The sequence below is a fragment of the Paenibacillus enshidis genome (genome assembly GCF_042136365.1).
Lineage (GTDB): Bacteria > Bacillota > Bacilli > Paenibacillales > Paenibacillaceae > Paenibacillus > Paenibacillus enshidis.
Genome location: NZ_JBHHMI010000009.1, coordinates 57,672 through 115,342, shown reverse-complemented (window position 1 = coordinate 115,342; position 57,671 = coordinate 57,672). Strand labels below are relative to the sequence as shown.

Here is a 57,671-nt window from a genome sequence, read left to right as displayed (position 1 = left end):
GTGCCCAAGCGGCTGTTCCTGACCGATCCGGAGCTGGATTTCACCCTTGTCGCAGTGGATGAGGAGGCGTCGGACGGAACGCCGCTGAACGATTTCGGATATTTAGAGCTGTACAGCGAGCCCGGTAAAATCCTGGAGGGTGAATATGTATCCATCATCCAGCATCCGCAGGGGGCGCCGAAGATGGTGGCCATCCGCGAAAATCGCGTGATCGACATGCTGGAGCATTTTATCCATTACTCCACGGATACGCAGGCCGGCTCGTCCGGTTCGCCTGTCTTCAATGATCAATGGATGGTAGCCGCCCTGCACCATGCGGGAGTGCCTGATCCGAATGACAGCTCCGTATTCATCGCGAATGAAGGGGTGCGGATCAGCAGTATTTTGCAGAAGATTGAGCAAAAGAGAGCGGAGTTGAATGCGGAGCAGCGGCAGCTTGTGGATCAGATGGTGAACCATTTGGACATCTCCGGGCAGCCAGCCGAAACGTTTGAAGAGCTTGCGCTGGAGTGGTATGAGCATTCCACGGGCTATGATCCTGATTTTCTAGGTGCGAATTACAAGATTCCGCATCCGGCCTTGCGCAGTGACATGGAGGAGGACATCGCTCCGCTGATCGACGGGGGGCGAGTTCTGAACTACACTCACTTCTCGGTTGTGATGAGAAAATCGCGGCAGCTTGCGTTTTATACAGCCGTCAATATTGATGGCAGCCAGTTGAGAGACATCGGCCGCAATGACCGCTGGCTGTTCGACCCACGGATGGATCGGAAATACCAGTGTGGTCCTCCCGTGTACGAGCATCCGGACATCGACCGCGGCCATCTCGTGCGCAGACGCGATCCGGTATGGGGCGAACGTGCTGCCGAGGCGAATGAGGATACCTTCCATTTTACCAATGCCGCCCCGCAGCACAAGAAGCTGAACCAGCAAATCTGGCTCGGTCTGGAGGATTACATTCTACGGAACACAGACGAGCACAATCTCAAGGTAAGCGTATTTACAGGTCCGGTGTTGCGGGAGGATGACATTGAGTACCGCGGAGTACGGATTCCGGCGGAATTCTGGAAGGTGGCCGTGATGGTGAAGACGGACGGCAAGCTGTCCGCCACCGCCTATCTGCTCAGTCAAAAAAGCTTCATTGACGACCTGGAGTTTGCCTTCGGCGAGTACAAAACGTATCAGGTACCGATCCTGCAGATCGAAGAGCTGACCGGGCTCGGGTTCGGGGAGTTGAAGCAGCATGATCCGCTGCATGGGCAGAGGGCAGTGGTGCAGTGGGTAGTTAACGGGCCGGGAGATATTGTGCTGTAAAAGGATATGGAGACCGCTTCTATAGAGAAGCTGGTCTTTTTTTATATGTAATTAAAATCATAAAAAAAATAAAAAAATGGAAAAAAACTCTTGATGAAAACGTTAACATTAGTTAGAATGATGTTACATCCTGGTGAAAGCCTATAGTATTTAAAAATCCATAGAGAGGAGGCAGTAGGAGGAGTTTTATAGTAACGATCTTTTTTACTTGATTTGTTCTCAATATTCTAAATTGGTAGGAGGAATAGCAAATGGGTAATATGAAGACGTTAGGCTTTGGCAAGTCCGCTTTTGTGGCTGTTCTGTCTTTGGGTTTATCCGCTTATCTCCTGGCACCTGTTTCTACCGCCGAAGAAGCTTCAGCAGGGACTGATACTTACCAGGAAACCTTTGCCGGAACGCTGGCTGCAGGTGATCTGTATGTCGCGCCTAATGGTCAAGCATCAAATCCTGGCACGCTCGCCAGCCCCACAACTCTGGAAAATGCGCTCACGCTTGTGCAGCCGGGGAACACGATTTATCTTCGCGGGGGGAATTATGCTTATTCATCCACGGTGACGATTGGACGGGATAACAGCGGGACGAGCAGTTCACGCAAAAACCTCGTCGCTTACAATGGTGAGAAACCTGTCTTTGATTTCTCTGCCCAAGAATTTAATTCGGCTAACAGAGGATTGCAGCTCTTTGGCAGCTACTGGTATGTAAACGGCATTGAAGTGAAAAATGCGGGAGACAATGGCATCTTTATTGCCGGCAACTACAACCGGATTGAGAACGTGGAAACCCATCACAACCGCGATACGGGCCTGCAGATTAGCCGTTATGCATCTACGGCAGGGTTCGATGAATGGCCGAAGTATAACGAGATCATTAACTCCTATTCCCATGATAACTATGATCCGGATAACGGCGAAGACGCCGATGGATTCGCGGCGAAGCTGACCGTAGGCCCGGGCAATGTGTTCAACGGCTGTGTGGCCGCGTACAATGTGGACGATGGCTGGGATTTGTATAGCAAATCAGAGACCGGAGCCATCGGCCAAGTCACGATCCTGAACAGTGTAGCCCATCATAATGGACAAACCTCGGACGGCACTTCCACTACGGATAGTGACGGCAATGGCTTCAAGCTGGGCGGGGACAAGATCGCAGTCAACCACATCGTGAAGAACAGTATCGCTTTCCAGAACAAGAAGCATGGCTTCACATATAACAGCAATCCGGGCAGCATCACGATGACGAACAACACCTCCTGGGACAACGGGGGCAGCAACTTTGCCTTTGATAAAGGCACCCATATTTTCACCAACAATCTGTCATTCGACGGAGGATCCAGCGACAAAACCAGCGGAACGGATACGGACGGCTCCAATGTGTGGTGGAAAGACAAAAAAAGCACGAACGCCAAGGGCCTGACTGCAAGCGCTGCCGATTTCGTAAGCATGGACCCGCAGCAAATCACACGCAACAGCAATGGCTCATTTAGTCTCGGCAATTTCCTGAAGCTGGCTTCAGGCAGCGATCTGATCGGTGCGGGGACTCCTGCGGGCACAAATATTGGAGCACGATAACGTGATAAGCAGAACATTGAGCTTAGTCTGGGACGAGCATGGATTGTGGCAGTAAAAAATAAAAAAAGGTATGGAGAGGTTCTATTCTGTATGAGTGAATTGAATATCTGGCTATGCTGAAAAAGGACCTTCACTGCAGGGAAGGTCCTTTAGGTTTTAATTTTTCTTGGCAGGGGCCCATTTGAAGCCGCAGTTCATGCAGCCGTTTATAATTTCATTTCTGCCGATAAATCCGACCAGGATGCTTACGGGTTTTGCTACATGGATGTATAACACACCTTGAGTGGGTCGGTTCCCTCCGGAAGGGAGGTGAGCCGTATGAACATTTCGTTCGGTGAAGTTTTAACCTTCGGGATATTCCTGATAGCGTTACTCACTTACATCGATAAACGAAAGTGACCCCACTCTAAGGTTGGCACCTGTGAGGGTCACTTTCAAGACGTACTGCTGGATCTTGGAGGGTTACCCCACTCAAGCTGTTGCACTGGGGACCGGCGGCCACCGATCCTTATTTCTATCTTTACTTTACCATACCCCTTTTTATACCTCAAGCTTAGGTCCATAATTAGTTCAGTGGAAACTACCGGATTATGGCACAAAGGAAATGAAGCAAATTTCTATGTTACAATAGCGATAAAATAAGTCAGCAGCGGATGGTTGATATCAATGGAAGAAATTTCGATATTATCTTTTATAAAACAACACTATGTTAAGGCAGGAGAGGAACTTCAGCCAGGTCAGCAGCTATCCGGTTATTTTGAATTGGATATTATGAAAAGCTCTGCCAGAACCTACAAACGGTCAGCCATGCTTAGCGGGGTAATTTCGGATGAAAAAGCTTATGTTCCAGCAGATCCGACAGATTCAGCAGTTCCCTCGTTAGACGGGTTACTCTCGATTTTTCATAGCGTGCAGGTCAAAAAATCTGAACAAGATTTGTATAGGGCTAATCCGGCCATAAATCAGGAAACGATTGATAACTGGTTTCAAAAAGGGCTTATCTACCGTAAAAGTGAGTACGGTCAAGATGGAAAAACCATGAAACGTTCTGCATATGTCATGGGTTATGCTCTTAATTTGTTACATACACAGAGAAGGGAAGCAGAGCGAACGGAAATGTCCGGGCAGCTCAATTACTTGTGTGCAGAGGCCGGACGTCTTTATGATGAGCTCCCTCATGCTCTGATCCTATCGAAACAGCAACGAGAAGCAATAGAGAAGCTGACACAATATATGAAAGTTTTGTTCGAGGCTCTTCATGAAGCGTGTCATCTTGTAGCTCTTGAACCAGTCTCGCAAACTATGGATATGAACTGGAGGAGCAGCAAACAGATCAGATATATACAATTTCTGCTGGCATTATGCAGCATCCGCATGAAAACAGGCCAGTTTGACTGGAAGGAAATTGGGGCGGCTTATTTTGGACAGATTGGCGGCTCGAAGATGTTTGATAAGGATAAAAAGGATTTTCTTGACAAGCTGGAGAGGGCAGTGGATATGCCGCTTTCTTACCTTGGACTTGTCAGCACCGGAGCCATAACGCCCATTTATTTTGCAGGCCCATTGCAGGCAGGGGACTTGAATTATCCGCAAGGATATCTGCATGCTACAACGGATCTGACCGTATATGAACTGGAGCTGGCCACCTCATGCAAAAATATGTGGCTGGTAGAAAACAGGGCCTTGCTTACGCGGATGTGCTCTGATCCGGAATTTCTGTTTGAGAGCGAAAGTCTGGTCATCGGACTGGATGGACAGCTGCGCAGCGGTCATCGCAAGCTTGTTCATGATATTTTGCAGCACTCTTCATCCATAGAGCAGGTGCTGGTTTGGTGTGACACGGATCAGGCAGGTCTGCTCATTGCGGCATCGGTACGGAAAATCCTCGATCATTTTCCTTTGCAATCGGTTAAATGGATTTTGACTCCGCCAGAAACCCGGCAGGCCCGGATATTCAACTCGTGGGAAGGTTATGAATCTCAGTTACAAGCAACGATTGAAAACAATAGACCAACCGAGCAGGAGGAATTTTTGGGAGGAAGAGAACTTTGGACAACCTGGATAAAAAGCTGATTTCCATTTTTGAATCAGATGCTGATGCGCCTTTGGTCAGAGAGTCTCTGCGTGATTTGATCAAATTGTCAGGCGTGCTGAATGAATTGCGGGAATATTTTGAAGAGCCGATAAAGGTGCTTCATATATTGCAGCTGCTAAATTTGATTCACGAAGAAGCTCTCGGGCTGGAGCAGCCGCTTGAGGATGCGAATGCTCTTTATTACCGTTACCGTAACAGGTATGGTACAGAGCCGCCCTTGTCGGTCGAACGCCTTCTCTTTATTCTCGAAAAATATAATTGGGTGATCCGCACCAAACGGCGCATTTTAATGATGGATGTTGGTAAACGTTTAATGGATGTTCTGATCCGGCTGGCCAATGATTCTCTTGCCTATTACATGCGTGATGAAATCGCGCGGTCCTTGTTTCAGGCGGCAAGGGATGCCGATTTAAGCGAAGCCTACGATGATAAAGGGATTTCCGGCGGCAATCGTCTGGCGAGTATGGTGAGGAATGTTGAGGAGGCTGTTGAAAAGCTGCAGGAGCGTCAGCTCGAATTTTTGGCGGACAGACATGCTCTTCCTCAGGTAAAAATCATTGTAGAATTGATGAGACAGCTGGACCAACGGCTTAATGAACGGATGGACAAGCTGAAAACCTTTGAAGAAGGCATGAAATGGAACAGCCTCTTTAAAAAGGGAACGGACATTATGCTGCAAGGAACTCAGATCAGCTTGTCCACCCTGCAAAAGATCTTGAAATTTGCCCATATCCAGCAGACGGAGATTGGTGTGCAAATTGATCCCGTTTCTTTCAAGCGTTATGTCATTGATTCTTTCTATAAAAAGCCTGATTCGACCATGCCAAATGGAGTTGAGATTCTAAGTTTTATGGAGCAGGACCGGGATGAAGGGGAGCGTCTTGACGGTCTGTGGGTACCTGTCAAGTTTGCTTCCCCCATTCCGGAAGCACAGTTGATGAGTGCGATAGATTACCTGGAGCATTACACGCCGGCAGTGGGTCCCATTGAATCCTATCCGGAAGAAGAGTTTGCAGCTGCGGCTGAATTAACGGAAAGTGAACTGGCCGACCAGATGGAAGAAGCGGCCTGGAATATAACAAGAACGATGATTCGCACTGAGGATGTGGAAAGGGTGCTGGTGGAACATAAGCAGATCGGAATCGAACCCCTGGTACTGGAAGCCGGGTCTGAACAATGGGCGGATGCGGTCAATGCTTTGTTGGCCGTGTCAGCGATCGTATCGAATCGGCAGGCGGAAATGATACAGGAAGTAGAAGAGATGAAGGATGAAGTCTCATCAGATCAGCGAAAGGAGTGGGAGTGGATTGACGAAGCAGACGCACGATATATCATCCGAAGCAATGGAGACGGAAATCGAAAAGGATAACGATAGTTATGTTGATCATTATCGCCCTTTATCCGTGATGGCTCAACTGAACACGGTTCTGACACCGGATGAAGAGCATGCATTTATGCAAATCATGTTTTCCTCATCTGCCACTGTGCGAAGCGACAATTTTGGATTGTCCAGACGGGAGGTCATGCGGCTCTTGAAGCTGAAGCCTGAAGAAACGCAGGCGTTCCACCAGTTTATAGAACGGATTAACCAATCCGTGGCACGTTATTTTCAATTGGTATACGACAAGCGGCGTGATCAGACCGTGCTTCTGATGCGTGTTCCGGCCCAGCAGGCGAAGGAGATGCTGTCCGCGGAAAGTCTGGCTATGCTGATGTTTATCTTTTACCACCAGGACGTATTGCAAAATGAATTTACACTGTTCACCCAACTGGTTGAAGCGTTCGGTCATGAGACGCTTGATATCAGGCGGAAAATGCAGGCAGCTCTGAGTGCCTTGCTCAAAATTGGCGCTATTGCCAGATTCAGCGGTGAGACTGACGAAGAGGCATATGAGTTGACAGCGATTGGCAGCAGGATGTTCAGTAATTCATATCTGAAACGCTTTACGGAGTTTAGCCAGTCGCAGCAGCTGCATATGGATGAAGTGCTTAAATTTTTCAAGAGATACAACATGGGGGCGGAAAACGAAGAATGATTCCTTGGGAGATGAAGATTTCGGGGGTACGCGACTATCCGGCAACCGTCCTGGACTTATCAGGGATCATGGAACATATTCTGATCACGGGTCCTAACGGGTCGGGAAAATCGACACTGACCTTTTGCATGGGGGCGGTACTCGGTTCGGCCAAGGTCGAGCTGGAGGGACTGCGTTCCAAAAATATTGGAAATGACGAAGTATGGCATGCGCAGATTCACCTCGTTTTCGCCAATATCGGAGAGAAGCCTATAGATGCTGCACGTTATGTGCAATTCTCTCTTCATATGGAGCAGAAGCCCGGAGAACCGCTGAAAAGGCAATACTGGATTCGGGAAGGGGAAGAGGTTGGAGCATGGGAGCGGGAAACCCGCTATACTACCGGAGATGGTGTGAACCATCTACGGGAGTACCGTTATCAGCTGCAGCATAAATATGTAGTGGATCCGGATGCCTTTTATCTGATTTGGTATCAGCAGGATGTGAACCAGTTTGCCACCATGAGGCCAGAGGAACGGTTTCGCATCTTCAGTGAGATGACACGCATTGACAATATGCAGCGGACCTGGGAATCGGCCAAAGAAAGACTGAAAGAAGCCGAAAGAGCGCGCCAGGAGGCGGAAAACAACCAGCATCAGCATAAATTCGACCTTGACCGCTGGCAGCGGGAGCGGGACCGTCTTTTAACACGCAACCAAAACCGGCTGGATAATCTGCGCCTGTTCGTGCGCACCTCCGCCATGCTTGCAGATCGTTATAAAGGGCAGCAACAGGAGCTATCAGGTCAGCTGGAACAGCTTGACATCGAATATGACGAAACGAATGAACGTAAATCAAGTTTGGCCCTGGAGCGCGAAAGGCTGGAGGAAGACCGGACCGGACGCCAGAATCAAAAGCAGGCGCTGGAGCTGAAGTTTGAGGCAGCCGAGCTGCAAATAATAGGGTTGCGTGAGGATATAGAAGTGCGGGAGAAGGAACAGGCTGAACTGGTCGAGCGTCTGCAGACGCTTGCTGATCAGATTAGAAGCATCCCTTTTAACCAGGAGGCGGTAGTTGAGCAACTTGGGCGTTCATCCCAAATGCTTGAGCAAAGCCGTACTGAAGTGGAGATGAAACGTGAAGAGCTTGAACTTTTACAAGAACAGCTCGACGCTCAGCAGGACACCATTTCTTATTTGCATGTTCGGATTGATCAGGATCGGGAAGAGGAAAAAAGGTTCAGCGAGGTTTTGCAGGAGTACAAGGACAGCGCACATGTTCAGCAGCAATTGGATCTTCTGGATTCACGCTATGTTCAATTGCAGGATCAAATCCGTCAAGCTCACCGCCAATTGGAGCAATTAACGGAGGAGGAAAGCTCTTTAAAGTCTGACCGAATCCTGTCCAGGCGCCAGGAGCAGTCCGTGAAGCTGTTCAGACGAATGGGAATTCAGGTGTACACCATGCAGCAGCTGCTGGAAATGGACGGCCGTGCTTCATTGGAGCAGGAATTTGTACTGGAGGCGGTAAAGTATACCGTTTTTGTTGAAAGCAGAAGCTTTAACCCGCCAAACGATTTGATTCATGTCGAGCTGCCGTCCATTGTTCCCGAGCGTTCCATGGAACGCCTGGCAGACCTTCAAGTACAGGTCAAGGAAAATCTGAGCGATGACATGTATGCTGCTGCGCTGAAAGTGATGTGGTGGCTGCACGAGCTGCTGCTTGGGGTGCGCGGTATCCAGCTGAGGGATGGTATCCTGCTTGAAACGGGCGCGCGGCGTGGAGCGCAGGAGGAACGTCAGTGGCTGCTGCATACGAAAGGCATGCAAATCCGGCTGCAAAGGCTGCAGGAGGAAAAGAAGAAATTACAAGAGCAGCTGAAAGCTCATACATCAGAATGGGAGCTGGTGAACCAGCGGCTTACTCTGTATCGGTCTGCGCTGCCACGTGTACAACAAGCGGAAGTTTTCTTCGCTGATAGCGCCGGGCGGGAGCTGAGGATCAGGCAGCTGGCCCAGTATACAGCTGAGCGGAAGCAGAAAAAGAAATTGCGATCTGAACTGGATCAGGAGATTTCCGTTCAGCGTGAACAGATCGCTGAGCTTGCCCAGGAATGCAGACAGCTTGAGAAATATCTCGACATTTACAAGCAGTACGAGCATGAGCGTGAGCAGGTTGAGCGTCTGCAGCTTCTGGAGCATGAGCTGAAGGAGCTGTACGATAAGCGATCCAGGCTGGAGCTTGAAATTCGAGAGCTGGGCAGCGCTATATCCAGCCTGGAAACCTCCATTGAGAGCACCAAGCGAAGATTGCGGGACAAACGCAGCGCCTGGGAGGATGCGGAAGCCGAACTGGAGCAAATCCGGCGCCAGCAGAGCAGGCTCACTGAGGAGAGTGAAGCGATCCAATTGAATCAGGCGCGGATCGACGTGGAACTTAAGCAGTGGCACGAAAAGCTGGCATTTATGTGGGAGGAAGCCGAGGCGGTACTTTCAGAGACCCATGATGCGGAAGCAGCCGGCCCCGTTAACGACGCCATCCCTCAGACAGAGGCTGTACTGATGGGGGAGCGTGAAAGGGCAAGGGTCCATTTGCAAAACGCCTGTAATGAGACGGTGAACGAATATGCCATTGACAATTATGAAAGAACCAAAGAGGCCTATGACCGTGGGGCCGAGGAAGTGCAAAACGCCAAGCTGCTGATGGAGCAATTGGAAGAACAGCTGCAGGAGCTGGAGGACAAGCTGTTCAATACCATTCGTAATGAGGTGCATCGGGTCAATACCAAGTTTGTGATGTACATGGACAAATTTGGTTTTGACGGCGAGGTATCATGGCAGCATCAGGAAGGCAAACATGGGGAGCTGAGATATTATCTCTATGTGCGTGCGCGCAAGCAGGGGCATCGGGGAGATTTGGAGGAAGTCAGCCTGAAGGGAAGGGGCAACAAGGTAGGGAAAGGGGTTTCCGGTGGGGAAGAATCACTCAGTTCACTGCTGTTTGCGCTTGCTCTATTAAAAACAATAGAATCCAACCCAGGGTATATCATTCTCGACGAGTTTGATAGTGCGCTTGATGAAAGCCGCAAGGCGAAAGTGTTTGAGCTGTACGAACAGGAGCTGGCTCGTAAAATGATTATTTTGTCCCCGAAATCGCAAAATAACGATTATTTGGAGCATTTCAGCAAAGCTTTCGTGGTTTACCATGATCCAACGATCCCGCAAAGCCAAGTCATTCGGATTCGAAAGAGTGGCCATGCCTGATTTTGTAGCAGCTCATTCAGGAAGTTAAGTAAACGTCCTCAGCGAGAATAGATCATAATCATGCGGATTAAGCTGCTTTTTGAAAACTTCTTTCCGATCCCGTTATAATAAAAAGGCAAGCTTATCTAAAAGTTTATAAAATAGGGAAGTTAAGTGTGCAACTCACTATTCTGATGCGCCAGGCGGGATTGGTGGCACCGGGAGTGTACGGCCCGAACGAGGAAGAGTCGGCGGCCATGAGGACGGCACAAGCCAACTCGTAGAGTTGATGAAAATGAAAAAAGCCTGCTGCTTCCAGTGAAGCAGCAGGCCGTCCGTCAAGGGACCACCTTTTGGGAGTATGTTCGCGTTTGCAGTTTTTACGTGTTTGGAACTAGAAAAATAATGACGTTTATACGATTCTTGATGTTATAATGATAGATGTACAACACACCTTGAGTGGGCGCATCCTCCGAAAGGAGGTGATGCGTATGAACATTTCGTTTGGTGAAGTGCTAACCTTCGGGATTTTTCTCATAGCGTTACTCACTTACATCGATAAACGAAAGTGACCCTACTCTAGGTTGGCACCAGTGAGGGTCACTTTCCAGATTAACTTCTTGATCTTGGAGGGTTACCCCACTCAAGTTGTTGTGCTGAGGACCGACTGCCATCGGTCCTTATTTCTATCATTACTTTACCACAACGGTTTTTATACCTCAAGGCCATAAACGTTTTATTGAAGCTTGTAAACAGGAGATATCCGCAATCCCCTAGTGATGGATAATTTCTCTGTGACTTGGTTGTGGAGATTTTTGTGTACATAATGAACTTTAATAACCTCTGCGATCTTGGAATGGCTACAATTAGCCAAGACTTTTTAAGGAAAATACCAATTTTACTTCCACCATTAGAAGAACAGAATGAAATCATGGCTATTTTAGAACGAGTGTTTGAAAAAGAAAAAATAGTGGTGACAAATCTGGTTTCCGAGGCAGAAAATTTAAAGCAAACTTTTGAAAGAAACATTGAATTCACAGAAATAATAGGCTTCTATATAAGATTCAAACAGTAGGCTCATGAACGAATGTTAAATTTTCGATCATGGGCCTTTATATTTGTAATTTCCAAATACCTGGGTAAACGGGGTTATATAGAGCTACTTATTCTTTTTCCACGCCCATAATTTCTTTAATTATATTTCGGGCTAAGTGTATTTTCTCCGGATTCGATTTTCTGAGGATAGATACAATTTCTATAACTTCTTCATCTGACTCAACTATCTTTGGGTCTTCATCTACATAGGCGAATAATTGAATTAGATTAACATCCAATGCTGCTGCAATTTTGGCCAAATTCAACAAGGATACATTTTTTTCTCCACGTTCGATCTGGCCTATGTATGAAAAATGAAACCCACCTTTTTCCCCAAGAGTCTCCTGCGATAAACCTTTCTCTTTACGCAAAACACGAATCCTTGCCCCTACGAGTTTTAATACTTCTTTATCCTTCATTAATATCTACACCTCACTATTGAAAAGTGTAGACAAGTTTTTAAAGAGCATACACTAGTCGATAAAAATCAATGATACTAATATGTATCAATTTTATGTATAATATTCATATCTTTATCCTTAGGGGGAATTTGATTTGAAAAGGAATGTCTCTTTTGTTAAGCAGGCACCTTTAAGACGCAAAGAGCTCCAACGAATGAATATATCACCTTCGGGTCAACAAGATAATCTTGAAATAATAAGCGAGAGGCAATACCTTTATGACCTGTCTCATGAACTCCACAATCTTGCACATTATCATATGAAACTATCTTTAATTTTTTGTGACCATAATCAACCTCTATCTAGCCTGATCCTCTGCGATTGGGCTCTTACCGCCATGCTCAAAGCTTTATACATCAAAGAGCACAACAAACCATTCCCGGAGAGATTTTTCTCCATGGTCGAACTCTTGCACCTGCTGCATACTGAATCTGCTCCTTCGTTGGATGTTGTCATTTTCATAGGCACTATTCAATTTCTTGCTTCCAACCTGGAGAGAGAGGAAATTTCTAAAATGAAGAAGAAAAACGTCACCCGCTTGCTGAATAGAACTGATGAGATCCTGTATCTACTTTCAACAAGAATTATGAACAACCCCTCAAAGCGTTATCAATCCATTTTCTAAAAAACTACATGTTAAGAAGAAAAACTAAATCAATGAATAGCTGGTGCGAACCCCAAGCTTACATGATTTCCCGGGAGATTCGAACTGGCTAGTGTAACAAGGGTTATGGCTATTTGCTGGGGAATGATGACAAGCATATAATAAAGAAATGGAGGGTCGCACTTTTGCTAGGATAAGCCCTTGTACTACAAGGCCTTAATTGGTCGCTCTTTATACAGGAGTGTGGATTGAAATACAGGAGAAAAGCGTGGCGATAAGCTTGTTGTTCGATCGCTCCTTATAATAGGAGCGTGGATTGAAAGCGCCTGCTGCCGGGAGAGCACGTCGGTCTAGTGGGCGGTCGCTCCTTATGCAGGAGTGTGGATTAAAAAAAATGAAGGTGTTTTTATATTGTTATGCTATGAGGCCAGCCCTCTAAGTCACATGAAAATGGCTTACGGGACTGGCCTTTTTTATTTTTTCGGAAACCGATGGAATGAGGACCGATTAATGAATCCCCATTGCTTAGAGCAACTTTTTCTTACAGCTTAACCCAGGCCACCAGTCCGTCAGGCTGATCGGGGTTGATGCCGTGGCGTTCGGCGTTGGCGAGGGCGGCGATTTGCGGGATGAAAATGAACGGAATGCCCCGCACCGCTGGGTCCAGCGGACGGTCCGTCGTGACCGCGAGGTCAACGATGTCTTGCGGCACCACCTCGGCCCGATCAGCAAACGCGATGACAGTGGCTCCCCGGTCTTTGATATCGCGCATCAGGTTGCGCTGATGATCGATGCCGCTGTCCGACAAGGCCGCGATCACGAGCGTATCCGGGCCCACCGTCACCATCGGACCGTGGCGCACGTCGAGCAGATGGTAGGCGTGGGCCTGCGTCTTGGCGATTTCGGTCAAAGCGATGGCACCCTCGGCGGCCAGTCCTTGCAGCTCGCCGTCTGCCAGCACGACGGCGTTCGTCCAGGCAAAGTCGGAGACACGGCGGATATCGTTCTCCACACGTGTCATGTAGGCTTCGCCCTGGTGAATAGCCGCCTGCATGTCGGCAATCAGGTCCTCGTCGCCGGCAAGGAAGGCGGCAAGCAGCAGGTTGGCCGCATACAGATTCGTAACCGTGCGGGTCTGGCAGACGCTGTCGTCGAAGGCCCAGGGCAGCTCCAGGGCAAAATCGGCCCTTGCGGACAATGGAGAATTCGTTACGCAGGAAATGGACAATACGGGAATGCGTTCTTCCGACTGGATCAGACGCAGCGCTTCAATCACTTCGCTGGTGCTGCCCGACCGTGACGGTGCGATGGCCAGGGTGCCTGCCAGCATAGGACGGTAGCGATCGGCATGGAGCATCAGATCACCGGCGGCCAGGGAAAGCGCAGGCAGGCTGGCGCGTAAGCGGAAGGAGAAAGCGGCCGCTTCACTCAAGCAATAGCTGGAACCGGAACCGACGAAGGTCACGGAGGTGACTGCCTGTTCACGGACAAAGGCGGTAAATTCAGCGCGCTTCGCCACCATATATTCGAAGGTCTGCTGCAGGGCCTTGTATTGGCCTTTGATTTCACGATACGTCAAACTCATAAAGATGTACCTCCCGGAAATGGATTAATTATGACGCCTTGTGTCAATTTTATAATTTTTTCAATCAAAAATGCAATAGTAATGATTGATACAATCAATATTATGAGCTTATATCCACGAAAAGAGCAATAAAATTTTACAAAGTGATTGATTTAATCAAAACAAACGATTATTATGATCACAAGCACAAGATTTATCCAATCATCCATTAATCAAAAGTCATTTGTTTCAAACATTCGCATAGTGGAATGGATCCAAAAAATAACGTGAACGTTGGTGACGGCAGATCAGAACGGATAAGCTAACGGACCAGAGCGACCTTATTTGCCTGGAAAGACGCCGTTTTCATTTCTAACGGACAGGAGAGCTGCTATTTGCTCAAAAAGAGCCGGATACGTGCACATTAATGCCCAATAAGGTCTGTGGTGTCCGTTACAGCTTCGAAAACTGTTGATTTCGCAGAATAACGGCACTGTGGTCCGTTAGATTGGCTTTACGGTACGATCAACAGCTGTGGTCCGTTAGATTGGCTGTGCGGCACGATCATCAGCAGTAATCCGCTAGGATTGGCTTTTCGATACGATCGCAATTGCAGCTGCAGTCGCAGTAACAGCTCCTGTTGTGGTCATGGCCCATACCTCTAAACGTGATTACCGGATCGTTCCACTAATGAGAGGGAGGTGTTAAGCTCGCTCAAACCCGCCGCTATACAGCCCAATAAAGGGTCACCTAATGAACCTTTTGTACCCGGCATGCGGCCATACCTTTCAAGGGGGAAAAAAGATATGCCACTTATCTCGTCTACTGAAATGCTGCAAACGGCGCGCAGGGAGAAATACGCCATCCCCGCTTTCAACGTGCACACCCTGGAAATGCTGCAGGCTGTCGTAGAAGCGGCGGTTGAGTCGGAATCCCCGCTCATTATTCAATCCACAGTGGGCACCGTCAAACATTTGGGGCCGGATTACATCGCCCATGCGGCCAAAACCGCGGCGGACCGGACGGATCTGCCCATAGCGCTTCATTTGGACCACTGCACTGATTTTCCTACAATTATCCAATGCGTACGCGCCGGTTACACCTCGGTCATGATTGATGCCTCCATGTTTCCTTTCGAGGAAAATGTGAAGCAAACCTGCAAAGTGATGGAAATCGCCCAAGCTTCCGGCGTGAATGTGGAGGCGGAACTCGGCAAGGTTGGCGGTGTCGAGGATGACATCGTCGTGGATGAGCGGGATGCTTCGCTGGCCGATCCAGAAGAATGCGCTCTTTTTGTTGAACGTACCGGTGTAACTACGCTTGCGCCCGCCATCGGAACCGCCCACGGCATTTACAAGGGCACGCCGAACATTGATTTTGAGCGGATTGCGCGCATCGCGGATCGCGTGGCGGTTCCGTTGGTGCTGCATGGCGGGTCGGGCATTCCGGCCGAGCAGATTCATCAGGCGGTCGCGCTGGGCATGTCCAAGGTGAACATCGCCACCGAGCTGCGCATTGCGTTCTCCGACGCGATCAAAGGCGTATTTGCGGAGCATCCTGAAGAAAACGATCCGCGTAAATACATGGTTCCGGCGAAGGAAGCGGTCAAACGGCTGGCTATGGAGAAAATGCGGCTTTGCGGGTCCAGCGGCAAAGCGGGCGTGGCCAGATGATTACTAGCGTTACACTCCATGCCGCCATCGACCGGACGTATTATGTCGATAAGTTCAGCGTGGGTCAGGTGCAGCGGGTGACCCGTCAGGTCGATGAACCAGGCGGCAAAGGCAACAATGTTGCCAAGGTGATTCGCCAGCTCGGCGGTCAGGTCACAGCCACCGGCATCATCGCTGGCAGTAATGGCGTGTTTATCGAGAGCAGCCTGATGGAACGGGGCATCCAGACGGCCTTTGTCCATGGACCGGGAGAGTCGCGGGTCTGCCTCAATATTCTGGATGAGTCCAGCGGAACGTCCACCGAGCTGCTCGGGCAGGGAGCGGCCATAACGGAAACGGAAGTTGAAGCGATCAAGGAAAAGGTACACCAGCTTGCCTCGCAATCCACCGTGGTTGTGCTGTCAGGCAGTTTGTCCGCCGGTGCGCCGGAAGGCTTGTATGCGGATCTGATCGGCATCGTGCGTTCCACTGGTGCGCGAGCCTTCCTGGATACCAGCGGAAGGGCCTTCAGCGCCGTGCTCGACGCAACGCCTCGTCTCGACGCGATGTCTCGCCACGACGCAATGCCTCACTTCGTGAAGCCGAACGAAGAAGAGCTGTCCGGCTGGCTGGGACACATACCGCAGGAGCTAAGCGAATGGACACGGGCCGCGCAGATGCTGGCGAACCGGGGAATCGCCGAGGTATGTGTAACACTGGGCAGCCGCGGAGCCTTGGCGATTCTTGACGGAGCAGGTTATCTGGTGACACCGCCGGCCATTCAGCCCGTGAATACTGTGGGCTGCGGTGATGCCTTTGTGGCAGGTATGGCGTATGCGGAAGAACGCGGCGATTCGGCCGCAGACAGGCTGCGTACCGCCGCTGCAGCGGCTGCGGCGAATGCGATGTCCGCGAAAGCGGGCGATATCGACTACCGTCTTTTCCGGGAATACGAGCAGCAGGTGCAGGTTACAGCTCTGTGAAGAGTCCGGCAAAAGTGTGCGGTGCACGTTTTTCTAACAGGATGCGGGTTCACTTTGGTGTATTGCAATCCACCCTTTCATCCTCCACAATAGAGCTAACACGGGTTGTAATAGCCCAGATATATTAAAGAGGATGTTCAAAAAGTCATCTTTTGATCACGAAGTAGAATCAAGGAGCTTACTCGACATCGAATCTTGAATTCAGCCGGGCCTTCTGTTGCTCACGTAGGCTCTACCTACGCTGAGCTACTCAGTCCCTGAGCTTCATTCAACCTTCTCGGTGCTGAAAACCTGACTTTTTGAACTCGTATTTAAAGGAGAGACATATGCAATATTCAAAGGGTGAACTTCGCAGAGCGAAAACACTGGAATTAATAAAAGCGCGCGGAAAAATATCGCTGCAGGAGATTATTGAGGCCATCGGCTGCTCGGAAGCGACCGCAAGACGCGATCTGGACGTGCTGGAGAAAGCGGGCGGCATTATCCGCACGACCGGTGGAGCCATTTACGAAGGGGCGCTGATGCCGTCGGCCGCAGAGCTGCCTTTTGCCGCCAAACATGATTTCCAACGGCAGGACAAGGAGCGGATTGCCGAAGCTGCAGCTGCCCTGGTGCAGGAAGGGGACATTATCTGTCTCACCGGGGGAACAACGACGTTTTTTATTGCAAAAGCGCTGAAAAAACACCGGAATATCACGATTGTCACCAACGCGGTGAATATTGCTTTTGAGCTGGCCGACGCGGAAGATATTCAGGTAGTAGTGATCGGCGGCGTGATGCGGGCCAAGAGCTACGAGCTGAGCGGTCCGCTGGCGGAGAACGTGATCGATAAAATCAACATTACCAAAATGTTTCTTGGGGTGGACGGAGTGTCTCTTAATCACGGGTTTACGATGCATTCCGAGCTTGAAGCCCGTATCGCCCAATTAATGATAGAACGTTCCAGCGAAGTGTATGCTGTATTCGATCAAAGCAAGCTGGAGAAGAGCGCTTTGTTTACCATTACTTCCCTGAATCAGGTGACAGGGGTAATTACGAATAAACAGCCGGAGGGATGGTTTGAGCAAGCGTGCCGGGAGCAGCGGATTGCCGTACATACACCTATGGACCACACCGCTTTTATCTAATGGCTTAATGGCGCTTATCCTCAAGTAACCTCCCCTTCATATGCTGGCTAATTTGCAGAATTAGGGGGATATGCAAATGCGATTTTCCAAGTATATGCTGATCATCATGACGGTTTGCGTTGTATTCGCTGCAGCGGGGTGCGGAGGCCCTTCCACGTCCGGCAGCGATACACCCGCAGACCCGCAAGGCAAGGTGAAGCTGGTCTTCTGGAGCCATCAGGAAGATGGAATTGTAAACGCATACAAAAAGCTGATCGCCAAATACCAGGACACACATCCTGATGTAACCATTGAGTATCAGACCTTTCCGTATGACGTGTACAACCAGAAGCTGAAAGCTTCATTCTCCGCGAGACAACCGCCCGATATCGCCGAGTTTTTTGGTACCTGGGTTCCCGAATATTCCAAGAACAATTTGCTCGTTGAAATCCCTGATAGCGAAAATGTAAAAAAAGCCTACTATGACGCGCCCCTTGGCGGGTATATGCGGGATAACAAGCTGTACGGGCTGCCGCTGGAATACAACATTGAAAACGGCGGCATGCTGATTCATCCACAAATGCTGAAGCAGCAAGGCTTCGATCAGCCGCCGTCCACCTGGAACGAGCTTGTGGATTATGCCCAAAAACTGACTGTGCGCGAAGGAGATGTCATTAAAGTCAAGGGCTTTGATTTTGTATCGACGGACAATATCACTTTTACCTTTTTATCGCTTATTTTGCAGCAAGGGGCAAGCTTCTGGGGAGAAGGAGGACATGTGAATTTCAATACTCCAGAGGCGCGGCAGGCGATGTCGGCCCTGGTCTCGCTTGTGGCTGAGGACAAAGTCACGGATTTGACCGCGTTTGGCGGGGAGCTGGATACCTCCGATCATTTCTTTCGCGGCAACTCGGCCATGACCTATCGCGGCCCTTGGACGATTTCTGCGGGCATCAACAACTACAAGGTTAGCGATTTTGAATACGTGCCAGTGCCGTCCTTTACGGACAGCCCGCCTGTTTTTGCCGCCGAATCCGGCTGGGGCCTTGCGGTGGCGAAGCAAAGCAAACAGCAGGAGGCTGCGCTGGATTTCATCCAGTTCATTTCGGAGAAGGACAACCTTGAGGCGTGGAATACAGATACCTTTACCGTCCCTGCCAAAAAAGAAATCGCCGAAGACCCGGCATTTCAGAGCAGCAATCCTTATATGAAAACCTCGCTGGCAGTGCTGCCGTTAGGCCAATGGATTGGCCCTGTGGCCGACCGGGACTACTTCTTCAAGCAGGTCAACGACAATTTTCAGTTGATGGTCAGCGGGCAATTGAATGTGGAGGCCGGATTGGCGAACATCGAAAAGGCTATCAATGATAGCCAGGATCAACATAAGTGATAAGGGGGCTCGGGCATGAGTGTTGCTGTACCAACCGACAAGACGAAGGGACTTAAAGCGGCGGGACAGGCGGCGGGGTACAGGGCAAAACGGAGGTTTATCATCATATCACTGGTGCCGATTCTGCTCCTGTTCGGGGTGTTCGCTTTTCTTCCGATTGCGTGGAGCCTTGGTTTGTCCGTATTCAAGTATGACCCGCTCAGCTCAAATGCGGTGTTTGTGGGGGCAGAGAACTACAGCCGTATGCTGCAGGACGCCGTTTTTCTAAAGTCGTTATGGGTCACATTCAAATTCGTCATCATCACCGTGCTGGTCAATATCGTCTTCACGCTGCTAATCGCTGCGGCCATTCAGCGGGTCAGAATCCCGTGGCTCAAAAATTTGTTCCGGACACTGTTCTTTCTGCCAACGATCGCACCACTCGCGGGCACGGCTATCGTATGGAGCACGATGTTCAATTACAACAACGGCCTGTTCAACATGGTGCTGGCCAAGCTGCATATGGCCCCGATCCAGTGGCTGAGCGATCCGCATTATGCGCTCTATTCCGTCATTTTAATGACCTTGTGGGCAGATATTGGCTATAACATCGTACTTTTTATTGCAGGACTGGACTCCATTCCCGATATGTATTATGAAGCAGCGATTCTGGAGGGTGCAGGCCGGTGGCATATCTTTTTCCACATCACCTTACCACTGCTGCGCAGAACGCTGCTGTTTGTCTCCGTGACTACGGTCGTTTCCTATTTCCAGGCCTTCCCGCAATTCCAGATCATGACAAAAGGGGAGCCGTTCAACGAGACACGTGTGCTGGCGCTGCACATTTATGATCAGGCCTTCTCCAACTCGAACATGGGATATGCCTCGGCGATGGCGACCGTGTTTCTCATGATCATTCTGCTCGTGACTTTGCTGCAACTGAGATGGGGACGTACGCAGTGGGAACATTGAGAGGGGGAAAAGAAGCTTATGCCGCATAAACGCAGTGTTTGGGATGGAGTGCTGATCGCTGTGCTGGCAGTGGCGGCCTGTATTATGCTGCTGCCTTACGTCTGGATGGTGCTGTCTTCGCTGAAGAGCAATATGGAGATCGTGTCAGGCTCCGGCGGGCTGTTTCCCCAGCAGCCTAGCCTGGAGGGATACCGGACGGTTTTTCAAGATGCGCCATTTGTCACGTGGTTGTTGAACAGCCTGGTGACCTCCGTAATCATCACGGCTATCACCTTGCTTACCAGTTCTCTGGCCGGCTATATTTTTGCCAAACATCAATTTAAAGGGAAAAGGCTGCTGTTTATTCTGATTCTTGCGACGATGATGATTCCGTTCCAGGTCATTATGATTCCGACCTATCTGATCACAGCCGAGCTTGGATTGGTTAATCATCTGCTGGCGATCATTTTGCCTAATCTGGTCAGCTCCTACGGCGTGTTCCTGGCCAAGCAGTTTATCGAGGAAATCCCGCAGGATCTGCTGGAGGCGGCAAGAATAGATGGCGCGGGTGAGTTCAGGCTGATGCTGCGCATCATTTCGCCGCTCATCATGCCGATGCTATCGGCTCTGGGCATATTCACATTCATGAACTCCTGGAACAACTACCTGTGGCCGCTGATCGTGCTGAATGATGAGAGCAAAATGACCGTTCCGCTCGCCTTGGTCTATTTTAACGGAACCCACCAGGTCAATTACAATGTTGTCATGTCCGCAGCGGTTCTGATTACGATACCGGTTATTACTGTGTTCCTGATCTTCCAGAAGCAATTCATTAAAGGCCTGACGATGACAGGTATGAAATAAGGGGCGAGGAGAAGAGCTATGACGAAAATTTCAATTATCGGTGCAGGCAGTGCGTTTACCCGTGAGATCGCGATGGATATCCTTCTGATTGAAGGGCTGGAGGGCGGTACGATCGCTTTGGTCGATATCGACGAGCGGCGGCTTGAGCTTGCGCGCAGACTGGTGCTCAAGATCGTGGAGATGACGGGGAAAAAGTGGGAAGTCATCGCCTCCACAGACCGCAGGGAGGTCATCAGCGGCTCGCAGTTTGTGATCAACCAGATTGAGGTTGGCGGGCTGGAGACGGTGCGATACGAATATGAAATTCCGCTGAAATACGGGGTCAAGCAATGTATTGGCGATACACTGGGACCGGGTGGCCTGTTCAAGACACTGCGCACCCTTCCCAGCTGGATCGAGATTGTCCGGGACGTTGAGGAGCTGTGTCCGGACAGCATGATTTTGAACTATACCAATCCGATGTCTGCGGTCACACTGCTGACTTCCCGCATCACGGACATTCCTGTGGTCGGTCTCTGCCATTCCATCCAGAATACGTCCGCTCAACTGGCGGAATACGCTGGGGTTCCGTATGAAGAGATGCACTGGAGAGCTGGCGGCATCAACCACATGTCCTGGTTCGTGGAGCTGACCCATGCCGGGCAAGATCTGTATCCTGTACTGCTGGAAAAAATTAAGGACCCTGAGCTGCTGCTGCAGGACCCGGTCCGCTTTGACGCCATGAAATATTTGGGAGCCTTCGTCTCGGAATCGAGCGGCCATTTCTCGGAGTATATTCCATATTACCGCAAGCGCCAATCACTCATCGATCTGCACTGCAGCACCGGCTATAACGGAGCCACAGGCTTCTATGCCGACAATTGGCCGATTTGGCGCAAGGAGAACGACGAGCAGATTGTCCAGCAGCTCGAAGGCACGCTGCCGCTCGAAATGCAATCCAGTAATGAGTATGCGGCTGTGATCATTGAAGCTGTGTTGAAAAACGAGACGAAGGTCATTTATGGCAATGTTCCCAACCGGGGGCTGATCGAAAATCTGCCGGCGGACGGCGTCGTTGAGGTGGCCTGCCTCGTTGACCGGAAGGGTGTTCAGCCGACCCGTTTCGGGAAACTGCCGGAGCACCTGGCTGCATTGTGCCGCTCGAACATGGCCTTTTTCGATCTGGCTGTGGAAGCTGTGCTGAGAAGCGACAAGGAAATGGCCCGCCATGCGCTGATGGTGGACCCGCTGACCGCAGCCGTATGCTCCCTGGATGAAATCGGCAGCATGTTCGAGGAGCTGTATGAGGCGGAACAAGGCTTTGTTCCGGTATTGAAATGATGCGGTCCCCAGGGTCGAGGGAGACAAGCCCTGTTGTTGTCGTCGCCGGTGAACTGAACGTGGACATCATTGTGTCCGGAAATGATGTTATGCCGGAATGGAACCGGGAAAAGATGGTCGACGGCTTCGAGGTCGTGCTCGGCTCCTCATCGGCGATCACAGCCTGCGCACTGGCCAGCCTGGGAGCGGATGTGCGGTTCGTCAGTGTGGTGGGAGACGACGATTTTGGCACCTTCTGTACGGGTGAGCTGCAACGCATGGGTGTCAACACGGAGCACGTCACCCGGCTTCCGGGCATCAAAACAGGCGTGACCCTGTCCTTATCCACGCCTGCCGACCGGGGATTGTTAACCTATGCCGGCAGCATCCCGCTGCTGACCCCGGATTATATCCCGGAGACGCTGCTGCGGCAGGCCGAGCATCTGCACTTCGGCTCCTATTATTTGCAGGATGGTATGAGGCCCCACTGGCTGGAACTTTTTAAAAAGCTGCGTGCGGACGGGATCAGCACGTCCTTTGACACAGGCTGGGATGTGGCCAATCAATGGGACCGCGAGGGGATCAGCGCGCTGCTGGCGGAAACGGAGCTGTTCATTCCCAGCGAGGATGAACTGCTGCATATTTTTGCGGCGGACCGGGTCGCCAGTGTGCTTGAATCGATGCTGCCTTCTGTCGCTGGTATGGTGGCAGTCAAGCAAGGCTCCAGAGGCGCTTCGCTGCGCGAGTCTGACGGAAGTGTGATATCGGCAGTGCCTTATGTAGTGACCCCGGTGGATACGACGGGAGCAGGTGACTGCTTCAACGCGGGAATCATTTACGGCTATCTGCTCGGTCGTCGCGGTGAGGAGCTATTGCGGTTCGCCAATGCGTGTGGGGCGCTGTCGACGCTCGGCATTGGAGGCACTGGAAGCCTGCCGACAGTGGAGGCCGTTCTCCGTTTGCAAGCTGGAAATAATCGGTGAATACAGGTTATCATTTACGAAACCAAATTGAACAATGGGAGTTGAGGAATGATGATGAAACTCGGGAAAATTTTGCTGGCAGGTTTAAGCATGGTTGTGGGGATTGGTCTAGCTTCTGGAAATGTGCAGCCTTCTGCTGCCTCTGCGGCAGGTACTGAATATTACGTGGCGACGAGCGGCAGCGACACCAATGCGGGAACGAGCGACGCTCCGTGGAAGACGCTGCAGCACGCGGCTGACACGGTTCCTGCAGGCAGCACGGTCTATGTGCGGGGCGGTGTATACAACGAGAAACTGAAGATCACCCGCTCCGGCTCCGCTTCTGCGGGCCCTATTGTGTTTGCCAATTATGACAATGAGGCACCAATCATTGACGGCAAAGGACTTGCGGTCAGCGGATCCGAAGGGCTGGTCGAACTGAACGATGTGAATTATGTTACCGTGCAGGGGTTTGAAATCCGCAATTTTACTACGGCTTCCAAGAATGCGGTGCCTGTAGGCATTTATGTTCATGGAGCGGGCGGTTTCATTAATCTGTCCAACAACAAAGTTCATGATATCAAAAACACAGCAACTCCGAGCGGCAGTGATCGGCTGGGCCGGGACGCTCACGGCATCGCCGTGTACGGAACGAAAGCACCCGATTCCATTCACGACCTTACGATCAGCGGCAATGAGCTGTCCAATCTCGTACTGGGCTCCAGCGAAGCGCTGGTTTTGAACGGCAACGTGGATACCTTTGCGGTGACGGACAATATTGTTCATGATAATGACAATATCGGGATCGATCTGATCGGTTTTGAGGGAACTGCGCCGAATGCCGCTTACGATCAGGCGCGCAACGGTTTGGTAAAGGGTAACCGGGTGTACAACAATACTGTTAAAAATAACCCATCTTACGCGAAAGACGACAACTCGGCTGGCGGCATTTATGTGGATGGCGGCAAGGACAGTGTGATCGAGCAGAACTACAGCTACAACAACGACATCGGCGTCGAAATTGCTTCCGAGCATGCCGGCAAATCTACCAGCAATATTACGGTCCGCAGCAATGTGATCTATAACAACCGTCTGACCGGTATCGCCATAGGAGGTTATGACACCAAGCGCGGCTCGACGGTAAACTGCAAGATCGTGAACAATACGGTGTACAAAAACGATACTTTGAACGATTATAACGGCCAGCTACTCGTGCAGTATGATACACAAAATAACGTGATCAAAAACAATATTTTCGTGGCCAACTCCACGGATGTGTTGTTCTACAATGAATACACCAAAAACTCCGGCAATGTTGTGGATTATAATTTATATTCTGCTCCGGGCGGCAGCTCGGATGCAACCTGGACCTGGAAGAACAAGGAGTATACGGGATTCTCCTCGTACCAAAAGGGAACCGGCAACGATGCGCATTCTCTGTTTGCCGATGATCCTAAATTCGTGAATGAGGCGGGCGGCGACTTCCATTTGCAGCCCTCATCTCCGGCGATTGATGCCGGGCACACGGACACCGCCATTATCGGAACAGGGGATATTGACGGAGAGTCCCGGGTGAAAGGAAGCGCCGTGAATATCGGTGCTGACGAGTAAACCTTATAATTTAGAATGAAAACAGTGCGTACCGACACTCGCTCGGTGCGCACTATTCGCTTTTATGATGTTAATCACTTAGATAGAATTTAGGGAATCTAAATATGTTTTTTATATAACTGCACAACTTGTGTTGCCACAGTTTCAACATCACTGTTTATTTCCCCCAGCACATATGATTCCAATACTCCCATGGTTGCCGTCCCTAAAAACTTTAAAAAAATTTGCTTATCAACCATCAGGTGCGAATCCTTATTTATCTTTTTATCGATTTCCCCCATCGTAAAAGACAGCAGCTTTTCGCGAAATGATGTAGCACCTTTACTTTTAAACAATGCGGCAAACATAGGTTTATGCTGCTCAAAATAAGTAAACCATACGATCGCCCCTTCTATAAGGCCTAAGTCTTTTTTTTGCTCACATATGTCTCGTAATTGTGCGATATGCTCATCCACAATCTTATCCAACAGATCATATTTATCCATGTAATGCAGGTAGAATGTTTTTCGTCCAATATTAGCTTGTTCTGTAATACTTCTAACCGTAATCTTATCAAAACCTTCCTTGACTAACATTTGCAGAAAAGCCGATTGAATAGCCTGGCGAGACTTTAAAATTCTGCGATCTATTTTCTCCACACAGCGGTCCTCCTATATTTTGTACACAATGAAAGCAATATGAGTATTAACACACAGATTGCGTAATGCGGTCATTGAATCAGATGCACCTTTATTATAATTTAATATACATAAGAAAATTAATACTCACAAGTGTATTTAAAACAAGAATAAAGGTGGTTTTAACTGTGACAGTTACGAAAAAGAATGTAAAATTTCGTGCACATGGGCTGCAAGTGGCAGCGATTCTAAATTTACCGGAACATGCTGAGGAAAAGAGGCAACATCCAGCCATCGTATGTGTTCATCCAGGCAGCAGTTGTAAAGATCAGACGGCGGGTATTTATGCGGAGAAACTTGCTGAGCTGGGTTATGTAACGATTGTATTTGATGCGTCCTATCAAGGAGAAAGCGAAGGTGAGCCTCGTTATGCCGAATACCCGGCTGCGCGTATTGAGGATATTCGGTGTGCGGTTGATTACCTGGTTACACTGGATTATGTCGACGATAATCGGATTGGCGTGTTAGGTGTTTGTGCAGGCGGCGGGTATGCTGTAAATGCAGCTATGACAGAGCGTCGCATCAAAGCAGTTGGTACAGTCGTCGGTGCGAATATCGGCCGTGGATATCGTGAAGGCGATCCTATTCAAGTTTTAGAGGAAGTTGCTCGACAACGCACTGCCGAAGCGCGCGGCGCCGAACCTCTGGTTACACGATGGATTCCTGACAGTCATGCAGAAAGAGAAGAAGCTGGTATGACGGATATCGATCTTGTAGGGGCGGTTGATTACTACAGAACACCAAGAGGCCAGAGCCCTAACTCTCCGAACAAATTGAAATTCACCAGCACGGGCTCGATCATCGGCTTCGATGCTTTCCATTTAGCAGACAGTCTGCTGACGCAACCTTTGCAAATCATTGTCGGTGGCGTACAAGGAGCGTTTGGTTCATACAAGGACGGCCATGAGCTTTATAACCGGGCAGCTTCTGAGAAAAAAGATTTGTTCGTTATAGAAGGAGCAAGCCATTATGACCTGTACGACAAGCCAGGACCAGTTAGTAAAGCTGTAGATAAATTAGGTGCTTTCTATAAAGAAAACCTTTATTAAACATACGAATATCGCACTGTTATGATTTTCACGGTAACTCTTTTCCGTTTAACTTGGGAAAGCGTGTGGCAGAAGGACCCGCAGTGGGTTTATGTGGATCTTGGTGCGAGGGCCAAGCTGTCCAGGATGGAAATCGAATGGGAGGGTGCCTATTCGCAGGGCGGATTGACTTCCGAGCCCATTTCGGGAGAGGGGCGCTACGTCAGAGTATTCAGCACCAAGCGTGCGCAAGAGGCATACGGTCTTTCAATCTGGGAATTCAGGGTATATAAATGGTGTCAATTGCGGAGTTGAATGTATATAACTGAGCTGATTGTATTAGGGAAATAGTGGACCCCGCCAGGTGATATAGAGTTTCACCTGGCGGGGTCCCATTTTTTAAGATATCAAAAAGTGTAACTTCCCGGTATGAGCTTCCTGATATCGCAATAAAAACTACTGCTAAAGGCAGTCTTATAATAGCAGCAGGATGCCGATATAGAATATAGAAGATAATAGGGAGGACTAAAAATATGTTCAAGAAGCTCTTATCCTTATTCATATCAGCCAAAAATCCGGTCAAGAAAAAGTCAGCTCAAGCTGCGTCAAATCCGTCAGCACCCAAAACCAGGCCAAAAGTAAAGTCAACCCGCATCGGTGAACTGGGGGAGCATAAAATTAACATTCAACTGGATCAACTTCCGCAGGGCTGCAAGTATCTTAGCGATCTATTGCTTACCAATCCCAAAGCCCGCTCGGGTTATTCACAAATTGATCATGTTGTAATTACACCTCTGGGAATGTTCGTCATTGAAACAAAGAATTATAACGGTGAGATCAAGGGTAGCAGGAAAGAGAAGAACTGGAGAGTCAGCAACCGGTTCGATATGTATAATCCATTTATGCAGAACTACGGACATATTCAGGCGGTCAAAGGTCATTTGGGAGGTTTTGAGGGGATTCGTGCTATATCTATAGTCTCATTTACCATGCGCTGCAGATTCAGTGTCAATCCGGAGCTCCGACAGATCAATTCCGATGAGCTGATCGTGTATGATGTGGAATTATCAGAGTACATTCAGCGCAAACTGAACCGGCTGCAAGCGCAGCATGAGGGTGAGGGTCCGGGGTATTCTGAATCGGATATTCAATCCATATACGATGTTCTAAAAAAGGCTAATATTACATATCCGGCTGTAAGAGCATTACATATCAAGCACGCGAAGACTGCCAAGTAACGTTGTTATTAAATTTATGTATCAACACAACATGCTAAGGATGTAAAATTGATTTGGCTTCTGTCTAAAATTCGTATGAAAAGTAAGATGTGGCAGAAGCCAATGTGATTTTCCAAATAATATACATATTCTAGTAGTTCTCCCAAGCTCGTAGGTTTCGAACAGACGACAGACCTGCAATCAACTTAACGAAATGGCGAAGGGGCTGCAGTACAAGTACGAGTGACCCGGCAAAAGTTCCTCGCGCAAGAGCTGACCGCTTCCCGCAAAACGGCTTTCGGCTCGTGTATGGAATTTCCGGTTGTATTCGTTGATAAGCTCGTCCAAAACCATCGATTGCCTGAGAACAGAGGAGTGAGATAATCCGTATATTTGCTCCAGCTCATAAAGCTGTTGTCTGGATTCTTCGATTTTCAGACTTAAGTTCTCCTGTTCAGGCACACGTATCCCTCCTTTCATTCACATAACCCTTAGTTTAGGTGCTTATGCCTTTATTTAGGAGAAAAATATTTAAGAATGAGATATTTAAGTTGATAGAAAGCAGCTTTGGAGCTGATCTCGGCATTAAACCGAGTATACTGCATTTTGGGATATATATGTTGCATGATATTATCGAGATAAGTCGGGAAAGGGGCATGCTTGTGGAGGAAATACAGATGAGTAAGGAGCTGTTCGGTCTGCTTGACGGCAGCAGACTGGAAAGCAAACAAGGGGAAGCGATGATGCTGCTTACCGTCACGGATGATCATTGGCCGCATGTCGCGATGATCAGCGCGGGTGAGATCGTGGCGCTCAACAGACGGCAACTGCGGCTCGCACTCTGGTCTGGTACCACAACGACAGGCAATGTGATCAGAACCGGGAAAGCCACGCTGGCGGCGTTTGCCGATGGGAGGGCGCATTATGTGCGGCTCCTGCTTGAGCAGCTCCCGGAGCTGCCTGATGCGGAATATCCGCGCGCTCGTTTTACGGCGACGGTCGCCTCGTCCAGAGCGGATACAGCGAAGTATGCGGATATTCTAACAGGCGTTACCATCTGTTTGAAGAATCCTGCAGAGGTGCTGAAACGATGGGAGAAAACGCATGAAGAGCTTATGCGGTAAATAAAGAGCCGGGTCAGGCTGCATTTACCTGCCGTCAGCCCAATGGTATGATTTAGAAAAAAAGTTTATGGTGTCATGCCGAAACGGATATGAGGAAATGGAGGGATTTTAATGACCAGCAAGCTGGAACAAGCAACGGTAGGTTTTATTGGAACAGGGGTTATGGGCAAGAGCATGGCCCGTCACATTATGAAAGCGGGTCACAAGGTCCATGTATACACGCGGACGGCAGCCAAGGCTGACGATCTGGTACAGGAGGGAGCGGTGTGGCAGGATACCCCTGCCAGGCTGGCAGCCGAATGTGATGTGGTCATCACGATGGTCGGATATCCCCAAGATGTGGAGCAAATCTATCTGGGTGAGGACGGCCTGATCACCCACGCCCGCAGCGGCGCTTACCTGATCGATATGACAACCTCCAGTCCGCTGTTAGCACAGCGGATTCATGAAGCCGCAGCCGCGAAAGGGCTGCATGCACTGGATGCTCCCGTATCCGGCGGGGATATAGGGGCAAGGGAAGCGAGATTGTCCATTATGGTCGGCGGCAATCAGGAGGATTACGAGGCGGTACTGTCGATCCTTAAGCTGATGGGTACCAATATTGTGCTGCAGGGTACGGCCGGTGCAGGACAGCATACGAAAATGTGCAATCAGATCGCGATTGCCTCGAATATGATTGGCGTATGCGAGGCGCTTGCTTACGCCAATCAGGCGGGGCTGAATCCGGAGCAGGTGCTTAAGAGTATCGAGAGCGGAGCGGCGGGAAGCTGGTCGTTGAGCAATTTGGGGCCACGCATGATCGCCGGCAACTTCGAGCCTGGCTTTTATGTGAAGCATTTTATCAAGGATATGGAAATTGCGCTGGAGTCAGCCAAGGAAATGGGCATGGATACCCCGGGGCTGACCTTGGCGGAGTCCTTGTATCGGCAGTTGTCGGAGCTGGGCTATGATGAAAAAGGAACACAGGTGCTGTACAAGCATTGGGTACAACAGTAAAGAAAAAGATGCTGTAAAAAATGAAAAACACTGCTCACGCTGAACTGCCCCCTTTCAAGTAGACAGTAAACAAAAAGTAATATTAAGGCAACCTGAGTCCGGTATTTATATATAGGCTCAGGTTGTTTAATTTGTGTTGAAAAACGTTGATGGGTTATAGACATATATTGAAATTCGTTATTACAATAAAAGTAAAATTTTTCATTCTTTTTACATAGAATTAACCCCTCTCTGATACTTTGAAAGTATGATAGTTCATGTTTCGAAGCGATTGCATGATTACAATCCATTAAAAAGGGGTCTTTCGTGAGTGAAAAACAAATTCATGCTTCTTATCCTGTCTGCTTTGATCATCGGGCTGCTGGCCGGCTGTGGCTCAGGCGCTGCAACCACCGGCACCAACGCCTCGGAAAATCAGGCTGCGAACGAACCGTCTGGCGGGGCTGCTTCCGGAAACAAGGAAATTCAAGAGCTGAAAGTGAGCTTTGTGCCATCCAAGGATCCGGAACAAATCATCACGATAACCGAGCCGCTCAAAGAGTTGTTGAAAAAACAGCTGGAAACCGAAGGCTACACGGTAGGCAACGTTGACATTAATGTGGGAACGACTTACGAAGCGGTTGGGGAAGCCCTGGCAGCCGGTACAACGAACGTCGGTTTTATTCCGGGCGGTACATACGCTTTGTATGATGATGGCGCGGACGTGATTTTGACAGCAACCCGTGCGGGGCTGTCTAATGATTCCGATGCCCCCAAGGATTGGAACGGCAATAAACCTACGGAACCAACCAATGAGCAGGTAACCTACTACCGCAGTCTTTTTATAACGGGGCCCTCTGAAAAAGGAAAAGCTCTGGCCGAAAAAGTGAATAAAGGCGAAGCACTGACTTGGGATGATCTGAACAGTGCGAACTGGGCCGTCATGTCTTCTTCCTCTTCTGCCGGTTATATTTATCCGACACTGTGGCTGCAGGATCATTACCAGAAAAGCATTACGGATCTTGCTCATGTGGTCCAATCGGATTCCTATGGCAGCTCCTTTGCCCGGCTGGCAGCAGGGCAGGCGGACATTGTCGTGGCTTATGCTGACGCCAGAAGAGACTACGTGGATCAATGGACAACCGACTTTGGCCGCAAGGGCACCATCTGGGATGAAACCAATGTGATTGGTGTAACGCAGCCGATTTACAACGATACGATCAGTGTCAGCAAAACCAGCCCGCTGATGGATGATGATTTTAAAGCTGCGCTGCAGCGTGCCTTCATCGCCATTGCCCAGACGCCTGAAGGAAAAGAGGTCATCGCGGTTTATACCCATGAAGGCTACAAGGAAGCCCAGGCATCCGACTATGATGGCGAAAGAAAAGCACAGGAGCTGCTGAGAAGCATGAAGAAGTAACAGCTTTCATTGAACATCGCGTTTACAAGTAAACGCTAAATATAACCTAATGAGAACATCGGCGTTGGTTGATGTTCTCATTTTTTGGATTGGAGTATTACCATGATCGAATTTATGAATGTAGAAAAAACTTATTCCAACGGAACGACCGCACTGCGTAACATTAATCTGAAAATCGGGCAGGGTGAATTTGTGGCTGTGATCGGTTTATCCGGGGCAGGCAAGTCAACACTCATTCGCTGCATCAACCGGATGCATGAGATAACAGGTGGCACACTGATCGTGGACGATGTCGATGTGGCAAAGCTGAAGGGCGGGCAAATTCGCCGTTTCCGCCGCAGAATCGGAATGATCTTTCAATCCTTTAACCTTGTGACCAGAACTACCGTGATCAACAATGTGCTGGTTTCCTTTGTGCCTGAGCTTCCGTTGTGGCGCAAATGGACAGGCCTATTTACGAAGGAGCAGAGGATCAAAGCGCTGGAGGCTCTTGATAAAGTGGGAATTCTGGTTAAAGCCTTTGTTCGTGTGGACCAGTTGTCAGGCGGCCAGCAGCAGCGGGTTGCTCTTGCGCGGACCCTTGCCCAGAGCCCGGATATCATTCTTGCGGACGAGCCGATTGCATCACTCGACCCGGTGACTTCGCGGGTGGTGATGGACGACTTCAAAAACATCAATAAAGCCATGAACATTTCCGTCATTATGAACATTCACCATGTGGATATGGCCCTGGAATACGCAGACCGGATCATTGGAATCCGTAAAGGGGAGGTTGTATTTGACGGGGAGACATCCAAGGTGACGCCGGAAATTCTTGACCATATTTATGGCGGCAAATGGGCAGAAGAGAGAGCATCTTTGCAGGAGAGTGTCGCGGAGCAGCTTCCGGCAGGAGGGAGCTCGCTGTATGTTTGACAAAATCTTTTCCCCCCGGCAAATAAACCTGCCCAACGGCAAGGTCGTTCTGCAGAAGAGGTCGCGGACGCCGTTTGTCCTGCTGATACTGGTGATCTGTACAATAGCATCCATCCAATTCACTGACTTTAAAATGGATATAATTTCCAAGCGTATCAGCCAGTTCTTCGTGATTATCGGCGACATGATTCCGCCGAATTGGGGCAGCTTCCCCGGGATTTGGGAGCCCTTGCTTGATACGCTCAAGATGTCCCTGCTCGGCTCCATGATTGGAGCACTGCTGGCTCTGCCCGCAGCCGTGCTGGCTTCTTCGAATATTGTTCATAACAAAGTGATTGTGGTCATCAGCAAGACGGTGTTAAGTCTCCTGAGAACGCTGCCCACACTCGTGACGGCGCTGATCGCAACCTTTATTTTCGGGCTCGGTCCCATGGCGGGAACGGTAGCGATTATGCTGTTTACTCTGTCCTATGTCGGAAAGCTGCTCTATGAGCAAATTGAAAATGTCGATATGGACGCCTTCGAAGCGATGGAATCCCTCGGAATGACGAGGGCTCAGGCCTTTCGTTATGCGACCCTCCCCCAGGTGCTTCCGGGATACCTGTCGACCTCGCTGTTTTGTTTTGAGGGAAATGTTCGTTATGCGGCCATTCTGGGTTACGTCGGGGCCGGGGGGATTGGCCTGCTCATCAATGAGAACCTGGGCTGGCGTGATTATTCAGGTGTCGGCATGATTATTCTGGCGTTAATCGTAACCGTGTATCTGATTGAGACGGTAAGCGAGCATTTCCGGAAAAAGCTAATATAAGTGCGTGTTCAAAAAGTCAGGTTTTCAGCACCGAGAAGGTTGGATGAAGCTAGGGACTGAGGAGCGGAGCGTACTAGGGGGACGTGAGCACCGGAAGTCCCGGCTGAATTCAAGATTCGATGTCGAGTTCGCTTCCTGACTTCCTTCGTGATCAAAAGATGACTTTTTGAACAACCTCTATAAGGGAGAAGTTTGAGTTATGTCGACATTAGAAAAGCAGCTGCTTGCTGCACCACGAAAGTCTCGTTATATCCTGACCGTCACAGCGGTCGTTCTTGTGCTTTTTGTCTGGTCGTTGACGACTGTAAGCTTTCAAGATATGGATCAAAGCGGGGCCCGGATTGCGCTTAATATTTTTAAAGGGCTTTTGCAGCCGGATCTCGGCCTGCTGTTCAATTTCACCGCACAGGGTGTCTTATATTTGCTTGTTCAAACCGTTGCCATTGCTTTCCTTGGTACGCTTGTAGGCTCGGTGCTGGCGGTTCCGCTCGCTTTTTTGGCGGCATCCAATATTGTTCCAAAGCCCGTGTCCTGGCTGACGAGACTTCTGCTCATTACGATCCGGACCATTCCGGCACTCGTCTATGGTTTGATGTTTATCCGTGTTACGGGGCCGGGGCCTTTCGCGGGGGTTCTTACGCTTGGGCTTGTCTCCATTGGGATGCTGGCCAAGCTGTTTGTGGATGCCATTGAGGAACTGGATACCCGCGTGCTGGAATCGATGACCTCGATCGGCTGTACGACATTTGAAAAGATTCGCTTTGGCATTGTGCCGCAGCTGTTATCCATGTTTTCATCAGTCATGATCTACCGGTTTGATATGAATATGCGTGAAGCGTCCATTCTGGGGCTTGTTGGAGCCGGGGGGATTGGCGCGCCGCTTATTTTTGCCATGAGAAGCTATAAATGGAGCGAGGTCGGTTCCCTTTTGATTGGGCTGGTTGTGCTTATTTTAATCATTGAATGGGTATCCAACCAGCTTCGGTCGAAATTAGTCAAAGGATAATGGGGTGGGGGACGCTCCGGGAACGAAGCATTCCCACAATCGCTGTTGTCCCCAAATTTCCTGTAATTTTATTTTGGCTCAACCTAGAAATCAGTGCTTGACGGCTTGGCAGGCCGGTGGGTTGGGTGGCGGATCAATCAACACTCGCAAGTCCGGACGCTTTGCATGATTATCCCGTTTGATCAGAAACAGAGAAACAGACGAATACCTATCCTAGCTCCCCCTATTCCCTGAGCGAGAGGGATAATTGTACAAAGCAGCGTGCATCTCCCTACCCAAAACAACATAAAAGCAAAATTTTCTCCGGGATTCGTACCACAAAAACGTCACCATTTTGGACAGGCCTGATATTTGTTGCTACTAATTTACATGTCATCCTTTAATCTCCACAAATTACCTTCCAGTTATGGTTAACACTCGCCGTAATGGTTCGCTTCGCGCGGATATAATCGGCAAGCAGCTCCGCCATGTCCGTCTGCAGCTCCCGTACGACGGGTTTGCCCCGGAACATATCAAACCCGCCCCCGCCGCCGGCGCGGTAGTTGTTCATCACGACATCGTATTCCGCATCCGGAATAAGCGGCGAGCCATCTACTTCCAACTGCACGACCCGCTCGCCAGGTGGGCGGGAAACATCCAGGACATACTCGACGCCCTCCCACATGTCATAGTTATAGGGTTGGGGTTTGGGCAGCAGGAATGCGGGACTCACGCCGACCCGGCCGTCATCCTCCAGCATGAAATACTCGGAGGATTTTTCTAGCGCCTCGCGGATGTCTCGGCCTGTCACCCGCAGGACGCGCAGGGTGTTGGGAAATTTGTAATTGGCGAGGATGTCCCGCATAGATATGCGTTCCCTGAAGCCGGAGCTGCTGTCGTCAAACAAGGCGGTGCAGGAGATTGGCGCTCCGCTCACTTCCATCTGCACTCTGTTGATCCATTCGATGAACGGATGCTCCTCAAGCCGCGCCTGCCAGACATCCATGATGTGCACATTCCCGGACGTTTCGCCAATAGGCTCATCCAGCCAGTGCTGCAGGCCTGTCTCAATCGGAGCCGCCAGCTCCAGAATCCGGTTCAGTGGCTCAACCTCTCCGGCAGGAAGCAGCTCTGCGTGTTTGGATACCACTCTCCAGCCTCGCTTTGCGCCGGATGTGCGGCTTGCTGTCTGCGCTTCCTCGTCCAGCTCCAGTTCAAGGATAACTCTGCCGAGAAATTGCCCCTGCGTCCCCGGCTGGATGACACATACGCCATTTAACATGGCGTTCTCGATTTGTCGGTGCTGATGACCTGTCAGCAGCACATCGATCCCTTCAACCTCCTGACAGAGAGCGAAACCCTGGTTCTCTCCCGTCAGCGTTTCGGTGGGCTCGCCTGTTTGCAAGTCCCGCTCAAAGCCGCCATGATAAGCGACAACAACAACGTCGGCAGCCTCTTTGTTCCGCAGATAGCGAACCCAGCGCTTTGCACATTCCACGGGGTTCACGAAGCGTAGCCCTTCAATATGCTCGGGCAGCTCCCATACCGGAATATGCGCGGTTGTCAGGCCCAGCACGGCAATCCGGATACCGTCCGGGGTATCATGAATAAGGTAAGGTGTGCCAAAGGCGGCTTCGCCGCTTGCAGCGGATAAAATATTGGCTGACAGCCAGGGAAAGGCCGACTGCCGCATCGCCTCACGCAAATAGGCAAGACCGAAATTAAACTCATGGTTGCCTACGACTGCCGCACTGCACCCGGCTGCGTTTAAGCTCGAAATCATCACATTTTTCCCGAAGCTGTCCACTTTAGCCTGGTAATAGGCAAGCGGCGAGCCCTGAAGGTTGTCACCATTGTCCACATAAAGCATATGATCGCCCCATCTGCTGCGTTCCTTTCGATCAGACTTGCAGTTCTAGCAAAGCCGAGGTCAGACGGCCCGCCCTCTGTATACGAATAGGGCTGAATAAAGCCGTGAATATCACTTGTCGTCAAGATGGCGACCTGGCGGCGTATTTTTGTTGACATATCATGCTCCTCCTTCTATTCATCTCTCTAGCTTAGCGCCTGCCCGTCTTTTTTTTGTGTGCGGCATGTAAGAGGAATGTAAAAAGTTGAGTGAACCTACGGCTCTTGCCATTGCCCTGACCGTCGGTGCCCCAAACTCATGAATACCAAGGAAAGTGCAATGAACGTAAGGATAACCCCAAGCAATTTAAACCCGCCGGCGCTGAACTGGCCTCCCATGACGATGCCTGTCAGCAATGAAGATAAAATGGTTCCTATATATCTCGATGTATTAAATACTCCGGAGGCTACTCCGATCATTTCTTTTGGAGAAGCTTTGAACAAGGCTGCCTGGATGCCAACGCTGTTCAATCCGTTGCTGATGCCGAATGCTGCTAGCGCCAAACATATACTGATGACCGGTGAAGCTTGATTCAATGTCACGAGCCATACTGATCCTAATGTCATCAGCATGCCGGATAACAACAAGGCTGGTTGAGGGCCTGATTTATCTATCCATCGCCCTGCTATTGGAGAAGCGATGAGCGAGCACAAGCCCAGGGTCAGCATGAGAATTCCTGTATGAAATTCACTGACATGACGTACCGTTTGCAAATAGGAGGGCAGCCCGAAAAAGAGCGAGTAATACAACACGTTAACGAGCATGTACTCAACATTGATCCAGGTCATTGCAGGATACTTGGCGAATGTTCGCAATGGAATAAAAGGCGACTTTGTTTTTAGCTCAAGTCGTACGAAAGCTGTAAGCAGTGCGAGACCTGTCAAGCAGATAATGACATAGCTTAATGAGACGTGACCGGATGATTTTGCTGACAGCAGTCCAACGAGCAAGGCAACCAAGCCTGCTGTGAAGAGCAGGATTCCTGGCACATCAAGCAAATCAAACCATTTACGAAAGGACATGCTGTTTGCGGAGGAAGTCAGCGGTTCGTCTTTAGGAATTACTTTTCTGGCTAATAGAAAGCTCGCCGCCACGAATGGAATATTGACAAGAAAGATAGCAGGCCAATCCCACCAGTGAATGAGGACTCCGCCAATAAAAGGGCCGATGGCGGCAGCTCCGGATAAGAATATCGACAAAAAGGACAGCGCGGACGCTTGTTTTTCCGTAATATGAACTCGCACAATTGTCATTCCAACCCCACCCATCATGCTTGTTCCGATGGCTTGCACAATGCGGAACACGATAAGCCACCCAAAGCTTGGCGATAGCGGAGCGAGTAAGGATGGAATGAAGGCTGTAACAAGCCCGGCAAGAAATATCCTCCTGCGGCCGAATAAATCACTCGCCTTTCCCATGACAGGCTGGGCGACAGCACTGGCAATGTAAAAAGCAAAAATAATCCAGGAAACAGCTGTAAAGTCAAGGTGATACGCTCCTTGCAGTCTTGGAATAGCAACAGAAATCATCGAGGAATTTAATGGGTTCAAAAGCACCCCCAGTCCAACGGAAATCATCAACCACCTGCTGCGAACATTCATTTTTAATCCCCCAATCAAAGCGACTGATGTCATCGTACTTGAAATCAGTTATTTATTCCAACGCATTTGATGTTATTATTTGATTGACTGAAAGGAATGGATGGAGGCATGTAATGGAACTTCTTCAACTGCAATATTTTCTCAAGGTCGCCAGAATGGAACATATGACCGAAGCTGCGCGAAGTTTGCACGTTACCCAATCGTCACTAAGCAAAACGATTCAACGCCTGGAGGAGGATCTGGGTGCCCCTTTATTTGATCGGGCAGGGAGAAAGCTGCGATTGAATGAGTTTGGGAACAAATTTCTTCGCCGTGCGGAAAGGGCCTTGTTTGAATTGGAACAGGGGAAGCAGGAGATCAGGGATTTATCCAGCCAGGGGCAGGGCACACTCGAATTGGCGGTGACCACCGCAAGCACACTGCCCAATATCCTGCGGGAGTTTCGGAAAAAACGGCCTGAAGTCCAATATCATGTACAGATGCTGAGCACACAGGAGATGATTACACTTCTTCATAGAGGGGAGGTCGATTTCTGCCTGTCCTCACCTCCAGTACAAGAGGATGACATTGAATGCCAAATTGTATTCATTGATCCCATCCTTGTTGCTGTTCCAAAGGGGCATCGGCTGTCAGACCGAAGCAGCGTATCCCTTACCGAACTAAGGGATGAATGGTTTGTCGGGGTAAAGAGAGGTTATGGCACACGCGATTTAGTCGACGCTATATGCAAATCGGCCGGTTTTGCACCTAAATATGTGTACGAGGGGGATGAACCTGCAAGGCTTATCTCTCTTGTGAAAGCAGAAATTGGAATGGCCTTTATCCCAGGAACGGCAGCGATTTCACAGGATGATATTAAATATCTCCAAGTAGAGGAGCACGAACTAGTGCGGGAGATTGCTTTGTTATGGCACCGGAGTCGATACATTTCGCGGGCTGCTCTGGAATTCCGCGAGGTAGTAGTAGAATATTTCGGGTCTTTATCAAGAGATGTGCGGGAAAAATGAAAGTTCAAATATTTTTTCATAGCCCATACTAAAAAGCTGCCCGCCATCAGCAGACGGGGGCAGCAAATAGTTGATTTAAACTGGTTCAGCTTGCAAGAGCCGCAGGAACCGAGGAAAGAGTCCGGTTTGTCTGGCGAAGCATGCTGTGAACATCCGCAGCAGAAGCGTTAGAGCTGGCGATGGTTATCGGCTGTGTCAGCACATTGCTGCTTCCTTTCTTCAAACGCAGGTTGGCTGAGCCGGAGATGCCGGACTTCAGCTGGAAGGTTAGCGTTTGCTCGGCTTTGCCGTCGCTATTGGCGGTCACCGTGAAGGCTGGGCTGTAGCCATACGAAGACCAGCTTCCGTCCTCGCTCTTGAAGCGGGCGACCTGCTCACCGCCGGGAAGATACATGCCGACACTCAGGCCGGAGACCGTTTCACCAGGCGAAAGCCCGTTTGCCGTGAGGGTCATGGTATACGTGCCGCTAGCGGCCAGACCATCCGGAACGGTAAAGCTGTAGCCGGCAGGTTGACCGGGGCTTTGTGTCGCCCCGTAGGAGCCTGGCTTGAACGTGGTCGGGTCGTACCACAGATAACCGGGTGCCGGATCGTCCCATGGCTCGGCTTGCGGTTCAGTTGAAGCGGACGGGGTTTCCATAGGCAGCAAAGAGGTCGGGGTATCCAGTGTCAGACCGTGCACCTGGTCAAAGGAGGTGTAGTCCTCCTGCATGGCGAGCCATTTGACCGTATTGACGAGGAAGACACCGTCGTCTTCTTCCTTGAAGCCGTCGTAGGTCTTTTTCGCCGTGCCGGTTTCCTCACGCAGATACTTCGGGGTGGCGTCTTCCACCGGCGAGGAATCGCCGATAAAGGCAGCTTTGCCAAGTCCCCGCTTGGCGATGGCTGCATAGGCTCCTTCTGCGCGTCCGCCTCCGTTGTAGACACCTTGATCCACCGCGTAGCTCCAGGCGGGAACGCCGCTCGCAGGAAGATACACGATGCCCTTGGCCTGGGCGGGATCAAGAATAGCGATCGTTGAACCGGCGTGCATGGCGACGGAATCAACGCCGGACGTAATGCCGAAGGCTTGGGAAGGCTCTACTATGTCGGTGGCATTCACGTCGCCGATTGCGTTGTAGCGGAAGCGGAGCCCGAAGTTATCGGCCAGCCAGTCCGAGCTCTTGACGCCCTGCATGGCAGGAGAGGCAGCTTCGGCGGCGGACATGCCCTTCGCCGGGTTGGAGTAGGCGCCCCGGCGGTAGCCGTTCATCACCTCAGAGGCGTCCCAGCGGTTTTTGTTCCGGTCAGCGTTATAATGGTCGGCAATGAAGAACAGGCCGCCGCCTTCGCTGACGAACTGCAGAATAGCCTCCTGTTCCGATTGCTTGAACGGTATGTTGGCTTCGCCAACGATGAAGACGTCATAGTCCTTTAGCTTATCATACGTGATGGCCTGCTCTCCGAACGTGTAGGGGATGGTCCGGTCGAGCTGATCGACCTCAAACTGTTCGGCAGCCAGGGCGTCCGCAAAATCGGAGAATGCGCCGTCAATGACCCAGTCCGCAGCACCGGCGGTTTGGGCATGTGTGTTGTCAAAGAGCACTTTTTTGCCTGCTCCGTTTTCCAGTTCCGGATCGTTCCCTGGATTGCTGCCAGGATCGGTACCAGGGTCGGTGCCAGGCTCGGCGCCACCGCCGCCATTATTCCCGCCATCATCTCCGCCTGGCTCACCGCCGTCACCAGGTTCTTCCGATGCCAGCGTTATATTGGAGGGACTTTTCACACCGGGAAAGTTATTGTAGGCAGCCAGTGTGCCGGTCACCCGGATTTTCGTGCCGATTAGATCGGGGTTGGACTGCAGGCCATAACCCGCCCGGTAATCGGAAGTGATTTGCACATCTATGAGCTTGGTCTTGTCCTGCTCACCGGCAGCATCTGCGATAAGCACGTTAAAATCGTTGGCGAAAGGCGCTGTAAAATTTGCGGTATAAGACCCGAAAGCATGTCCGACAATATAGCCCTCCACTGTGGCCTGATTGCCGCTGCTTCCCTGTGCGATTGCTTGGCTGACCGTCAGCACATTCTCGGCGAATGCCCGCTGTGTTCCGGCTCCCATCCATCCCGTCAATACAATCGTGAGCATGAGCAGCAGACTTGTTCCGTTTTTGAACCATCGATTCCTCAATCTAATCCCTCCTGAATGGAATTTTTTGTATCCCTCTAGAGAGTAACGCAGAAATGATGATTTTTGACCCTTATTTTGTAATGAAATTATAAAATTTCGGAAAAATAGTTCTTTTCGCACAGAGGCAGCATGAAGATACCATGCCATAAAGACTGGGGAAAATACTCCCGGCCTTTAGTGAAGGGGATATTGCTGAGGTCTACATGTTGGATAAACCATTGCCCTGGTTAAAAACAAGAAGGGGATTCTTCCATTAACCTGATAGGAAGAATCCCTTGTTTTGCCTTGCACCGGATCAGCCCTTCACGGCCCCGGCGACAACGCCTTTCACGATATATTTTTGCAGGAAGATGAAGACGATGATGGAAGGCAGGACGGCCATAACCATCGCGGTCATCGCATACTGCCAATCCGAGGTATACTGTCCGACGAAGGTGTAAGCCGCAAGCGTCAGCGTCTTCGTATCTGGCGAGCCGTTGACCATAAGCAGTGGCAGCAGGAAGTCGTTCCAGATCCACATGACGTCGATGATGACAATCGTGGCCGTTACGGATTTCAGCAGCGGGAAGATGACGGAGAAGAACATGCGGAAGCCGGAGGCTCCGTCGATCTTGGCGCTTTCGTCAATTTCCATCGGAATGCCCTTCACGAAGCCGTGATAGATGAATACGGCCAGCGGAGCGCCAAAGCCCCAGTACAGCAGGCCCAGACCCCAGGTGCTGTCGGACAGGTGCAAGTCTTTGGCTACGCGCAGCACGGTCAGCATGATGGACTGGAACGGAATGAGCATCGGCATGATGCACAGAATATAGATCACCCCGCTCCAGCGGGTTTTTGTCCGTGCAAGCTTGTAGGCGGCGATGGAGGAGACCAGGATAATGCCGGCCAATCCCAGTACGGTAATAATCGTGTTATTGATGAAGAGCTTCGGATAGTTAATGAACTCCCACACATAAGCATAGTTCTCGAAGCTCAGCTTCTGCGGCAGTGCAATGACATCCGTCATGACCTCGCCGAAGCTCTTGAACGAGTTATTCACCGCCAGGAACAGCGGATACAGGAACAGGAGCGACAAAATAATCATTACGATCTCGAGCAGGATGCGCCCGGCTTTATTTTTTTTCATCAGGCTTCAACCTCCCTGCGTTTGAAAATACCCAATTGGATTACGGTAATGATCAGCACCGCAACGAACAAAATAAGCGCTTTGGCCGTTCCGTAACCGTACAAGTTGTTCTGGAACGTATCCCGGTAAATATCATAAGCAATGCTGTAGGTGGTGCCCCCCGGGCCGCCTCCGGTCAGCGACAGGATCACATCGAACACCTTGATGGAATTGGTCAAGGCCATAAAGACGGAAATCGTAATGGACGGAGCCAGCAGCGGCAGCACGATGCTGAAAAATCTGCGCACAGGACCCGCGCCGTCCACGATGGCCGCTTCCTTCAGATCCTCAGGCACAGACTGCAGCCCCGCGATGTAGATCACCATATAAAAACCGATAGACTGCCAGATCGAGACGGCAAGTATGGAGATAAAGGCAAGCCCTTGCTGCCCGAGCCAGCTGAGCTGAAAGATGCCCCAGCCCGTGCTTTCGCCAAGCGATTCAAAGCCCTGCATGAAAATGAATTTCCAGATAAAACCGACGATGACGAGGCTGAGAATATAGGGGACGAAGAAGGCCGCCCGCAGCCAGGCCGAGCTTTTCAGCTTCATATCCAGCACTACGGCCAGCAGAATCGCCAGCACGTTCACCAGAACAATGTAAAGGATCGCATACTTGATGGTAAACCAGGCCGCATGGGCGAAGTTGGCGTCCCCCATCAGAATTTGCTTGAAGTTATCCAATCCGACAAATTTCGGATGCTTGGAAATTCCGTTCCACTGGGTGAGAGAATATCGTATGGTCATCAGGAAAGGAACATAGAAGGCGATAATTACGCACAATAATACCGGCCATGTGAACAGCCCAAATTCGAGTCTGTCGGCCCACTTTCTTCCTTGTTTGAACATAGCGCACCTCTTTTAATATTAAAAATGATGTCAGTTATTGCCGATCTGCAAATTAAAACCCTTTCGGCTATAATGAATTATAGAACAGGGATCATACCGCCAAAATGGATTTAAGAAAACAGTTAAGGGTAAAAATGCGTACGCTTTCAAAAGGGGATAGACGCCAGATGCCTAAGCGGGGTGCGGGAGCTTTATCAAGCATAAAAGAACGGGTCACACAGCGGCTGGTGAACAAACTGGTGCTGCTGTTCACCTCCATCATCGTGCTGGTGGTCGGATCGCTGACCGTCATTTCCTATCATATCGTCGAGAATGAGTCGGTGGAGAACAGCATTGCCAGCACGACGAACAATCTGCTGCTGGTGAATCAGAACCTGGAGGATTATGTACAGGAGATGGGACAGCTTGCGCTGCCACAGCTGCGTTATAACGAAATTATGAGCGCGATTCTGGACGAGGATCAGGACTATTCCTCCCAAATGGTGATTGACACGTATTTGCGGAGTATGTTTTATTCAAGAAATGATTTGAAAGCGATTTATCTGTATATTGTTGACAAGCAAAAATATTATACGGTATCGAAGGAAGCGAACACGATATCGGTCCGGCAGGGGTTTAACGAGGACATTCCGGATCAGGACTGGTATAAGTCCGCCGTGGACAGCACACGGAACCAGTCCTTTCAGTCCCTGGCTCTGAAGGACACGGAGATAGGCTATCCTCTCGAAACGGAGGATTGCTTTCTGGCCTACCACCGGGTGCTGCGGTCTATCTCTTCCCGGCAACCGCTGGCGGTGCTGTCTTTTTATTATAAGGATGCGGGCAGACAGGAGATTATGAAGGATATTCCCGTTGCGGAGGGAGATCATTTGCTGCTGCTTGGCCCGGATGATGTCCCATTTTACATGGATGACCAGGCATTTTATGCGCGGATGAGGCAGGCGGGGATGCTGGATCAGATCAAAGACGGAGAAAACGGACAGTTCACGTGGCAGGACGGGGACGAGAAATACCTTGTGAATTATAATATCGGTGAGCATGAGGGCTGGAAGCTCGTAAAACCGATTCCGTACCGGTCTATCTATGAAACCGCCACCACGACGCGGAACTGGGGCTACGCCATCGGGGGCGTATTTCTGATCGTTGCCGTCATTCTTGTCACGCTGACCTCCAATGCGATCACGCGGCCGCTGGACAGGCTTTCCTTGCAGATGAAGCGGTTCAGCAGCGGCGACTTCGAAGCGGAAGCGCCAGTGAAGGGCAACGACGAAATTGCGTATCTGTCCCGCCACTTCAATGAGATGGTGAAACGGACGAACGACCTGATCAATGAGCGCTACAAAATGAAGCTGGCCGAGAAAAATGCGATTTTGAAGGCGCTCGAAGCGGAGATCAACCCGCATTTTCTTTATAATGCTTTGCAGGCCATTTCCACACAGGCGCTGAAGCGAGAAATGTTCGATATGGCCGATATGGTGGATGCGCTCGCCCAGACCTTGCGTTACTCCATCAATGGCAAGGAGATGGTGTATGCCAGGGATGAACTGAGCCATATCGAGCGTTATCTCGGCCTGCAGAAGGCCCGTTTCGGCAGCAGGCTGCAGGTGGAGTACCAGTGGGAAGATGGCCTTCTGGACCTGCTGATTCCCAGATTATCGATTCAGACCCTTGTCGAGAATTCCATCAAGCATGCGCTGGAAAACATGCCTGACGGCATTCGCATCGTCATTGCGGCCGAGCTGCAGGGAACGCAGGCGCTGATTTCGGTAAGCGATAACGGCCCGGGCATGTCTCCGACAAGGCTGAAGGAAGTGCTGGCATCTTTTGATGAGGAGTGGGAAGAACGGGAGAGCGGGAATATCGGACTGAAAAATCTGAACACCCGTCTGAAGCTTTTGTACGGGGAGGAAGCGGCGCTGGAGATCAGGACAGACGCATCCGGAACCCATATAAAAATGATCATACCGCAAGGAGGCGGCAGTCGTGTATAGAGCATTGATTATTGATGATGAGGAACCGCTGCGTGAAGCGATCCGCATTCTGGGAGACTGGAAAGGGCTTGGCATCGGGGAAATTTATGAAGCGGAGAACGGGAAGTCCGGCCTGGATTTACTGAAGCAGCATGACATTGATCTGGTGATGGTGGACATGAAGATGCCTGGACTGAACGGGGTGGATCTGCTTCAGATCATTGAAAAGGATTATCCTGAGCTGCTGACAATCGTCATCAGCGGCTACAACGATTTTGAGTTTACACGGCAGGCGATCCGCTCGAAGGTGATCGATTACCTGCTGAAGCCGGTGAACCGGACGGACCTGAATCAGGCCTTGCGCAAAGCGATTGATGTGCTGGATGCGAAGCGGAAGAGCGAAAGCGATATTATTACGCAAAATATCACCCTGAACATGTCCCTGCCCAAGCTGAAGGAGAAAATGTATCTGTCCATCCTGGACCGCAGCTTCCGGAGACAGGCCAATGAGGCGTTTCTGCCGCTGATCGGCGCTGACTATCCGGGCAACCGCTTTTTGCTCTCCGTGCTGCGTATGATGAATATGGACGAAGTGCGCCGCGCGCGTTTTGGCGGCGACCCGGAGCTGCTGGATTTCGCGGTAACGAATGTGCTGGCTGAGTCGGGGGACGGGCGGCTGCAGTGTTTCAGCTTTGTTAATCCGCGGCGGGAGCGTGAGGTGATCGCCGTGTTTACACTGACGGATGGGCGCGCCGAAGATCTGGCATTCCAGGCGGGTCATATTATCCGGAAGGCTGCCTCTTCCCTTCACCAGCTGTTCGGGCTGAAGACGGCAGCCGGCATCGGCGGGCCGCAACAGGAGGTGACGGCACTGGCCTCTTCATATGCATCCGTGAAAGCCTGGTTTGCCTCTCTGGATGTACTGAAGCTGAAAGACGAGCCTTTCACACAGACCGTGGATCAGGCTGCTGCCGCCGACACATACCCGGTGACTGGGCAGCTAACGATGATTCAGAAGGCGTTCGAGACTGGGGGACTAACACATGCGAAAAACCTGCTGAGGGACTTTATGAACACCATTCGCGCACGGGAGACATTCAGCCTGGGGGATGCGGACCGGACGCTGCAGGAATTTGATATTATTTTGCGGGAAGCGTGCGCAAGAAAAGGCATGAATGCGGGGGCGGCAGCGATGCCTGAGGAGGCGCGGAGAAGCGCGGCTGGCATCATTTCCATGGATTTTGCCTCATTCGAGCAGTTTGTCCAGGTGATGCACCGGATGCTGGAATTCTACAGCAGGCTTGCCGAGGAGGAAGGTGCAAGCGGCAGGCCGTTCGACATTGCCGAAATTAAAACCTATATTGACCGGCATTATTTTGAGGATATTAAAATCTCCATGTTTACGGAGAAGTATTTTCTGAGCAGGGAATACCTGATGAAGCTGTTCAAGCAGCAGTTCGGACATGGTATTCATGAGTATGTGCAGAAGGTGCGGATGAACAAGGCCAAGGAGCTGTTGAACGATTCGGGTCTCAAAATCCAGGAAATTTCGGATATGCTGGGCTACAAGGATAAAAATTACTTCAGCAAGGCGTTCCGGAACTATTATCAGTTGTCCCCGTCCGAGTACCGGGCAAGCACGCAAACAAATTAGCAATTTTAAAAATTGGAAATGATAGCGAAAACAAAATTACTTTTTTACCCTCAACTATTCACTTATCTACATTTTTAATGCTGGCTCTATTCACTACAATGAGCACATGGAACAAATTAAACGATCAATTGGGGGAATATCGATGTTCAAAAAGTTTGCAGCATTGTCTGGCAGTCTCCTGTTGACAGTCGGCTTACTGAGCGGCTGCGGAGGCGGCGCTAAAGAGGCATCCTCTGAAACAGGCGGCAGCGATGATTCGAAACCGGTTACAATAAACATGTTTACCGCTTCTCCTGAGTACACGGATGCCTTCAACGCGTACATTGCCGAGTATAAAAAGGTGAAGCCAAATGTCACGATAAATCTGGAAATTATGCAGTCTGACTACAATACGATCCTGAAATCGAAAATTGCTTCTGGCAGCACGCCGGATGTATTCCAGACAACTGCAGGTGGCGACATTGATACGTATGCGGATTACAGCGCCGACCTGACAAATGAGCCGCTGGCTGCAGCGATGACGGATGCTGTACGTGCGAACATGAGCTCCTCGGACGGCAAAGTGCTTGGCCTACCGGTGAAAGGTAATCTTTTCGCCCTGATTTACAACAAGGATCTGCTGGAGCAGGCTGGCATTACGGAACCGCCTAAAACGATAGCGGAAATGCAGACTGCGGTGGAGAAGCTGCAAGCGAAAGGTACTACTCCATTCGCCAACGCTTATAAAGAATGGTGGGTATGGAAGCATATCTTCATGCACTATGTAGATGCGGCAGCACAAGATGCTGGTGTTGAGCCAAAGCAACTGGTGAGCGACTTTATCGCAGGCAAGGCGCATATCAAAGATTACCCGGTGCTGTACAACAACTTTTTCTCCTTTATTGACTTGACGGTAGCCAACGGCACGGACAAGCCGCTCGAACGCGATAGCAACGCTGAAGTCAGCGATTTTGCATCTGGCAAGGCTGCGTTTATGACAGGTAAAGGCGCATGGGATGAGGAAGCCCTGAAGAAGATCAATCCGGATCTGAAGATCGGCATCATGGGTTATCCGGTCAGCGACAAGGCTGAGCAGTCGCAGATTGTGACAGGTGCGGACCAGGCCTTGCGTATTAACGTTGATTCGCCGGTTAAGGATGAAACGATTGCCTTCTTCAACTGGCTGTACACATCGGAATACGGCAAGAACTGGTTCTCTGATGTAGCGAAGGTTATCCCGCCAATCAAGGAAGCTCCGCTGCCTGACCTGGATATGCCAAAGCAAATGGAAGAAATTTTGAAAAACGAGCCGTCTGGCGATCTGTCCATCAACTACTCTCTGGATACGTTCCATCAGAAATTCGGTGAGCTGATGCAGGCCTACGTCGGCGGCAATGCGACCAAGGATCAGACGGCTACAGAGATTGAGAAAGCATGGGTTCAACTGGGCGGAGCCCAGTAGGATCAAGACTTATAAGGGCTGAAAAGCCTGGAAGCAACATATTTAGTTGAATAAATCGTGGACATAACTCGGCGCGTTTGTGCTGAGTTATGTTTGTATACAGAACCTGCGGCGGCAGGACAAGAAGGGATGAGCAGGCAATGAAGGCGGATCGTATCGAGATTGAGGAAAACGGGCTTTATCTGGTACTGGAAGTAACGGAAGAGAAGGATGTGAGACTGCTGCATTTTGCAGCACAGCCTTATAGAGAAGGTTCCATTCAGGAGCAGCATCAACCGGGATATCGACTGCTTGAGCTGCAGTTGTCTGGTGAGGACCGGGCAGAGTATCACGGAAGGACACATCGGGCATCTTACCCTGGTCTGCGTATGATCTATGCCGGTTATCGGGAGGAACGCAACAGCCTGGGCCGCAAGCTTGAAATTATGCTGGCCGACCCTGTAACGGGAATCGGGGCTGTGCAGCATCTTCAGTTTTACGACGGCGTGCAGGTAGTCCGCAGCTGGGTGGTTCTCACGACTAACGGCAGCGACCCGGTTGATGTGGAGTATGTGTCTTCATTTGCACTGTCAGGACTGGACAAGGAGGGAAAGCAGGACCGCGACGAAAAGATGCGGATCAACATTCCCCATCATGGCTGGCAAAGCGAGCTGCAATGGAGAACTTATTCGCTGCCTGAACTGGGCATGTCCCATATGAAGGATCGTGGCTCCAAGCGTGTCTCCTGCAGCAATACCGGCTCCTGGTCGGCCGCGGAGCATGTGCCGATGGCTGTGCTGGAGAATACGGAAGCGGGCACCGGCTTGTTCTGGCAGATCGAACATAACGGCTCCTGGCACTGGGAAATCATCGAGCAGGCCGACACGCTGACGGTGCTGATTAGCGGGCCGACGGAGCACGACAATCACTGGTTTGTCCGGCTGCAGCTGGGGCAGGAGTTTACATCCGTGCCGGTGGCGGTGGGAGCGGTGCAGGGAGGCTTTGCAGAAGCCGCTGCCCAACTGACCGTATACCGCCGTATCATACGCCGGCCTAATGCAGATAACCGGGAGCTGCGGATCATCTTCAATGATTATATGAACTGTCTGTGGGGCAGTCCGACGACAGCAAAGCTGCTGCCGTTGATTGATGCCGCAGCGGAGGTAGGCTGTGAGTATTTCTGTATCGACGCTGGTTGGTACGCGGACGGGGAATGGTGGGACGGCGTAGGCGAATGGATGCCGTCAACGGAACGTTTCCCTGAAGGTATCAAGTACGTTCTGGATTATATCCGCAGCAAAAATATGATTCCTGGCTTGTGGCTTGAGCTTGAAGTCATGGGCATTAACAGCCCCAAGCTGAAGGATACGGATGACAGCTGGTTTTTCATGCGGCATGGCAAAAGGGTAAAGGACCGCAGCAGATATCAGCTGGATTACCGCAATCCGCAGGTCAGAGCTCATGCCGACGAGGTGATCCACCGTCTGGTTGAAGACTATGGAGTGGGCTACATCAAGATGGATTATAACATCAATGCCGGGATCGGCACCGAGACGGGGGCGGATAGCTTCGGGGACGGGCTGCTGCAGCATAACCGCGCTTATTTGGCGTGGCTGGACAGCATCTTCGCACGTTATCCCGAGCTGGTGATCGAGAACTGCTCCTCCGGCGGCATGCGTATGGACTATGCAATGCTGAGCAGGCACAGCATCCAGTCCACCAGCGACCAGGAGGATTACATCAAATACGCTTCCATCGCCGCGGCCTCCCCGGCCGCGCTCACGCCGGAGCAATCCGCCGTCTGGTCGTATCCGCTGCGCGAAGGTGATGATGAAGAGGTTATTTTCAACATGGTCAACGCGCTGCTGCTGCGGGTGCACCAAAGCGGGCATCTGGCCGAACTGAGCCCGCGCAGAAGAGAGCTGGTCAAGGAAGCGCTGGATGTATACAAGACGATCCGGCAGGATATCCGCGAATCGCTGCCTTTCTGGCCGCTGGGACTTCCTACGCCGCAGGATGACTGGATCAGCCTGGGGCTGCGCAATGGGAACAAGCGGTATATCGCGGTGTGGAGGACTGGCGGGGAGCGGGGCACAGTTGATTTGCCGCTGCATGATTTGAAGGGGAAATCCGCCAATATTCGTTGCCTGTACCCGCAGGGCTATGAATGCTCCTGGGTGTGGGATGAGGCGGAAGAAAAGCTGCAGGTCAACCTGCCCCGGGTGGTGACAGCCAGGCTGCTGGAAATCCAAATAGGCGAGTAGTTTAAAACCTAATAGATACTTTTAGGGAGTGTCCAACAGGTCCATTGACCTTTGGGCACTCCTTTTTCATGAGATGGAATTATTTTAATTCAAAATTTATGGCTCAAACTTAAGGGTAGAAAGGCCGGTGGATTGGGCGGCAGGTCAACATCCGCTGTCTTTGCATCATTATCCCGTTTGATCAGGTCACAGACAAACAGACAAACAGACAAACTTGGGAGAAGAACCATCTTTGGTGAAGGAGCAGATCGGTTCGGGATTATGAGACAGGTTTAGGACAAAGAAGAGAATTCGAGAGAAAGCATAATATCCAGGATAAAAAAATCATATTTAGGATCCTTTATCCTATCCCCTGACCCTAGCCATCATCCCTGCACGAAAGGGATAATCGTGCAAGACATTGCGTAAGGACAGCAAGACATGTGGCGACCCGCCGCTACTCCCTGATCAAAAGGGATAATCGTGCAAGGCATCACAGCCACCTCAGCCTTAAATTCTGGAGCCATCAGAGTCAAGTTTTGAGTCGAATTTATTAAAAGGAAAAGGGGAAAACCCGGACTCTCCATTCACAAAGAACCCACCTTAAAACCTGAAATTTATAGATAAATATAATTTTATCTATAAATTTATAGACAAAATCGTAATTCGTCTGTATTATACACATTGTGGTTCGATTTTACGAAAAGGATGAGTAGAAATGTTAAACAATCGTTATGTCCGGACGATTATCCTGTCCCGGGTATTTCTGCAGCTCGGCATCTGGATCCGAAATTTTGCCGTTCTGCTGTATGTCACGGACTTGACCCGCAATGATCCGTATTATGTATCCCTGATTTCCGTGGTGGAATATGCGCCGATTTTTGTGTTCGCGATGATTGGCGGAACGCTGGCTGACCGCTGGCGGCCGAAGCGGACGATGGTATGGTGTGATCTGCTGTCCGCTGCTTCCGTGCTGGGTGTGCTGCTCGCGCTCTTGTACGGGACCTGGCTGGCGCTGCTGCTGGGAACGCTTGTGTCCGCAAGCTTGTCCCAATTTTCCCAGCCTTCAGCTATGAAGCTTTACAAGAGGCATGTTCCGGCTGAACAACTGCAGGGTGTTATGGCGATGTCGCAAACGCTGGTATCGGTGTTTATGATACTTGGGCCGATGATCGGCACGTTTATTTTTTTGCAGTATGGCATTGAGATTTCGCTAACTTTAACGGTGATCATGTTTTCCGCCTCGGCTCTGATCCTGTCCACTCTGCCGAAGGATTCCAAGGAGGACAGGTCTGCACAAACTGGGGATTTCATGAAGGAACTGAAGGAAGGTATTCGTTATTTATGGGCCAACCGTTCGCTAAGAGTGCTCAGTGTCACCTTTGCCGTGACCGGTCTGGCCGCAGGGTTAACCCAGCCGCTGCTTTTATTTGTTACTATTGATCAATTAGGGCTGGATAAGTCCTTCCTTCAGTGGCTTTTTCTAACGAACGGGGCTGCCATGCTTGCAGGAGGAGTCCTTATTATGGGGGCGGCGAAGCAGGTAAAGCCGCAAGTGTTGCTTCTGACGGGGCTTGTGGGCAGCGCGTTAGTCACCGTTGTAACAGGAGCATCAACCGTGGCGGGGCTGACCGTTGCTGTCCAGATCATTGGCGGTTTGGCCTACGCGGGTGTACAAGCGGGAATTCAGACGATGATCATGCAGAATACTGGAGCTGCCCTGATCGGACGGGTGAGCGGAGCGATTACGCCTATGTTTATGGGCATGATGGTTATAGGGATGTCGTTATCCGGTTATCTTAAGGAGCTGTCTTCACTCTTCACGGTTTATGCCACCAGCGGCGGGCTGCTTGTGATTGGGGCGCTGCTGCTGACTCCTCTGCTAGTGCAGCGGAGGGTGCGGAAGCAGTCTTGAATTTAGTAGATTCGGAAGCATGGTAGAATAAAAATACAAGCCTGGGAATTATCCTGGGCTTGTATTTTGATATAGTTGGGTTGGACAACGGGTGGATGTCACGGCGCAGCCCTCTGTGAAGGAGGTGATTGACGCCATGACAGCCCTTGGTGCGTTCGCGATTGCAAGTATTAGGAGGATTCCCCATTCAAATAGCGATAGAACGGCGCATCAACCCAGAAATTGTAGGTGTGTACTTCTGCGTCAGGCGCAAGCTTTTTCAGGCCTTCGGCGATGGAAGCTGTATCTTTCTTCAGGGAGAAGGATTGCGCATAGTACTCTCCAGAATCGATCCGATTATTAGAGATTTCCGTATAATTGCTCGTGGCCGGGAGCGAATAGTAAAGCGGCTGCCACCAGGAGGCAGCGATCAGGCCGGCTTCATCCTCGCTATCTTTTTTGGCATATTGGTTCACAAGACTGTCGAATTGCTCCTTGTCGGCAGCGGATTCAAACTCCAGGGCCAGATCATATTCTTTGGCGTACGCGATATAATTGCCGTTTTCAATCTGCACAACCTTGTAATCGTCGCTTTCCTCCGGCGTGCCCCACTCCTGCAAATAAACGAAGGCTGACGTTTTCGGTTCCAGTTGCACTTTTGCCTGTATGCCTTCACTGCGCAGCAGTCCGATCAGCTGAATGGCGTGCTTCAGATCGCTATGTCCGTAGGTGAGGGACAGTGCTGGATCGAAATGGGCCTCGTAGCGTTTGTCTTTAATGTTGTAGCCAGTAAACAGCCCCTGCTTCAGGCCTTCATCGAATATTTTTTGCAGTTCAGCTGCCAGCACAAGCTCCTGGGTATCGTAAGCATCGTTAAGCTTTGCGAAAATATCATCATCCAGCACACTGCCTATGTATGATTTATAATCCCCGTGAAAAGATAACACGCCAGCCAGTAAATTGGCAGCAAACACGTTGTCTGCCTGGCTGTCCGCCTTGAAGGATTTGGCGGCACCCACCGGAAGCAAACCTGTATCTACAGCAGCGGCCAGCTCACGGGTTGCATCGGCGCCCAATACGTTAACATCTTGTATTCCCGCCTTCTTCAGGGATGCGGCGGCTTTCTCCGGTGAGTAGGTATCCGCCAATTCCTCCAGTCCTGCTGCTTTGATGGCGAGGCTGACTGCATTCCCCTGAGTCAAGGGAGCGGAATCCCCGGATAAGGACGGTGCCTGCTCCTTCAGGAGCTTGCCCAGAGCACCGATATATTCGTCCACTGTAGGAGCGGCTGATAAATGAAGCCCGAAACGATTTTCGAGGTAGGAAATATTGCTGCTTGCAGTGGAGCTTTGTTGGGAAGAAGCAGAGACAGCGGTTTCCGCCGTCGGAACGGCCGCATAAGAAGGAGTGCCGGTTACGGCAAAGGCGGAAATCAGTAATACGGTAGAGATAGAGAGCACCTTACGCGCTACAGTATTTGATTTGAAAAAATATAACAAACTAAACAACCCCCTTTTCTATGATTTTAAAAATAAATTGATAGAATCATATCCTCTCAGGTAAGGTCTGTCAATATATTTTGCAGGCTCTGAATGAAAAAAAAGAAAGAGCGGTTGTTAGCCGCCCTTTACACACCATTTTCAGGTTGAGACGGGACTTGTGGGGATTGCACGTTGGTGCTGTAGCTGTTAACCTCAAAAGTAATAATTTTGTCGTAAATCATATAATCTTTGCGATTCGTGAAAGGTCCTTTATTGTTATTGTGCTTATTGATTGCAAATGTAACAGGTCCTGAACCTGAAGCCCGCTGCTCATACCAGCTAATAAAGGCATTCACTTCACTCATGGAAAGATCATACTCTTTCATTTCACCAGTATTAAGCATAATGGCAAGTAAAGCTCTGTCTCCGCTATTGTCTACCGGAGGCTCGGAAGGGTTCCCCGGGTCGGTAGCAACAGGAGTGGCAGAGGCTTCATTGGATACGGCCACCTCGACACTGCCGTTAATAGCACGAGCGATATAATAATAAGTAGTGTTATTGACCACATTTGTATCTTCAAAGGTAGTGGCAGTTCCATCTACAGTACCGATAACATTGTAAGGCCCGCCGCTTGTAGTTCCGCGTTGAATTTCAAAGTTTGCGGTTTTGGAAATAGTGTTCCAGTTTAATGTGACTTTCCCATTGCCTGCGGAAGCGGTTAGCTCAAGTTTTTCCGTTGAAGGGACCTCCATGCTTTTTCCGAACAAATTCCATTCATTTTGATAAGCATTTGTTTTAGTTTTAACCACTACAGTTGAGACGTTCTGAACAGGGAGCGGCAGGCTCTCAACGGTATCATTGACTTTAGGTGTATAGGAATAGAGCAAGGTATTATTACTATCATAAAATTCAATGTTTGCGTTGGCTATGCTTCCGCTATTTAGAATTACCGAAGAAACTTCCGTTGGTGAAGGGAACGTATACCAGATCAAGTTCGCGGTCGTTTGCAAGTATCGGGTAGTACTGCTATTGTCAGTCATCTCGCGGATCGTTGCAGTTTGAGTAGAGGTTGAAGTGCCCACGTTCAGCGCAACCCGGTCAAGCAGACCGCCCGTATACTTGGAAGCATTCGGGGTGATGAATTTTTCGGCTGAATTAGCGCTCTCACCTGCCTCGTTGATAGACGATACGACATAATAATAGGTTGTTCCGTTGACAACGGATGTATCGGTGTAAGAAGTTCCACCTACCGAAGTCAGCAGGGCATAAGGCCCGCTTTTACTTGTTGAACGTTTAATATTATAGGATTTGGCAGCTGTAGAACCCCAATACAGGTCAACAGTTTTATCTCCGCCCTGAATCCAACTGATGACAGGTACTGCAGGAGCTGCTGTTGGAGTAGCAAAAACATTGAATTCGTTATAATAAGCATTACTGGAATTCGCAGTTTTAAGGACAACGGTCGATACATTGGTAACCGCGCTCGGCAGAGATTGTACAGTATCATTAGCTATAGGTTTGTAGGATAAAAGTAAATTATTGTTGGTGTCATAAAACTCAATCGCTGCCGTAAGGTTACCGTTCAGGATCACAGCAGAGATCGTTTGCTGGGAGGAAAAAGTATGCCAAATTAAATTACTGCCTGGTAATAAGTAACGGGTAGTAGAGCTATTATCGGTTAATTCCTTGACGGTACCGGTTTTATTTGATGTGGATGTGCCTGTATTGAGTGTTACCCTGTCAAGCAGACCACCTGTATATTTGGTTGCGTTAGGAGTGACATTTTTTTCGGCTGAATTAGCGCTTTGCCCGGCTTCATTGACGGAAGAAACGACATAATAATAGGTTGTTCCATTGTTAACAGAAGTATCTGTGTAATTATTTTCATACACTGATGCGAGAACTGAATAAGGACCTCCTGTAGATGTTGAACGTTTCACGGTGTAGGACCTGGCCAGGGTGTTACTCCAATTCAGATCAACACTCTTATCTCCACCTTGAATCCAGCTAATGGCGGGCACTGCGGGAGGTGCCGATGGTGTTGTGAATACATTCCATTCAAAATGATAAACGTTGCTGGTTGACTTCAGTACAACGGTTGTGACGTTGTCTGCCGGTGTCGGTAAAGTTTGAACTGAATCATTAAGCGTAGGCGTGAAAGAAGTAATCAAATGATTGCTTGCATCATAAAATTCGATGGTAGAACTCAGGGTGCCGCTTTTTAAAACAATGGCCGAGATATTTTGTGGAGATGTGAAGCTATACCAGATTAAATTTCCGCTGCTTTGCAAGTATCTGGTAGTTGCATCACCATCGGTCATTTGAGTGACAGTACCCGTGCTATTGTTAACTGAGGTACCAACCTTCAACTCCACATTGTCCAAGAGGCCTCCCGTATATTGGCTGGCTGCGTTCATTGACGTGTTAGGCAGGATAACCCATAACAATGCCAACAACAAAAAGGCAAAGCCCATCTTTCTACTCTTCAAAATTTCCTTCCTCCTTATCAATCTCCAGATTTTACAATGGAAATTATAATACCAAATCAACTACTAAAGAACTCCATCTAAAGAACTATTTTTGGTGATAAAAACGAAAACTAATTCATTTTAATAGGTTTATATACCTAAAAACGAAGAGATTTTTTACATAATAATCTATTGTTTATGATTGAAGAACTAGGAAAATATAATTCTACGGATTAGTAGCGAAAAACCTCTGATATTTAAACATCCAGGCTGCCCAGGCAAAACTATAATAGAGAGGAATTATTTTGTAAGCGCAATCATTTCAACTTGAACACGGAAAGGGGAAATGAGAATGGGCAAATTTACGGGCAAATACGCTGGAAAATGGGCAATCACGGTATTAGGGGCTTCGCTGCTGACTGCAGGAATGCCCGGCGGAGGGACGGCCGCATATGCGGAAAGGGAAGCACTGCCGAATCATAGGAACGGGGTCCAGCTCGAATATCTGGACAGAGGCCTGGTGGCCGCTTCCGTGGAAGGCGGGCAATTTCTGAGCTGGCGTCTGCTGGCTGATGAAGTGACGGGTTATTCACCATCCGGCTTGACCGGGGCCAATTTCAACGTGTACCGGGATGCAGTCAAAATTGCGACCGTGACGAACAGCACCAATTATCTGGATACGGAAGGCACTCCCCAGTCCTTGTATTCAGTTGCGGCAGTAGTATATGGAGATGAGCAAGAGCCAGGGGCTGCAGACAGCGTCTATGGCCTGGAGCTGGAAAAAAGCGCCGAGGTTCGCCCCTGGAATAATGCATTCTATGACCTGCCGCTGCAAAAACCGGCTGACGGGGTTACTCTTGCCGGAGAAACCTACACCTATTCGGCGAACGACATGAGTGTGGGGGATACTGACGGAGACGGGCAGTATGAGTTCTTCGTCAAATGGGACCCCTCCAATTCCAAGGATGTGTCGCAAAAAGGCTACACCAGTAACACTTACATTGATGCCTATGAACTGGATGGAACTTTAAAATACAGAATCGATCTCGGAGTCAACATCCGTTCCGGCGCGCACTATACGCAGATGCTGGTTTATGATTTCGACGGGGACGGACGGGCGGAGCTGATGTTCAAAACGGCTCCCGGCACCAAAGTCATCACCTACGACAAAAAAGGAAGGCCTGCCAGGGAGCGGTACATTACCATGCCGCGTGAAGACATCCGGGCAGGTTACAGCCATAAGGATGATTACCGGATGAGCAGCGACGATTATTATGAGCACATTGTGGACATGTTCATGAACTGGCACCGGCATGAAGAGGTCCTGAACGGACACTGGCCGGCGACGCTGGAGGAATGCTTTGGCATCGGGCAGCAGTACGATTATCCGCTATCCCGTGCGGATGCGGAGGAGCTTGCGGACTATTTTATCGATGAATACGCGCCTGCCCGCAGCAGCCGCAACGAGTTGCGCACCTTTGAAGGTTTTATTGTCGACGGCCCCGAGTATTTAACGGTCTTTGACGGAGATAGAGGGAAAGAGCTGGATACCGTGCGGTATGAGCCGGAACGGCATGATGACGGGCTGATGTGGGGAGATTACGCGATGGCCCGGATTGAACCCGGGAACCGGGTTGACCGTTTTCTCGCGGGAGTCGCCTATCTGGACGGGGTTCAGCCAGCCGCCATATTGGCGCGCGGCTACTACACACGCTCGACGATTGCAGCCTACCAGTGGGATGGCGAGCATCTGCGGAAGCAGTGGATTGCGGACAGCGGCTGGACGGTCATGAGCAATCCGTTCAATGACGGCCCGCACGGCAGGGACGGCACCGATCCGCAGCTTGGCACGCTGACGACCCAGGGGGCGCACTCCTTGAGTGTGGCAGATGTTGATCAGGACGGCAGGGATGAAATCGTCTATGGCTCGGCTACCC

Annotated in this window: 43 protein-coding genes and 1 pseudogene (2 of these 44 cut by a window edge); 33 read left to right on the top strand and 11 right to left on the bottom strand. The window is 50.1% G+C overall.

Annotation, left to right across the window (positions count from 1 at the left end; genetic code table 11):
- The 8 genes from ACE41H_RS12585 to ACE41H_RS12550 form a co-directional block, all read left to right on the top strand.
- On the top strand, positions 1-1,314 hold the 3' portion of the coding sequence (locus tag ACE41H_RS12585) for a DNA/RNA non-specific endonuclease (protein ID WP_375355610.1). The gene continues 465 nt to the left of window position 1, outside the view; the window shows 1,314 of its 1,779 coding nt (coding positions 466-1,779); the start codon falls outside the window, past its left edge; the stop codon is at positions 1,312-1,314.
- A 260-nt stretch (positions 1,315-1,574) separates the two neighbouring features.
- Complete coding sequence (locus ACE41H_RS12580; RefSeq protein WP_375355686.1) at positions 1,575-2,885, top strand: right-handed parallel beta-helix repeat-containing protein; 1,311 nt, start codon at positions 1,575-1,577, stop codon at positions 2,883-2,885.
- Positions 2,886-3,203: 318 nt separating this feature from the next.
- Positions 3,204-3,284, top strand: coding sequence for a putative holin-like toxin (locus ACE41H_RS12575; RefSeq protein ID WP_375355685.1), 81 nt, complete (start codon positions 3,204-3,206; stop codon positions 3,282-3,284).
- 639 nt (positions 3,285-3,923) lie between these two features.
- Positions 3,924-4,958: a Toprim sub domain-containing protein gene (locus ACE41H_RS12570; RefSeq protein ID WP_375355609.1), complete on the top strand. Its 1,035-nt coding sequence runs from the start codon at positions 3,924-3,926 to the stop codon at positions 4,956-4,958.
- The gene (locus tag ACE41H_RS12565; RefSeq protein ID WP_375355608.1) at positions 4,934-6,349 is read left to right on the top strand and encodes a hypothetical protein; all 1,416 of its coding nucleotides are present in this window, start codon (positions 4,934-4,936) and stop codon (positions 6,347-6,349) included. Before ACE41H_RS12570 ends, ACE41H_RS12565 begins: the two co-directional genes overlap by 25 nt.
- Complete coding sequence (locus ACE41H_RS12560) at positions 6,324-7,016, top strand: hypothetical protein (protein WP_375355684.1); 693 nt, start codon at positions 6,324-6,326, stop codon at positions 7,014-7,016. The genes ACE41H_RS12565 and ACE41H_RS12560 overlap by 26 nt, the downstream gene beginning before the upstream one ends.
- Complete coding sequence (locus ACE41H_RS12555; RefSeq protein ID WP_375355607.1) at positions 7,013-10,258, top strand: AAA family ATPase; 3,246 nt, start codon at positions 7,013-7,015, stop codon at positions 10,256-10,258. The genes ACE41H_RS12560 and ACE41H_RS12555 overlap by 4 nt, the downstream gene beginning before the upstream one ends.
- A gap of 805 nt (positions 10,259-11,063) precedes the next feature.
- On the top strand, positions 11,064-11,312 hold the full coding sequence (locus tag ACE41H_RS12550; RefSeq protein ID WP_375355606.1) for a restriction endonuclease subunit S: 249 nt from the start codon (positions 11,064-11,066) through the stop codon (positions 11,310-11,312).
- A gap of 88 nt (positions 11,313-11,400) precedes the next feature.
- Here ACE41H_RS12550 and ACE41H_RS12545 read toward each other — a convergent pair whose 3' ends face one another.
- Positions 11,401-11,751 carry a helix-turn-helix domain-containing protein gene (locus tag ACE41H_RS12545; RefSeq protein WP_375355605.1) on the bottom strand — a complete coding sequence of 117 codons (351 nt, stop codon included), beginning with the start codon at positions 11,749-11,751 and terminating at the stop codon, positions 11,401-11,403.
- A gap of 136 nt (positions 11,752-11,887) precedes the next feature.
- Between ACE41H_RS12545 and ACE41H_RS12540 the strand changes: the two genes are divergently transcribed.
- Entirely contained in the window at positions 11,888-12,418 is a 531-nt protein-coding gene (locus ACE41H_RS12540; protein ID WP_375355604.1) for a hypothetical protein, read from the top strand.
- Positions 12,419-12,938: 520 nt separating this feature from the next.
- Here ACE41H_RS12540 and ACE41H_RS12535 read toward each other — a convergent pair.
- On the bottom strand, positions 12,939-13,982 hold the full coding sequence (locus tag ACE41H_RS12535; protein WP_375355603.1) for an SIS domain-containing protein: 1,044 nt from the start codon (positions 13,980-13,982) through the stop codon (positions 12,939-12,941).
- 785 nt (positions 13,983-14,767) lie between these two features.
- On the opposite strand from ACE41H_RS12535, the gene fba reads away from it, so the two are divergent.
- The 9 genes from fba (at position 14,768) to ACE41H_RS12490 (ending at position 24,758) form a co-directional block, all read left to right on the top strand.
- Positions 14,768-15,634, top strand: coding sequence for a class II fructose-1,6-bisphosphate aldolase (gene fba / locus ACE41H_RS12530; RefSeq protein WP_375355602.1), 867 nt, complete (start codon positions 14,768-14,770; stop codon positions 15,632-15,634).
- On the top strand, positions 15,631-16,596 hold the full coding sequence (locus ACE41H_RS12525) for a 1-phosphofructokinase family hexose kinase (protein ID WP_375355601.1): 966 nt from the start codon (positions 15,631-15,633) through the stop codon (positions 16,594-16,596). The genes fba and ACE41H_RS12525 overlap by 4 nt, the downstream gene beginning before the upstream one ends.
- A 326-nt stretch (positions 16,597-16,922) precedes the next feature.
- Positions 16,923-17,723, top strand: coding sequence for a DeoR/GlpR family DNA-binding transcription regulator (locus ACE41H_RS12520; protein WP_375355600.1), 801 nt, complete (start codon positions 16,923-16,925; stop codon positions 17,721-17,723).
- 76 nt (positions 17,724-17,799) lie between these two features.
- Entirely contained in the window at positions 17,800-19,092 is a 1,293-nt protein-coding gene (locus ACE41H_RS12515; RefSeq protein WP_375355599.1) for an ABC transporter substrate-binding protein, read from the top strand.
- Between the two features lie 15 nt (positions 19,093-19,107).
- Complete coding sequence (locus tag ACE41H_RS12510; RefSeq protein ID WP_375355598.1) at positions 19,108-20,043, top strand: carbohydrate ABC transporter permease; 936 nt, start codon at positions 19,108-19,110, stop codon at positions 20,041-20,043.
- 18 nt (positions 20,044-20,061) lie between these two features.
- Positions 20,062-20,886: a carbohydrate ABC transporter permease gene (locus ACE41H_RS12505; RefSeq protein ID WP_375355597.1), complete on the top strand. Its 825-nt coding sequence runs from the start codon at positions 20,062-20,064 to the stop codon at positions 20,884-20,886.
- A gap of 18 nt (positions 20,887-20,904) precedes the next feature.
- Positions 20,905-22,206 (top strand): alpha-galactosidase, encoded by a 1,302-nt coding sequence (gene melA, locus ACE41H_RS12500; protein WP_375355596.1) that lies wholly within the window; start codon positions 20,905-20,907, stop codon positions 22,204-22,206.
- 59 nt (positions 22,207-22,265) lie between these two features.
- Positions 22,266-23,168, top strand: coding sequence for a carbohydrate kinase family protein (locus ACE41H_RS12495; protein ID WP_375355595.1), 903 nt, complete (start codon positions 22,266-22,268; stop codon positions 23,166-23,168).
- Between the two features lie 51 nt (positions 23,169-23,219).
- Complete coding sequence (locus tag ACE41H_RS12490; RefSeq protein WP_375355683.1) at positions 23,220-24,758, top strand: right-handed parallel beta-helix repeat-containing protein; 1,539 nt, start codon at positions 23,220-23,222, stop codon at positions 24,756-24,758.
- A gap of 98 nt (positions 24,759-24,856) precedes the next feature.
- Here ACE41H_RS12490 and ACE41H_RS12485 read toward each other — a convergent pair whose 3' ends face one another.
- Positions 24,857-25,396 carry a TetR/AcrR family transcriptional regulator gene (locus ACE41H_RS12485; protein ID WP_375355594.1) on the bottom strand — a complete coding sequence of 180 codons (540 nt, stop codon included), beginning with the start codon at positions 25,394-25,396 and terminating at the stop codon, positions 24,857-24,859.
- 167 nt (positions 25,397-25,563) lie between these two features.
- Between ACE41H_RS12485 and ACE41H_RS12480 the strand changes: the two genes are divergently transcribed.
- Both ACE41H_RS12480 and ACE41H_RS12475 read left to right on the top strand, forming a co-directional pair.
- Positions 25,564-26,484 carry an alpha/beta hydrolase gene (locus ACE41H_RS12480; protein WP_375355593.1) on the top strand — a complete coding sequence of 307 codons (921 nt, stop codon included), beginning with the start codon at positions 25,564-25,566 and terminating at the stop codon, positions 26,482-26,484.
- Positions 26,485-26,996: 512 nt separating this feature from the next.
- A complete protein-coding gene (locus ACE41H_RS12475; RefSeq protein WP_375355592.1) occupies positions 26,997-27,701 on the top strand; it encodes a nuclease-related domain-containing protein in 705 nt (234 codons plus the stop codon).
- A 180-nt stretch (positions 27,702-27,881) separates the two neighbouring features.
- Here ACE41H_RS12475 and ACE41H_RS12470 read toward each other — a convergent pair whose 3' ends face one another.
- A complete protein-coding gene (locus tag ACE41H_RS12470) occupies positions 27,882-28,142 on the bottom strand; it encodes a Spo0E family sporulation regulatory protein-aspartic acid phosphatase (RefSeq protein ID WP_375355591.1) in 261 nt (86 codons plus the stop codon).
- Between the two features lie 215 nt (positions 28,143-28,357).
- Here ACE41H_RS12470 and ACE41H_RS12465 point away from each other — a divergent pair, with 215 nt between their 5' ends.
- From ACE41H_RS12465 to phnE (ACE41H_RS12440), 6 genes are all read left to right on the top strand, one after another.
- Positions 28,358-28,804 (top strand): pyridoxamine 5'-phosphate oxidase family protein, encoded by a 447-nt coding sequence (locus tag ACE41H_RS12465; protein ID WP_375355590.1) that lies wholly within the window; start codon positions 28,358-28,360, stop codon positions 28,802-28,804.
- A 111-nt stretch (positions 28,805-28,915) separates the two neighbouring features.
- The gene (locus ACE41H_RS12460; protein WP_375355589.1) at positions 28,916-29,800 is read left to right on the top strand and encodes an NAD(P)-dependent oxidoreductase; all 885 of its coding nucleotides are present in this window, start codon (positions 28,916-28,918) and stop codon (positions 29,798-29,800) included.
- Between the two features lie 310 nt (positions 29,801-30,110).
- The gene (locus ACE41H_RS12455; RefSeq protein ID WP_375355588.1) at positions 30,111-31,199 is read left to right on the top strand and encodes a phosphate/phosphite/phosphonate ABC transporter substrate-binding protein; all 1,089 of its coding nucleotides are present in this window, start codon (positions 30,111-30,113) and stop codon (positions 31,197-31,199) included.
- Positions 31,200-31,301: 102 nt separating this feature from the next.
- Positions 31,302-32,114: a phosphonate ABC transporter ATP-binding protein gene (gene phnC, locus ACE41H_RS12450; RefSeq protein WP_375355587.1), complete on the top strand. Its 813-nt coding sequence runs from the start codon at positions 31,302-31,304 to the stop codon at positions 32,112-32,114.
- Positions 32,107-32,922 carry a phosphonate ABC transporter, permease protein PhnE gene (gene phnE / locus ACE41H_RS12445; RefSeq protein ID WP_375355586.1) on the top strand — a complete coding sequence of 272 codons (816 nt, stop codon included), beginning with the start codon at positions 32,107-32,109 and terminating at the stop codon, positions 32,920-32,922. The genes phnC and phnE (ACE41H_RS12445) overlap by 8 nt, the downstream gene beginning before the upstream one ends.
- Positions 32,923-33,121: 199 nt before the next feature.
- Positions 33,122-33,928: a phosphonate ABC transporter, permease protein PhnE gene (gene phnE / locus ACE41H_RS12440; protein ID WP_375355585.1), complete on the top strand. Its 807-nt coding sequence runs from the start codon at positions 33,122-33,124 to the stop codon at positions 33,926-33,928.
- Positions 33,929-34,307: 379 nt separating this feature from the next.
- Here the strand turns inward: phnE (ACE41H_RS12440) and ACE41H_RS12435 are convergent.
- Together ACE41H_RS12435 and ACE41H_RS12430 are read right to left on the bottom strand one after the other, a co-directional pair.
- Positions 34,308-35,935 (bottom strand): annotated as a pseudogene (locus ACE41H_RS12435) (bifunctional metallophosphatase/5'-nucleotidase).
- A 96-nt stretch (positions 35,936-36,031) separates the two neighbouring features.
- A complete protein-coding gene (locus ACE41H_RS12430) occupies positions 36,032-37,417 on the bottom strand; it encodes an MFS transporter (protein ID WP_375355584.1) in 1,386 nt (461 codons plus the stop codon).
- Between the two features lie 113 nt (positions 37,418-37,530).
- Between ACE41H_RS12430 and ACE41H_RS12425 the strand changes: the two genes are divergently transcribed.
- A complete protein-coding gene (locus ACE41H_RS12425; RefSeq protein WP_375355583.1) occupies positions 37,531-38,424 on the top strand; it encodes a LysR family transcriptional regulator in 894 nt (297 codons plus the stop codon).
- An 85-nt stretch (positions 38,425-38,509) separates the two neighbouring features.
- Here ACE41H_RS12425 and ACE41H_RS12420 read toward each other — a convergent pair whose 3' ends face one another.
- The 3 genes from ACE41H_RS12420 to ACE41H_RS12410 all read right to left on the bottom strand — a co-directional run bounded on the left by ACE41H_RS12420 (position 38,510) and on the right by ACE41H_RS12410 (position 42,604).
- Positions 38,510-40,549, bottom strand: a complete 2,040-nt coding sequence (locus ACE41H_RS12420) for a DUF6359 domain-containing protein (RefSeq protein WP_375355682.1) — start codon at positions 40,547-40,549, stop codon at positions 38,510-38,512.
- A gap of 337 nt (positions 40,550-40,886) precedes the next feature.
- Positions 40,887-41,717 carry a carbohydrate ABC transporter permease gene (locus ACE41H_RS12415; protein ID WP_375355582.1) on the bottom strand — a complete coding sequence of 277 codons (831 nt, stop codon included), beginning with the start codon at positions 41,715-41,717 and terminating at the stop codon, positions 40,887-40,889.
- Positions 41,717-42,604, bottom strand: coding sequence for a carbohydrate ABC transporter permease (locus ACE41H_RS12410; RefSeq protein ID WP_375355581.1), 888 nt, complete (start codon positions 42,602-42,604; stop codon positions 41,717-41,719). Before ACE41H_RS12410 ends, ACE41H_RS12415 begins: the two co-directional genes overlap by 1 nt.
- A 167-nt stretch (positions 42,605-42,771) precedes the next feature.
- On the opposite strand from ACE41H_RS12410, the gene ACE41H_RS12405 reads away from it, so the two are divergent.
- From ACE41H_RS12405 to ACE41H_RS12385, 5 genes are all read left to right on the top strand, one after another.
- On the top strand, positions 42,772-44,595 hold the full coding sequence (locus ACE41H_RS12405; RefSeq protein ID WP_375355580.1) for a sensor histidine kinase: 1,824 nt from the start codon (positions 42,772-42,774) through the stop codon (positions 44,593-44,595).
- The gene (locus ACE41H_RS12400) at positions 44,588-46,228 is read left to right on the top strand and encodes a response regulator transcription factor (protein WP_375355579.1); all 1,641 of its coding nucleotides are present in this window, start codon (positions 44,588-44,590) and stop codon (positions 46,226-46,228) included. The genes ACE41H_RS12405 and ACE41H_RS12400 overlap by 8 nt, the downstream gene beginning before the upstream one ends.
- Positions 46,229-46,370: 142 nt before the next feature.
- Positions 46,371-47,669: an ABC transporter substrate-binding protein gene (locus ACE41H_RS12395; RefSeq protein ID WP_375355578.1), complete on the top strand. Its 1,299-nt coding sequence runs from the start codon at positions 46,371-46,373 to the stop codon at positions 47,667-47,669.
- Between the two features lie 140 nt (positions 47,670-47,809).
- Positions 47,810-49,912 carry an alpha-galactosidase gene (locus ACE41H_RS12390; RefSeq protein ID WP_375355577.1) on the top strand — a complete coding sequence of 701 codons (2,103 nt, stop codon included), beginning with the start codon at positions 47,810-47,812 and terminating at the stop codon, positions 49,910-49,912.
- Between the two features lie 697 nt (positions 49,913-50,609).
- A complete protein-coding gene (locus ACE41H_RS12385; RefSeq protein WP_375355576.1) occupies positions 50,610-51,806 on the top strand; it encodes an MFS transporter in 1,197 nt (398 codons plus the stop codon).
- 170 nt (positions 51,807-51,976) lie between these two features.
- Here ACE41H_RS12385 and ACE41H_RS12380 read toward each other — a convergent pair whose 3' ends face one another.
- Together ACE41H_RS12380 and ACE41H_RS12375 are read right to left on the bottom strand one after the other, a co-directional pair.
- On the bottom strand, positions 51,977-53,284 hold the full coding sequence (locus tag ACE41H_RS12380; RefSeq protein WP_375355575.1) for a hypothetical protein: 1,308 nt from the start codon (positions 53,282-53,284) through the stop codon (positions 51,977-51,979).
- Between the two features lie 128 nt (positions 53,285-53,412).
- Positions 53,413-55,755, bottom strand: coding sequence for a fibronectin type III domain-containing protein (locus ACE41H_RS12375; protein WP_375355574.1), 2,343 nt, complete (start codon positions 55,753-55,755; stop codon positions 53,413-53,415).
- 331 nt (positions 55,756-56,086) lie between these two features.
- On the opposite strand from ACE41H_RS12375, the gene ACE41H_RS12370 reads away from it, so the two are divergent.
- Positions 56,087-57,671, top strand: the 5' portion of a protein-coding gene (locus tag ACE41H_RS12370; protein WP_375355573.1) for a rhamnogalacturonan lyase. Its footprint extends 1,019 nt past the window's final position; the window shows 1,585 of its 2,604 coding nt (coding positions 1-1,585); it begins with the start codon at positions 56,087-56,089; the stop codon falls past the right edge of the window.

Coding starts and splice junctions, on each gene's coding strand:
- ACE41H_RS12550 (WP_375355606.1), top strand. CDS start 11,064: ATGAACTTTAATAACCTCTGCGATCTTGGAATGGCTACAATTAGCCAA.
- ACE41H_RS12535 (WP_375355603.1), bottom strand. CDS start 13,982: ATGAGTTTGACGTATCGTGAAATCAAAGGCCAATACAAGGCCCTGCAG.
- ACE41H_RS12425 (WP_375355583.1), top strand. CDS start 37,531: ATGGAACTTCTTCAACTGCAATATTTTCTCAAGGTCGCCAGAATGGAA.
- melA (WP_375355596.1), top strand. CDS start 20,905: ATGACGAAAATTTCAATTATCGGTGCAGGCAGTGCGTTTACCCGTGAG.
- ACE41H_RS12520 (WP_375355600.1), top strand. CDS start 16,923: ATGCAATATTCAAAGGGTGAACTTCGCAGAGCGAAAACACTGGAATTA.
- ACE41H_RS12575 (WP_375355685.1), top strand. CDS start 3,204: ATGAACATTTCGTTCGGTGAAGTTTTAACCTTCGGGATATTCCTGATA.
- ACE41H_RS12490 (WP_375355683.1), top strand. CDS start 23,220: ATGATGAAACTCGGGAAAATTTTGCTGGCAGGTTTAAGCATGGTTGTG.
- ACE41H_RS12430 (WP_375355584.1), bottom strand. CDS start 37,417: ATGAATGTTCGCAGCAGGTGGTTGATGATTTCCGTTGGACTGGGGGTG.
- ACE41H_RS12385 (WP_375355576.1), top strand. CDS start 50,610: ATGTTAAACAATCGTTATGTCCGGACGATTATCCTGTCCCGGGTATTT.
- ACE41H_RS12570 (WP_375355609.1), top strand. CDS start 3,924: ATGAAACGTTCTGCATATGTCATGGGTTATGCTCTTAATTTGTTACAT.
- ACE41H_RS12515 (WP_375355599.1), top strand. CDS start 17,800: ATGCGATTTTCCAAGTATATGCTGATCATCATGACGGTTTGCGTTGTA.
- ACE41H_RS12475 (WP_375355592.1), top strand. CDS start 26,997: ATGTTCAAGAAGCTCTTATCCTTATTCATATCAGCCAAAAATCCGGTC.
- fba (WP_375355602.1), top strand. CDS start 14,768: ATGCCACTTATCTCGTCTACTGAAATGCTGCAAACGGCGCGCAGGGAG.
- ACE41H_RS12410 (WP_375355581.1), bottom strand. CDS start 42,604: ATGTTCAAACAAGGAAGAAAGTGGGCCGACAGACTCGAATTTGGGCTG.
- ACE41H_RS12580 (WP_375355686.1), top strand. CDS start 1,575: ATGAAGACGTTAGGCTTTGGCAAGTCCGCTTTTGTGGCTGTTCTGTCT.
- ACE41H_RS12545 (WP_375355605.1), bottom strand. CDS start 11,751: ATGAAGGATAAAGAAGTATTAAAACTCGTAGGGGCAAGGATTCGTGTT.
- ACE41H_RS12525 (WP_375355601.1), top strand. CDS start 15,631: ATGATTACTAGCGTTACACTCCATGCCGCCATCGACCGGACGTATTAT.
- ACE41H_RS12510 (WP_375355598.1), top strand. CDS start 19,108: ATGAGTGTTGCTGTACCAACCGACAAGACGAAGGGACTTAAAGCGGCG.
- ACE41H_RS12415 (WP_375355582.1), bottom strand. CDS start 41,717: ATGAAAAAAAATAAAGCCGGGCGCATCCTGCTCGAGATCGTAATGATT.
- phnE (WP_375355586.1), top strand. CDS start 32,107: ATGTTTGACAAAATCTTTTCCCCCCGGCAAATAAACCTGCCCAACGGC.
- ACE41H_RS12390 (WP_375355577.1), top strand. CDS start 47,810: ATGAAGGCGGATCGTATCGAGATTGAGGAAAACGGGCTTTATCTGGTA.
- ACE41H_RS12460 (WP_375355589.1), top strand. CDS start 28,916: ATGACCAGCAAGCTGGAACAAGCAACGGTAGGTTTTATTGGAACAGGG.
- phnE (WP_375355585.1), top strand. CDS start 33,122: ATGTCGACATTAGAAAAGCAGCTGCTTGCTGCACCACGAAAGTCTCGT.
- phnC (WP_375355587.1), top strand. CDS start 31,302: ATGATCGAATTTATGAATGTAGAAAAAACTTATTCCAACGGAACGACC.
- ACE41H_RS12555 (WP_375355607.1), top strand. CDS start 7,013: ATGATTCCTTGGGAGATGAAGATTTCGGGGGTACGCGACTATCCGGCA.
- ACE41H_RS12420 (WP_375355682.1), bottom strand. CDS start 40,549: ATGCTCACGATTGTATTGACGGGATGGATGGGAGCCGGAACACAGCGG.
- ACE41H_RS12560 (WP_375355684.1), top strand. CDS start 6,324: ATGGAGACGGAAATCGAAAAGGATAACGATAGTTATGTTGATCATTAT.
- ACE41H_RS12395 (WP_375355578.1), top strand. CDS start 46,371: ATGTTCAAAAAGTTTGCAGCATTGTCTGGCAGTCTCCTGTTGACAGTC.
- ACE41H_RS12465 (WP_375355590.1), top strand. CDS start 28,358: ATGAGTAAGGAGCTGTTCGGTCTGCTTGACGGCAGCAGACTGGAAAGC.
- ACE41H_RS12505 (WP_375355597.1), top strand. CDS start 20,062: ATGCCGCATAAACGCAGTGTTTGGGATGGAGTGCTGATCGCTGTGCTG.
- ACE41H_RS12405 (WP_375355580.1), top strand. CDS start 42,772: ATGCCTAAGCGGGGTGCGGGAGCTTTATCAAGCATAAAAGAACGGGTC.